This is a genomic window from Aquicoccus sp. SU-CL01552 (assembly GCF_040365005.1).
GTDB lineage: Bacteria > Pseudomonadota > Alphaproteobacteria > Rhodobacterales > Rhodobacteraceae > Antarcticimicrobium.
The window spans coordinates 112,710-164,751 of record NZ_BAABWV010000013.1 but is presented as its reverse complement, the minus strand read 5'-3'; the positions used below and the strand labels follow the sequence as shown (position 1 = coordinate 164,751).

The following is a 52,042-nucleotide window of genomic DNA, read 5'->3' as shown; positions in this document are numbered from 1 at the left end:
GAGACTCTACATCACGGTGAGGGATTTCGCGGGAGGCAGGTCAATGCGGTTGGAGGATTCGGGCGATGGGCGTGGGACGTCGCATTCAAACCGGGTGATGTCCAGGACATCCTCACGAAGCACGCCGGGACGAAAGAGGCGTTGATTTAGCCTGGATATCAATCATTTCTGGGGCGCGCCCCAGATATCGGTAGATCTGAAAACGACGAAGGGCCCCTCGGGGCCCTTGTTTATATGGTCGGAGTGAGAGGATTCGAACCTCCGGCCCCTGCCTCCCGAAGACAGTGCTCTACCAGGCTGAGCTACACTCCGACCGTGCGGGCGGAATTATACGCCTCCTGAAGGTTTTGCAAGGACAATATCGCGACTCGCGCCGCTTGCCTGTCGGGCAGGCGCGGGGCATCCTGTCGATCCGGGGAAGGGCGCATGACAACCGATATTTTTCTCTTGATTGGCGGGGTCGGCATGTTCCTCATGGGGATGGATGCCATGACCCGTGCGCTGAAGGATATCGCCGGGTCGAACCTGCGCGGGATCCTCGCGCGGTTCACCACCACGCCGTTGCGCGGGGTGCTGACCGGGGCGGTGGCGACCGCGCTGATCCAGTCGTCCAGCGCCACCACGGTGATGACCGTGGGGTTTGTCGGGGCCGGATTGATGACCCTGCCCCAGGCGATGGGGATCCTGTTCGGGGCCAATATCGGCACCACGGCGAATGGCTGGCTGGTGTCCCTGCTCGGGCTCAAGCTGCAGCTGGGGTCGCTGGCGATGGTCGGGCTGCTGCCGGCCAGCCTGGCGGTGCTGTTGGGGCGCGGGGCGGTGGCACGGGTGGGACAGGTGCTGGCCGGGCTTTGCCTGCTGTTGACCGGGCTGGAGTTGATGCAGACCGCGATGGAGACCGCCACCGGCCTGCTGAACCCCGAGGCGCTGCCGCAGGGCGGGCTCTGGGGCATGCTGGCGCTGGCGCTTGCCGGGCTGGTGATGACGGTGATCATCCAGTCGTCGGGGGCGATGGTGGCGCTGGCGCTGGTGATGCTCCAGGGCGGGGCCATCGGGTTGATGCAGGCGGCGGCGCTGGTGGTGGGGTTGAACATCGGCACCACGTTCACCGCGCTGCTGGCCTCGGTCGGCGGCGCCCGGGTGATGCGGCAGGCGGCGGTGGCGAACCTCGGTTTCAACATCGTCACGTCGTCGATCGCCTTTCCGCTGCTGCTGGCGCTGGGGCCGGGTCTGGAGCACCTGGCCGAGCTGGTCGATCCGCTGACCGCGCTGCTGATCTTCCACACCGGGTTCAACCTGGCGGGAACCGCGCTGTTCCTGCCGGTGACCCGCCAGTACACCGGGCTGATCGCCCGCCTGGTGCCCGCGCGCGCCGATGAGGGGGTGGCGCTGGGGCTCGACCGGATATTGCTCACCGATGCGCGGGCGGCGCTGATGGCGGCGCGGGGGGGCGCCACGCTGATCGCCGGGCGGGTGTTCGCCGCGCTCTCGGCCGCGCTGCGGGAGACGCCCGACTACCGGCCGCTTGCCGCGCTCAAGCCGGAGATGGGCAAGGCCCTCGATGAGCTGGAGCAGTTCCTCGCCGATATCCGCCTGCCCGCCGATCTGCCGATCGAGGAAGAGGTCTATTCCGCCCTGCTGCACGAGGCCGACCACCTGCGCCGGTTGCTGCACCGGGTCGATCAGACCGACCGGATTGCCACCCTGTCGGAGGATCCCGACCTGCGCCGTCCTGCGCAGCTGTTGGGGGCGATCCTCGCGCGGGCCACTGCCGCCGACGCCCGCGATCTGGAAACGGAGCGGCTGGCGCGGCTACAGGCCCTGGCGGCGCATCGCACCACGCGTCACCGGCGCGGGCTGCTTCTGGGGGAACATGCGGGGCTCTACACCCTGTCGCAGGTGTTCGCCCGAACCGATGCGATGCGCTGGTTCCAGCGCGCGGTGCATCACGCCGAACGCATCGGCCATTATGACCGATGCGCGCGGCAGGGCCTCCAGCAAGAGGCCCCGCCCGAGGGATGAACCGTCAGAGGCTGGCGTCCAGCGCCGCGACGATGGCATCGCCCATCTGGCTGGTCGAGACCGGCTGCACGCCCTCTTCGCCCAGCAGGTCGGCGGTGCGCAGGCCATCGGCCAGCACCTTTTCCACCGCCGCTTCCAGCCGGTCGGCCTCGGCGCCCTGGTCGAAGGAATAGCGCAGCGCCATCGCAAAGCTCAGGATGGTGGCGATCGGGTTTGCCTTGCCCTGACCGGCGATGTCGGGGGCCGAGCCGTGCACCGGCTCGTACATCGCCTTGGGGCGACCATTGGCCATCGGCGCGCCAAGGCTGGCCGACGGCAGCATGCCCAGGGAACCGGTCAGCATCGCCGCGCAATCCGACAGGATATCGCCGAACAGGTTGTCGGTGACGATGACGTCGAACTGCTTGGGCGCGCGCACCAACTGCATGGCGCAGTTGTCGGCATACATGTGGTTCAGCTCGACATCGGGGTAATCCTCGTCACGGATCTTTTGCACCACCTCGCGCCAGAGAATGCCCGATTCCATCACATTGGCCTTTTCGACCGAGGTGACCTTGTTGTCGCGTTTGCGCGCCAGTTCGAAGGCCGAGCGCGCGACGCGGTCGATCTGGCTCTCGGTATAGCGCTGGGTGTTGATGCCGACGCGCTCGTTGCCTTCCTCGAAGATGCCGCGCGGTTCGCCGAAATAGATGCCGCTGGTCAGCTCGCGCACGATCATGATGTCGAGGCCGGCGACCACGTCCGTTTTCAGCGAACTGAAATTGGCCAGCGCGTCAAAGCATTGCGCCGGGCGCAGGTTGGCGAACAGGTCCATTTCCTTGCGCAGGCGCAGCAGCCCGCGCTCGGGCTTCACCGAGAAATCGAGGTCGTCGTACTTCGGCCCGCCGACGGCGCCGAGCAGGACCGCGTCCACCTCCTGCGCCTTTTCCATGGTGGCGTCGGCCAGCGGCACGCCATGCTTGTCATAGGCGCAACCGCCCACGAGATCCTCGGTCACGTCAAAGGCAAGGCCTCCCTTGGCGCCGTACCAGTCGATGATCTTGGTCACTTCGGCCATGACTTCGGGGCCAATCCCGTCGCCGGGCAGGATGAGAAGCGAAGGGTTCGACATGGGGGGACTCCTTTATCTGGTTCCCGCAGGGCCTAGCGCGGGGTGCTGGTACCGTCAATATTGGCGCGGTGCGCGGGGCGGAAAATCCCGCCTTGCCTGTGGCTTGGCGGCATGATCCGCGAGAGGTGACTTGGGGCTGGGCCCGGCCGGTTTGCGGGCGATTTTCACCTTGCTTGACCGGTGCGCCGTTCCGGCCAATACTGGATTTAAGGATTTTTTAACTGTGTTTCGGAGGTTTTACGATGAACTCTGTTGCCCAAACGTCGAAGGCACTTTTGCCCGGGGATCCCGCGCCGAACTTTATTCAACGCAATATTTCAAACCCGCGATATGTTCTTGATGCGGCGGCGGGCCGCTACATCGTCCTGTGTTTCTTCGGCAGTGCCGCCGACCCCCATGCCCGTGCGGCGCTGGACACCGCCCATGGCCAAGCCGGCTTTTTCGACGACGAGACCGCCTGCTTTTTCGGGGTCAGTACCGACCCCGAGGACGAGAGCAGCGGCCGCGTCGCCAACCGTATGCCCGGCTATCGCCATTTCTGGGATTTCGATCTGCTGGCCTCGCGGCTCTACGGTGTCGCGGCGCCGGACGCCGAGCCGGGCGTGGGTGTCGCCGAGCTGTCGCGCAAATGGGTCGTCATTGACCCGACGATGCGCGTGATTGCCGTCATCCCGTTCCGCGAGGACCAGGGAGACCTCGCCGAGGTGGTGTCCGTGCTTGGCGATCTGCCGCCGCCGGCGCGCTTCGCCGGGGTCGAACTGATGGCGCCGATCCTGTTCCTGCCCCGGGTGTTCGAACCCGCGCTCTGCCGTCACCTGATCGGTCTTTACGAGGCCCAGGGCGGCCGGGAGAGCGGCTTCATGCGCGAGGTGGACGGGCGCACCATCGGCATCAAGGACGCGGACTTCAAGCAGCGCAAGGATTACGTCATCGAAGACCGGGAGTTGATCGGGACGCTGCAGGGCCGGTTCCAGCGTCGGATCATCCCCGAGATCGCCAAGGTGCACCAGTTCCACGCCACCCGGATGGAGCGGTACATCGTGTCGTGCTACGCGGCAGAGGATGGCGGGCATTTCTCGGCCCATCGCGACAATACCACCAAGGGCACAGCCCACCGCCGGTTCGCCGTCTCGGTGAACCTCAACGACGATTTCGACGGGGGCGAGGTGTGCTTTCCTGAGTATGGGCCGCGCAGCTTCAAGGCCCCGGCGGGCGGCGCCGTGGTGTTCTCCTGCGCGCTGCTGCACAAGGTCAGCAAGGTGACACGCGGGCGACGGTTCGCCTTTCTGCCGTTTCTCTACGACGATGCCGCTGCCCGGATCCGCGAGGAAAACGCTGGTTTCGTGGGCGAAACGGGCATCCGTTACCGCGCGGCACCCACGGCGAATTAGGCGCCTCGCAGCGCCTCGGCCAGCCGGTTCCAGACCAGCCGGATGCGCGGGTTGTGGCGCAGGGCGGTGGGGGCGGTCAGCCAGACCGGCAGGGTCGGCAGATCCAGCCCGGGCAAGACCCGCTCCACCCCCGGTTCGGCCTCACCTATGATCGCCTGCATGCCGCCGATCCCGCATCCCGCCCGGATCAGGTGCCAATAGGCGGCCTGATCGTCGCATCGCACGCCAAAGAACCCGCGCCCGACCTCCAGCCCGGCGCCGCGCATGAAGCGGATGATCGTGTCGTCGGCGTCGAAACCGACGAAATCGAGGCGCATGGCCTCCTCGACCGTCCGCGGTCGCCCGACCCGGTCGAGGAACCCGGTCGCCGCATAAAGACCCATCTCCAGGTCGGTCACATGGGCGGCCACGAGGTCAAGCTGCGTCGGTCGGTACATCCGCAGGGCGATATCCGCCTCGCGGAACAACAGGTTCTCGGAACTGTCCGAAGGCACCAGCTCGACCTGGATCTCCGAATGCGCGCGGCGCAACGCGGCGATGATCGGCGGCAGGACAAAATGCGACACCACGCTTGACGCGGTCACCCGCACCACCCCGGCAAGGCCGGCCTCCTGTCCCTCGGCGACCAGTTGCAGCCGGGCGGCGGCCGCGCGCATCTGGTCCGCCGGCCCGATCATGTCCCGCGCCGCCTCGGTCGGGATCAGCCCCCTTGGTCCGCGGGTAAACAACTCCATCCCCAGAGCCGCCTCCAGCGCGCGGATATGGCGGCCCAGCGTCGGCTGGCTCTGGCCCAGCTTTCGCGCCGCCGCCGACAGCGATCCGGTCTCCGCCACGGCGGAGAAGCTCTGCAACAGGGTCCAGTCCAGCGCATCCGTCATTCATTAATGAATATCACATCGTCACATTTTGGCAATTTCAAAACGCAGGTGTTCCGCTCATTCTCCTGTCAGACGCACAAGCAACGGAGCGATCCCATGACCAAGACTGTTCTTCTTCTCGGTGCCACCGGCAAGATCGGGCGCCATTCCGCCGCCGCCTTCTGGAATGCTGGCTGGCGGGTCCGCGAGTTCGACCGCGCCCGCGACGACATGATCGAGGCGGCAAAGGGCTGTGACGTGATCGTCAACGGGATGAACCCGCCCAACTACCACGACTGGGCCGGGATCATTCCGCAGATCACCACACAGGTGATCGCCGCCGCCCGGGCCTCGGGCGCGATGGTGGTGATCCCCGGCAATGTGTACAATTTCGGGCATGTTTCGGACGAAATCGACCAAGACACGCCGCAGACCCCCTGTTCGCGCAAGGGCAGCATCCGGGTCGAGATGGAGCGCGCCTATCGCGACAGCGGCGTGCAGACGCTGATCCTGCGGGCCGGCAACTTCATCGACCCCGAGCGCAACGGCGACGTGATGAGCATGCTGATCCTCTCGGCGATCAAGCGCGGTCGCATCACCACCATGGGCGACCCCGATGCGATGCAGCCCTATGCCTATCTGCCCGACTGGGCCCGTGCCGTGGTGTCGCTGGTCGAAATGCGCGACCAGCTGGGCCGGTTCGAGGACGTGCCGTTCCCCGGCCACTGCTTTACCATCAACGAACTCCGCGCCCGGCTCGCGGCCGAGTTGGACCGCCCGCTGCGCCTGTCGCGGTTTCCATGGTGGGCGATGCGCCTCGCGTCGCCGGTCTGGGAACTGGCGCGGGAACTGCGCGAGATGCGCTATCTCTGGGACATGCCGCATCGCCTGTCGGGCGAAAAGTTCGACCGCCTGCTGCCGGGGTTCAAGGCCAGCGATTTGCGCGAGGTGATGCTGGCCGGGCTACCGCCCAAGATCCACCCAGACCAGCCGGTGCCGGCTGGCGCGCAGCGCGGCCTCGCGTCCGGGTTCTCCGGGACCGGGCCAGACCACGCCGGCGCCCTCGACCGTCCAGTCTGAGCTGGGCAGCACGTAATCCACCCGCAGCCGTCCCGGCCCGTCCCAATCCACGGTATCAAGCCGGTCGGGTCCGGCGTGGGTTTGATCCCCGGCCCGCGCCCCGCCTTCACTGGCCGGGCGCGGGTCCGTCAGGCGGGGATCGGTGAGCAGCGCGCGGATCGCCGCGTGCCGCCCGGCCCCGTCGTCGGGATCGAGGTTGGCACCGCCCGCGATCACGAACCGCGCCTGTGGCGGGGGGCCAAACACCCCGTCGAGAAAGTGGCGCCAAAAGGCGATTTCATCGTGATTGCGCCTCCCGTTGCGGTCCTCGGCCCCGTCGAACACCGGTGGCCCGGCCTGGAAGGTCAGCAGCGTCACCACCCCGCCGGGCGCGTCGATCGGTACGATCCAATGCCCGGTGGAGGACAGTCGCTGCGCCGCCAGCGCCTCGGGCGAGGGGAACGGCGATCCGTCCGGGTATTGCGGCAACAGCGCCCCCGGTAGGTCGCGCCAGGGCAGGTCGCTGAAATCCCGCACCCCGTCCCGCAGGATCGGAAAGCGCGACAGCACGGCGATCCCGCCTTGCCCGGTGAAGGCGCCATAGCCCTGCGCATCGCCCGATCCGCCCTGCGCTCCGTCACCGTCCAGGTCCAGCCCCGAGGCCAGCCCGCTGTTGGGCCGCAGGGCCAGCCGATAGGGGTATGTTGCGCCGGCCGCATCCAGTCGGTCGGCCAGGGCCGTCAGTGCACGCCCCTCGTGATCCCAGTCGATGCCTTGCAGCGCCAGGATGTCGGCCCCGGTGCGCGCGATCACCGCGATTACGGCAGCCACCTGCGCATCCTCGCCCCGCTCGATATCGCGCAACAGCAGGCCCGGCCCCTGCCGCTGCAATTCGGTATTGAAGCTCGCAACCCGCAGCGGCTCGGCGCGCAATGGCGCGGCCAGGCAGGACAGGACTGAAAGGATGAGACCGAGAAGGGCGCAGGCCCGGATCATGCGGTCTGAACGGCCTCGGCGTCGGCCTCGGCGTCGGCATAGGACCGGCGCCGCTTTTCCTCGATCAGCGCGGCGATCCGCAGCATCGCCACCCCGCGCATCACCATGCTGGCCGGCAGAAAGGCCCAAGCGGTCATCGCCCAGATCAGGGTCTGCGGGTCGCTCAACACGCCGGGCCGGACCAGGTCCGCCCCCAGCTTGACCAGCGCCGGGATCGCAAAGGGCAAAAGCACCCCGATCACCACGTTGATCTGCCCGTCACGTTGCAGCCGGTGCACCACGTCTCCGCCGGCCGTCGGGTCGAACAGCGGCAGGTTGATCCAGACGTTGAACGATCCGTTTCCGACCGGCCAGCCCAGCACGCGCACGGCAAAGACAAAGGTGACCACGGCGGCCAGCGCGATCACATAGGTCACGCCGGCGGCGATCCGCACGGCGTCCAGCAACTCGGGCGCCGCCGAGGCGGGCAGCATCAGAACCGCCAGCCGCACCGGCGAATAGGGGAAATCGGTCATCTCGCCGATCATCCGGCCCAGCCCCGCGAACAGGGCGGTCAGGTTGGTCGGGTCAACAGCGTGCTTGGCGATCAGCGTCAGCGACAGAACCATCGCCGTCAGGGCGGCAAAGCGCATTCGGTTCAGCGGGGGGGCGTCCCGGAACTCGACGATGCTGGGATAGTTGGAGTTGTATTCGGCAAAGGTCAGCAACCCGGCCACGAGGGCCAGAAGAGTCACGATCTCGGGTCCGCCCGCCACCGATGCAGTCAGCAAAAGTGACGGAATTGCCAAAACCACAGCCACCAGGACTGCCCGGAATGCCGCGCCAGCGAAGCGTGCAAACACTGTTCGATCCCTTCAACCTGGACAGGGCGATACGATGCCGCGCCTTTGTTCCAACTTGATCCCGCCCTTAAGGACGGTTTGCCTCATTTAGGTCACATTTGTGCCGACTTTCAGCCACGGGCTCAAGCTGCCCTCTCACAAAATACTGAATTTGCGGCAAAATCATGGACAAACTGGTGCGCGTTTGCATCAACACGCCCGGAAAATCCGCCCCAAAGGCGGGGCGGACACCATATCTTGTGTCTGTAGCGCGCGGCCCCACAGGGGCCATGGGGGAGGGGTCCGGGCCTGGAGTCCGGGGCGTTCCACCGCCGCCTTCGCCTCGAAGCTCTCGATCGCCGGCGCCTTTTCCTGCGTCAGCGCGCCCCTCCAGCAGGCAGTGTTTCCCGAACGCACCGACGTCGAAATGGAACGCCTCGCCGTCCGAGGTGGCCACCGTCTGCGCCGCGAGGTCCGGGCCTTGACCCGATCGGGGGCGCGGGGCCGGGCGCGTCACGAAAGACGCTTCACGAAGACCCCGATCATCAGCAGGCCGATACCGTTGAAAACAAGCTCGATGCCCAGAAGCACGCCCAGCAACGTCATCGTCGCCATGTCGAAATTCATCCAGATGAAGATCGCGAACAGCAGCGGGACGAGGCCCGACAGCAACATCGGCCCGAAGAGGCCGGTGCCTCGCATCTGGAGAGAAAAGACAATCCGTGTGATGCCGCCGAGGGCGAGCAGGACCGCGATCAGCATGGTCAGAGAGATCATGCCTTCGAGCGGATTGGCCAGAAAGGACCAGCCGAGAAACGCCAGAACCAGACCCAGCAGCAGGGCAAAGACCCTTGACCCCGCGCCGCTGACGGTAAGCCCGGCGGCAAGCTGGAAAATACCTGCGAGCAAAAGCATGGCACCGGTCATCGTCGCGATCGCCATCGAAGCCAGCGCGACATTGCCCAAGGCAAGCCCGCCCAGAACAATCGACAGGATCCCAAGCAAAACCCATTTCAGCCAGTCGCTCATTGATCTGATCCTTTCTGTGCGAAGTCGTTGCTCTTTGCCTACACCACCTCGCACAGATCCGTTAGCCGGCTTGTGATTGATCCCCGTCGGGCTCAGACCCAGGGGCGTTCCACCGCCGCCTTGGCCTCGAAGCTCTCGATCGCCGGCGCCTTTTCCAGTGTCAGCGCGATGTCGTCCAGCCCTTCCAGCAGGCAGTGTTTCTTGAACGCGTCGACCTCGAAATGGAACACTTCGCCGTCCGAGGTGGTCACCGTCTGCGCCTCGAGGTCCACGGTCATGCGGGCGTTCTCGCCCTTTTCCGCGTCCTTCATCAACACGTCGACCTGCTCTTGCGGCAGGGCAATCGGCAGGATGCCGTTCTTGAAGCAGTTGTTGAAGAAGATGTCGGCAAAGCTGGGCGCGATGACGCAGCGGATGCCGAAATCCTTGATCGCCCAGGGCGCGTGTTCGCGCGACGAGCCACAGCCGAAATTGTCGCCCGCGACCAGGACCTCGGCCTTGCGATAGGCCGGCTTGTTCAGCACGAAATCGGGGTTCTCGCTGCCGTCGTCCTGATAGCGCATCTCGTCAAACAGGTTCACCCCCAGCCCCGACCGCTTGATGGTCTTCAGGAACTGCTTGGGGATGATCATGTCGGTATCGACGTTGATCAGGGGCAGGGGGGCGGCAACGCCGGTGATCTTGGTGAATTTGTCCATGGGATGTCCTCGAAACTCAGCCGCGCGGAATGGCGCGGCAATCCTTGTGATGATGGGTTGATTTGTGCCCGGCCATTTCCAAAGGTGCGGCCGGATACAATGAAAGGGATCCTGGATGCCCAACGACACGCCCGCCGACGGGCTTGACCTGCTGACCTGCTCGATGGCGCGCGACATCGAGATCTTCGACGTTCTGGCGCGATCGGTCGACCGCCACGTCGACCCGGACATTCGCCATACCGTCATCGTGCCGGCGGGCGATTGCGCCGCGTTCGAAAAATACGCCTCCGACCGGCGCCGGATCGTCGCGCAGGAGAGCGTGCTGCCGATGCGGCTTTTCGCGCTGCCGCGCCGTCTGTCCGCGCTGTCGGTCCTGAGCGGTGCCTTGCGGCGCCCGCTCTACCTGACGCCCCGATTGTCCCTCGTGCGCGGCTGGATGATCCAGCAGATCCTGAAGATCGAGTTCGCCCGGCGCAGTCCCGCGCGCGCGGTCATGCACGTGGACAGCGACGTGTTCTTTGTGCGCCGCCTGTCGGCCCGCGATGCCGTCGACTCCCAGGGTCGGGTCCGCTTTTTTCACGTGCCGGGCCAGCAGCCGATACCCGCGCACCGCGCCTGGATCGAGGCGGCGGCCGATTGTCTCGGCATTACCGTTCCGGCGGATTTCGCCACCCACTACATCGAGAACTGCGTTCTCTGGAGCGGTGAAACCACGCGTGCAATGGTCGCGCGGATCGAGGCGGCGCACGGCCGCCCCTACCACGAGGTGCTTTTGCGGCACGGGACGATCTCGGAGTATTTCATCTACGGGATCTATGCCGACCTGGTCGCAGGGAACCGGGGGCTGGCCGCCGAGACGGACTCCTACTGCAACTCCTTCTGGCCCGAAACCGAGGGCGCGCCCTTTGATTTCAAGGCCCAGGTCGCCCGCATGACGCCCAAAAACTGCGCCATGGCGGTTCAATCCACCCATGGCTTCCCGGTCGCCGAGCGCGCGCGCAGTTTCGAGGCCGCCACGCGGATGTTCTCCGACGCGGCGACCTGATCCGGGCGCCTTGCGCGCATGATCGGGCGCAGCGGTCCGCATCGCGTCAGGCCGTTTCCGTGTCGGCCATCAGCTCGCGCACATCGGTCAGCCGGCCGGTCAGCGCGGCGGCGGCGGCCATCGCCGGGCTCAGCAGGTGGGTGCGCCCGCCGCGGCCCTGACGACCCTCGAAGTTGCGGTTCGAGGTCGCCGCGCAGCGTTCGCCGGGGGACAGCTGGTCGGGGTTCATCGCCAGGCACATGGAGCAGCCCGCAAGGCGCCATTCGAAACCGGCGTCCTTGAAGATCTCGGCCAGCCCCTCTTCCTCGGCCTGCGCCCGCACGAGACCCGAGCCGGGCACGATCATGGCGCGGATGCCCTCCTTGATCTTCTTGCCCTTCACGATTTCGGCGACGGCACGCAGATCCTCGATCCGGCCGTTGGTGCAGGACCCGATGAAGACGGTGTCGATCTCGATATCGGTCAGCTTCTGGCCCGGGGTCAGCCCCATGTAGTCCAGCGCGCGCTTGACCGCCTCGACCTTGCCGCCCTCGAAATCCTCGGGGTTCGGCACGGTGCCGGTGATCGGCAGCACGTCCTCGGGGCTGGTGCCCCAGGTGACGACCGGGGCAATCTCGTCCGCGTCCAGCGTCACGACCTTGTCCCAATGGGCGTCGTCATCGGAATAGAGCGTCTTCCACCAGGTCAGCGCGGTTTCCCACTGGGCGCCCTTGGGCGCATGGGGGCGGCCCTTGATGTACTCGAAGGTGGTCTCGTCCGGCGCGATCAGACCGGCGCGCGCGCCGCCCTCGATCGCCATGTTGCAGACGGTCATCCGCCCTTCCATGCTCAGCTTGCGGATTGCCTCGCCGCAATACTCGATCACGTGGCCGGTGCCGCCGGCGGTGCCGGTCTTGCCGATCACGCTCAGGGTGATGTCCTTGGCGGTGACGCCCGGGTGCAACTCGCCGGTGATCTCGACCTTCATGTTCTTCGACTTGGTCTGGATCAGGGTCTGGGTGGCCAGCACGTGCTCCACCTCGGAGGTGCCGATGCCATGCGCCAGCGCGCCGAAGGCGCCGTGGGTGGCGGTGTGGCTGTCACCGCAGACCACCGTCATGCCGGGCAGGGTCCAGCCCTGTTCCGGGCCGACGATGTGCACGATGCCCTGGCGGATGTCGTCCACCGGGTAGTAGTTGACGCCGAACTCGCGCGCGTTCTTGTCCAGCGCCTCGACCTGGATGCGGCTTTCTTCGTTCTCGATGCCCTTCTCGCGGTCGGGCGTGGTCGGAACGTTGTGGTCGGGCACCGCGATGGTCTTGTCCGGCGCGTGCACTTCGCGCCCGGTCATGCGCAGCCCCTCGAAGGCCTGCGGGCTGGTCACCTCGTGCACGAGGTGGCGGTCGATATAAAGAAGGCTGGTGCCGTCCTCGGTCGTGTCGACCAGGTGGGCATCCCAGATTTTGTCATAGAGGGTCTTGGGGGACATCTGTCCTCTCCCGTTCTTGCATGGAAATGGCGAGCGTGGGCTGGCGGGGCCGGATTATAGCCGGGCCAGAACGGTGCGGTCAGCCCCGAAGAACCGTTCGCGCAGCCGCGCGTGGTCCTGAAGGTCGAAACAGGGGGCAGATTCCGGTGTCATGCCGTTCCAGATACAGCCGCAACCGGTTTCGATCAAGGTGGGAAACCGGCGGGCGCCGCGCAGCCATCGCTTGTCAGGCTGGCGGATCCGTTCCAACCTGAGGTCAGGGAGGGCACCGCATGGAAGAAAACCCGCCGCCCCCGGGGCTTGCCGAGCACCTCGTGGCTCTGCTGAACGAGGGGCGCGATCTGGTGCAGATGTTCCTGACGCCGGGATGGCGGCAGAACCAGGTCCTGATCGTCCTGGGGCTGATCGCGCTGGCCTGGCTCTTGCGCCTGCTGACCTCGGCCTGGGTGCAGGACTGGACCCGCGACCGTGACGGCTGGCCGAAATGGCGGCTGCGGATGATGGTGCAGATCCGTCACCGGCTGGGGCTGTTCTATTTCGCCGCCGGGGCCTGGGTGGTCTACCTGGTGATGAAGCAGGTGACCTGGCCCTCGCGCAGCTACCTGATCGGAATCGCGGCCACCCTGGCCACCGCCTGGCTGGTCATCGCGATGCTGTCGCGCTTCGTGCAGAACCGCACGCTGCGCCGGCTGCTGACCTGGGGCGCCTGGATCTATGCCACGCTCTATGCGCTGGAGGTGCTGGACAACACGCTGGCCTTTCTCGATTCCCTCGTGCTGGGCGTCGGCAGCCTCAGCCTGTCGCTGCTGACCGTGCTCAAGGCGCTGCTGATGATCGTGGCGCTGCTGATCCTGGCGCGGCTGCTGACCCAGTCCGCCACCCGTGGCCTGCAGGGCAACGAGGACATGTCCCCCTCGATGCGGGTGCTGGCGGTCAAGGCGGTGCAGGTCGCGGTCTACAGCTTTGTCGTGATCACCGGCATTCGCGCGCTGGGTTTCGACCTGACCGGGCTGGCGCTGCTCTCGGGGGCGGTCGGCGTCGGCATCGGTTTCGGGCTGCAAAAGGTGGTGTCGAACCTGGTCTCTGGCATCATCATCCTGCTCGACCGCTCGATCAAGCCGGGCGACGTGATCAGCCTTGGCGATACCTTCGGCTGGATCGATTCGCTGGGCGCGCGCTATGTCTCGGTGGTCACCCGTGACGGCAAGGAGTACCTGATCCCGAACGAGGATCTGATCACCAGTCAGGTGGTCAACTGGTCCTATACCAACAAGTTCGTCCGCCTCGATATCCATTTCGGCGCCTCTTACGGCGACAACCCGCACAAGGTCCGCGCGGTGGCGGTGACGGCGGCGAAAAAGGTCAGCCGCGTCCTCAGCAGCCCGAACCCGCCGGTCTGTCACGTCACCGGGTTCGGCGACAGCAGCATTGACTACATCCTGCGGTTCTGGATCACCGATCCCTCCGACGGGCTGACCAACATCAAGGGCAACGTGTTCCTCGCGCTTTGGGACGCCTTCGAGGAAAACGGCATTTCCATCCCCTTCCCGCAGCGCGAAGTGCGCCACCTCAATGACCCCGCACGCGCCGGTACCGACAGCGCCGAGGGGGGCTGACATGGCGATTTGCCGCGCCCGTTGCCACACCCCCGCGCCCGCGGTTCGCGTTTCATTGAAATTTCATCTCCGGCTTGCTAAATTGATCCTGCCCCGCGCCGGGGGTGATGCCGGCGCTCATGAAGGAGGACTATGTCCTGTCAACCCACGCAGAAGCGGCCATGCCCGCTGATGACCGGGCCGGTATGATGGCGGCCCAGGCTCTGCCGAGCAGCGAAGAGCTGCTGGCGCGCATTCTTACCTCTCTGGACTCCGACAAGGCCGAAGAGGTCGTGCAGGTTGATCTGCGCGGCCGTACCGCCATTGGCGATTACATGGTGATCGCCTCGGGCCGCTCCTCGCGGCAGGTCTCGGCGATGGCCGAGAAACTGGTCGACCGCCTCAAGCAGGAGTTCGGGCTCGTCGCAAAGGTCGAGGGCAAGGATACCGGCGACTGGGTGCTGATCGACACCGGTGACGTGGTCGTGCACCTGTTCCGACCCGAAGTGCGCGAGTTCTACCAGCTCGAGAAGATGTGGCTGCCGCAAGGCGCCGCCAACGCCTGATTCGGCATCGGCCCGCCCGTGCGGGCCGGGAACTGGACCTTGAATGCGCATCCGGATCTGCGCGGTCGGTCGCTTGCGCGCCGGCCCCGAGAAAACCTTGATCGACGATTACCTGAAACGGTTCGGCCGCACCGGTCGCGCGCTGGGCCTCGGCCCGGCCGAGGTGATCGAGGTGGACGACCGCAAGAACGCGGGCATGGCCGCCGAGGGCGCGTTGCTGCGCCGGGCCGTTCCCGACGGTGCGGTGATCTGCACGCTGGACGAACGCGGCAAGCTTTTCTCCTCTCCCGATTTCGCAGGCCGGCTGGCCGATTGGCGCGACCAGGGGCGGGGGGACCTGGCCTTCGTGATCGGCGGCGCCGACGGCATCGACCCGGAGCTGCGCGCGGCGGCGGATGCCAGCCTGTCCTTCGGCAAGATGGTCTGGCCGCACATGCTGGCCCGCGTGATGCTGAGCGAACAGCTCTACCGCGCCGCCACCATCCTGGCCGGCTCGCCCTATCACCGGGCCTGATTTGCCGGGCCTGAGGGCCTCGGATCAGGGCAGCGAGATCACCGTGGTCCCCGCGTTCCATCCGTCCACGAGGCAGCGCGCCTGCACCTGCACCTGCGTGGTCCCCTCCGGAATCGCCACGCCCGAGAGCGACCGGGTAAAGGGCTGTTCGGTCACATGCGGATGCGCCAGCACCCGCAGACCCAATTCATTGCCTGCCATGTCGAGCACCCGCCACCCGTCGGCGTAATGGTCCCAGCCGGTGTCGGGGTGCGACAGGGTGACATCGAATCGCCAGGTCGCGCCGTCGCGCTGGGCGTGGACGGCCTCGATCACCGGCGGCTCGGCGTACAGGGGCAGGGCGGTCAGGGCGCAGAGCGCCAGCGCGGAAAAAATCATCGGTCTCATGAGGTCAGCCTATCCGCCAAACCGGCCGGGCAAAACTCACGTCCGCGTGTCCGGCGGCGCCTTCAGCAGGACCTCGCGCGAGGAGGAGCCGAACTCGCGCCGGTAGATCATCGTCAGCGTCAGCAGCACCGCCGCCATCAGCGCCCCGGCGCCCAGCAGCCAGGCCGCCGAGGCCAGCCCGAAATAGGTCGTCCTGAGCCCGCGGTTGAAACTGCGCGCAGCGGTGATGTTCAGCTCGGCCGCCTGCGCCGCGCGCACCAGCGCCTGTGGGTCCTCGATCTCGTTGGGCACCGCCCCCATCACCACCGAGCAATAGCCGAACAGCCGGTTGGCCCAGACGAATTTCAGAAAGGCGCTGGTCAGGAACAGCAGCACCACCAGCAGTTTGATCTCCCAGACCACATGGGGCTGCGCGCCCAGTGCCAGGTCGCTGGCGAGATTCGCCACCGGGTCTGGATTGCGGATCAGCGCAAGGCCGCCGCCGAGCGCGATCATCGTCGCCGAGGCGAAAAACGCCGTGCTCTGCCGCAGGTTGCCGATCAGGCTGGAATCGAAAATGCGCGGCTGACGTGTCACCATGTGCCGCATCCAGTCGCGGCGATAGTCGTTCATGATCCGCGCGACCGAGGGGCGTCGCTGCGGCGGGTTCTCGACACACCAGCCAATACTGACCCAGCCCATAAGCAGCAGCACCAGCCCGGTGTAATCCAGCGGCGAGAACAGGTACAATCGGTCAATCCAGCTCATGCGCTCACCCTAGGCTCGATCTATTCGCCTTGTCAGTAGGTCAAATTGGTAATATTAAATTACCAAAAGGAGGATCCCCGATGCAGATGCCACAGCCTGACGCCACCGTGCTGGCGCGCAAGTCGCGGCTGGTCACGCGCCTGTCGCAGGTGCTGCCGCCCGAGGCGCTGATCCACGATCCGGCCGAAACCCGCGCCTATGAATGCGACGCGCTGACCGCCTACAAATGCGCGCCGATGCTGGCGGTGCTGCCGAGCTCGACGCAAGAGGTCTCCGAGGTACTGCGGATCTGCCATGAAGAGGGGGTCCCGGTGGTGCCGCGCGGCTCGGGTACCTCGCTCGCCGGGGGGGCGCTGCCCACCGCCGACAGCGTGATCCTGGGCGTGGCGCGGATGAATGACGTGCTCGAGACCGATTACGACAACCGCATCATCCGGGTGCAGACCGGGCGCACCAACCTCTCGGTCACCGGCGCGGTCGAGGAAGAGGGGTTCTTCTATGCCCCCGATCCCTCCAGCCAGCTTGCCTGTGCCATCGCCGGCAACATCGCGATGAATTCCGGCGGCGCCCATTGCCTGAAATACGGGGTGACCACCAACAACCTGATGGGCGTGACGCTGGTGCAGATGGACGGCACCGTGGTCGAGATCGGCGGCGCGCATCTCGAGTCCGGCGGGCTGGACCTGCTCGGGCTGATCTGCGGCTCCGAGGGGCAGTTGGGCGTGGTGACCGAGGCGACGCTGCGCATCCTGCGCAAGCCCGAGGGCGCGCGGCCGGTGCTGATGGGGTTCGACGATTCCGAGGTGGCCGGCGCCTGTGTGTCCGACATCATCAAGGCCGGCGTGCTGCCGGTGGCGATCGAATTCATGGACCGCCCCTGCATCCGCGCGACCGAGGCCTTTGCCCACGCCGGTTATCCCGATTGCGAGGCGCTGCTGATCGTCGAGGTCGAGGGCTCGGATGACGAGATCGACCACCAACTCGGGTTGATCAAGCAGATCGCCGCGCGCCACGACCCGGTGGAACTGCGCGAGGCCGCCGACGAGGACGAGGCCGGCCGCATCTGGCTGGGCCGCAAGTCCGCCTTTGGCGCCATGGGCCAGATCAACGACTACATGTGCCTCGATGGCACCATCCCGGTGTCCTCGTTGCCCCATGTGCTGCGCCGCATCGACGAACTGTCCAAGGACTTCGGGCTGGACGTGGCCAACGTGTTCCACGCCGGCGATGGCAACATGCACCCGCTGATCCTGTTCGATGCCAACAAGCCCGGCGACCTGGAAACCTGCGAGGCGCTGGGGGCCGAGATCCTCAAGCTCTGCGTCGAGGCCGGCGGTTGCCTGACCGGCGAGCACGGGGTGGGGGTCGAGAAACGCGACCTGATGCTGCACCAGTACGACGCCGGCGACCTCGAGGCGCAGCTGGCGGTCAAGGACGTGTTCGATCCCGACTGGCTGCTGAACCCGGCCAAGGTGTTCCCGCTGGCGCTGACCGAGACCCGGCGCGCCCGGCCGATGGCGGCGGCGTGACGGGGGCCTTGCCCCCGGACCCCCAGAGTATTTTTGCAGAGAAGAAGATGATGACACCAACAAGCGAGGCCGAGCTGGGCGAGGCCGTTCGGCAGGCCGACGGGCCGCTGGCGATCCGTGGCGGCGGCACGAGGCTGACCGGGCAGGCGGGCACCCCGCTGAGCCTGGCCGGGCTGCGCGGCATTTCCCTTTACGAGCCCGGCGCGCTGACCATGGTGGCGCAGGCCGGCACGCCGCTGGCCGAGGTCGAGGCGGCGCTGGCCGCCGAGAACCAGCGCCTCGCCTTCGAGCCGATGGATGCGCGCGGGCTGTTGGCCACCGGGGGAGAGCCGACCATCGGCGGGGTCTTTGCCGCCAATACCGCCGGCCCGCGCCGGGTGCAGTCCGGGGCGGCGCGCGACTTCCTGCTCGGCGTGCGTTACATCGACGGCTTGGGCCGGGCGATCAAGAACGGTGGCCGGGTGATGAAGAACGTCACCGGATACGACCTGGTGAAACTGATGGCCGGAAGCTGGGGCACCCTGGGGGTGCTGTCGGAGGTGTCCTTCAAGGTGCTGCCGCGCCCCGAGACCGAGGCGACCCTGCGCATCGCGGTTGCGGATGCCGGGGCGGCGGTGCGCCTTTTGTCCAAAGCGCTGGGCTCACCCTACGAGGTCACCGGCGCGGCCTATGATCCGGTGCAGGGCGCGGCCTTGCTGCGGATCGAGGGGTTCGCCACCTCGGTCGCCTATCGCGCGGGGGAGCTGACCAAACTGCTCGGCGCGGGGGAAGTGGTCGAGGTGGAGGCCTCTGCCGCGCTCTGGGCGGCGATTCGCGATGTCGCCCCGTTCCACGGTGCGCCCGGGGATGTCTGGCGGCTGTCGTGCAAGCCGTCGCAGGCGCCCGCGCTTGCGGCGCGGCTGGAGGCCGAGGCGCTGCTGTTCGACTGGGGCGGCGGGCTGATCTGGGCGCGGGTGCCCGAGGGCACCGATCTGCGTGCGCGAGCGGGCGATTACGATGGCCACGCCACCCTGATGCGCGCCGCGCCGGACACCCGGTCGCGGCTGGGCATGTTTCAGCCGCAGCTGGCGCCGCTGGCGGCGATCGAGGCCGGGCTGCGCGCGAAATTCGATCCAAGGGGCATCTTCAATCCGGGGCTGATGGGCTGATGAAGACGGAATTCACCGAAGCGCAACTGAAAGATCCCGGCACCGCGCGCGCCAACGAGATCCTGCGCGCCTGCGTGCATTGCGGGTTCTGCACCGCGACCTGCCCCACCTACCAGGTGCTGGGCGACGAGCTGGACAGCCCGCGCGGCCGCATCTACCTGATCAAGGACATGCTGGAAAACGCGCGGGTGCCCGACGACAAGACCGTCAAGCACGTGGATCGCTGCCTGTCCTGCCTGGCCTGCATGACGACCTGCCCCTCGGGTGTGCATTACATGCACCTTGTCGATCATGCCCGCGCCTATATCGAGGTACACTATACCCGGCCCTGGCACGACCGCGCCCTGCGTTGGCTGCTGGCGCGCATCCTGCCCCATCCGGGGCGGTTCCGGCTGGCGCTGCTGGGCGCGAAACTGGCAAAGCCCTTTCGCGGGCTGATCCCCGATGCCCGGCTGCGCGCCATGCTCGACATGGCGCCGAAAACCATCCCGCCGGTCAGCCGCAACGACACGCCGCAAAGCTTTGCGCCCAGGGCCGAGAAGAAGATGCGCGTGGCACTGATGACCGGCTGCGCACAAAAGGCGCTGAACACCGACATCAACGACGCCACCATCCGCCTGTTGCGGCGGCTGGGCTGCGAGGTGGTGGTGGCCAAGGGCGCCGGCTGTTGCGGTGCGCTGACCCACCACATGGGCAAATCCGACGACAGCCATGCGAGCGCCGCCCGCAACATCCGTGCCTGGACCGCCGAAATCGAGGGCGAGGGGCTGGATGCCATCGTCATCAACACCTCGGGCTGTGGCACCACGGTCAAGGATTACGGGCATATGTTCGCCAATGATCCGCTGGCCGGAGATGCCGCGCGGGTGGCCGGGCTGGCGATGGATGTCAGCGAGCTGTTGATGAAGCTCGACCTGCCCGAGGGCGGCGACCGGGATCTGACCGTGGCCTATCACGCCGCCTGTTCGCTGCAGCATGGTCAACAGATCAAGACCCACCCCAAGACCCTGCTGAAACGGGCCGGGTTCACCGTGGTGGAACCGGTCGACAGCCACCTGTGCTGCGGCTCGGCGGGCACCTACAACCTGATGCAGCCCGAGATCTCGGCCCAGCTCAAGACCCGCAAGATCCGCACGCTCGAGGCAAAAAGCCCCGACATCATCGCCGCCGGCAACATCGGCTGCATGATGCAGATCGGCTCGGGCACCGGCGTGCCGGTGGTGCATACGGTGGAACTGCTCGACTGGGCCACCGGCGGGCCGCAGCCGCCGGCGCTCTCGGGGCGCGACGCGAATTTGCCCGATCTGCGCGGGTAATTGCCCGCCCTGCGCCCCAATTTCGCCCCAAGCCCCGGCTAGGTTTCAGGGATCGACCGGGATCGACCGGGGATGGGGTATCCGAAGGAGGGGCGCGTGCGACACTGGTTTGCGGCATTGGTGATGGCGGTTCTGCCGGCGCTGGCCCAGGCCGGTGACACGCGCCTCCAACGCCTCGACAGCCTGGACGCGGGCCGCGCCTGGCAGGCGGTCGGGCGGCTCGACATCGGCGGGATCGGGTTCTGCACCGGCACGCTGATCGCCCCCGACCTGGTCCTGACCGCCGCCCATTGCCTTTATGACAAGACCACCAAGATGCGGATCGACCCCACGCGGGTCGAGTTTCTGGCCGGTTGGCGCAACGGCCGGGCCTCGGCCTATCGCCAGGTGCGCCGCGCCGTGGTGCATCCTGACTATGTCTTTGACAGCGATGTCTCGCCCGACCGGGTCCGCCGCGATCTGGCGCTGTTGCAGCTTCAGCACCCGATCCGCAACACCACCGTCATCCCCTTCGACACCGCCACGCGGCCTGCCACCGGCGACGAGGTCGGCGTCGTCTCCTATGCCCGCGACCGCTCAGAGGCGCCGTCGCTGCAAGAGGTCTGTGGCGTCATGGCCCGTCAGCAGGGTATCCTGGTGATGTCCTGCGATGTCGATTTCGGCTCATCCGGGGCGCCGATCTTTTCCTTCGAGGGCGCCGCACCGCGTATCGTCTCGGTGGTCTCGGCCAAGGCCGAGGTGCGCGGTGACCGGGTCGCGCTGGGCACCGAGCTTGGCGAGCCCCTGGCGCTCTTGCGCGCGATCATGAAGGCCGGGCGCGGCTACGGGCTGCCGCCGGCCCCGGGAACCCGCCGCGTCGTCGTCGGCGGCGCCCGGCGCGACACCGGCGCCAAGTTCATCCGCCCCGGCGGCTGAACCGTGCGGCGCGGGGCTTGAAACCCGCCCTCCCGTTTCCCACATTTTCCTTATCCGGATCGCCGTCATGGGGTCCGGGGCCGAATTGCCCGTCCAGACCGGAGGGCATCACGTGAATCGCTCGAAACAAGAGGATGAACACATATGCGTACGTTTGATTTTGCACCGCTGCACCGCGCCACCGTCGGGTTTGACCAGATCGCCGACCTGATGGACCGGGTTCTGGCCAATGACGTGGGCCAGTCCAGCTATCCCCCCTACAACATCGAAAAGACTGCCGAGGATGCCTATCGCATCTCCATCGCGGTGGCCGGCTTCTCCGATTCCGACCTGTCGGTCGAGGTGAAGGACCATCAACTCGTGGTGTCGGCGCGCCGGATCGAGGGCGAGGGCGACCGCACCTATCTGCACCGCGGCATAGCCACCCGCGCGTTCGAGCGCCGCTTTACGCTGGCTGATCATGTGCGCGTCACCGGGGCCAGCCATGAAAACGGCATGCTGCATATCGACCTCAAGCGCGAGGTGCCCGAGGCGCTGAAACCGCGCCGGATCGCGATCGCCTCGACCAAGCCCACCACCGCCGAGGTGCTGGAGGGCGAGGCCGAAACCACGCCGGTGAACTGACCCGCTGACCGGAACCGCGCCGGGCTCCGGCCCGGCGCACCCGTGTTCCCGCCGCCCCCGCCAAGCGGGGGCTTTCTCGTATCCGACCTCGCGCGGCGGAAATCCCTGCGGCCTTTACGATTTGTTATCGTGTTTCTGTCTTGCTGTCTCCGGGGGCGGCAGAGGCGGAGGCACCATGCCGGGAAACGATCTGCGCGGGACCTTGCCGTTGGTCTATCAGAACAAGGCGCGGATCGCCGACAGGTTCTACTTGGCGATGTTCCGGCTGGCACCGGAAACCCGCGCCCATTTCATGGGCGGGTTCGGCAAGCAAAAGGCCGTCTTTGCCACCATGATCGTCCGGATCGCCCAATCCGCCGATGACCCCGACACGCTGGAGCAGATCGCCCGCGACATGGCCACGGTGCACCGCCGCCACGCGGTCAGCGCGGATGAGTTCCGGATCGCCGGCCTCGCCTTGGCCGAGGCACTGGAGATCTGCCTCTCGGACAGTCTCGCGCCCGGGCAGATTGCGCGCTGGACAACGGTGGCGGGCACCCTCGTCCAGCGCATGATCGAGCTGTCGGATTAGACCGCCATGCAGACGTATTTCATCTCGAGGAATTCCTCGATGCCGTGGTGGCTGCCCTCGCGGCCCAGCCCCGATTGCTTGACCCCGCCGAACGGTGCCACCTCGGTCGAGATGATGCCGGTGTTGACGCCGACGATACCGTATTCCAGCGCCTCGGCCACCTTGTAGACACGGCTCAGGTCCTTGGCGTAGAAATAGGCGGCAAGGCCGAAGATGGTGTCATTGGCCATCTCGATCACCTCGTCCACGTCCTCGAACTTGAACAGCGGCGCGAGCGGGCCGAAGGTCTCTTCCTTGGCGACCTTCATCGCCTGGGTCACCCCGGTCACCACAGTCGGCTCGAAGAAATTCGCGCCCAGGTTCGACCGGTGTCCGCCGGTCAGCACCGTGCCGCCCTTCTCGGTGACGTCGCCCAGATGCTCCAGCACCTTGTCGATGGCCTCCGGGTTGATCAGCGGTCCGGTGGTCACGCCCTCGTCCAGACCATCTCCGACCGTCAGCTTTTCCACCGCCGCCTTCAGTTTCTCGGCAAAGGCGTCATAGACCCCGGCCTGCACATAGATCCGGTTGGCACAGACGCAGGTCTGCCCGTTGTTGCGGAACTTGCACATCATCGCGCCCTCGACGGCGGCATCCAGGTCGGCGTCGTCGAACACGATGAAGGGCGCGTTGCCGCCCAGCTCCATCGAGCATTTCATCACTTGGTCGGCGGCCTGCCGCAGCAGGATGCGCCCGACCTCGGTCGAGCCGGTAAAGGTCAGCTTGCGCACCTTCTCGTTCTCGCAGAACTCCTTGCCGATCTCGCTGGCGCGCGACGAGGACAGCACGTTGAACACCCCCGCCGGCAGCCCGGCGCGCTCGGCCAGCACCCCCAGCACCAGCGCCGAGAGCGGCGTCTCCGCCGCCGGTCGCGCGACAAAGGCACAGCCCGCCGCCAGCGCCGGCGCCGCCTTGCGGGTGATCATCGCGTTGGGAAAGTTCCACGGCGTGATCGAGGCGGCCACCCCGATCGGCTGCTTCATCACCGTGATCCGCTTGTCGCGCTGGTGGCCGGGGATGGTCTCGCCATAGATCCGCTTGGCTTCCTCGCCAAAGAACTCGACGAAGGAGGCGCCATAGACGATCTCGCCCTTGGCCTCGGCATGGGGCTTGCCCTGTTCGGCGGTCAGGATGGTGGCCAGATCATCAGCGTTCTCGATCATCAGGTCGAACCACTTGCGCAGCACTGCCGCGCGCTCCTTGCCGGTCCAGCTGGCCCACTCCTTCTGCGCCGCATAGGCGCTGTCGATGGCCTTGGCCACCTGCGCCCGGCTCAGGTCGGCCACCTCGGCGATCACGTCGCCGCGCGCCGGGTTGGTCACCGCGAAGGTGCCGTTCTCGCCCGCCACCCATTGGCCGTCAACATAGGCTTGGGTCGCCAGCAGGCTGGGATCCTTGAGCAGGGATTTCAGGTTCGTGGGGGCGTCAAGCATGGCGGGTCTCCTGCGAATTGGTTTGCTATGTTTGCTAGGCCCGGCGCGCCGGGTTGTCCATCTTTTCCACGTGGTAGAGCACAGCGCGCCGCGCTGCAAAGCCTGCTTCGCGTCCCAACATGTCGCAATTGGGCTTGAGCGCCGCCGCGAACCGCGGCTATCTGCCCTTGGGTCCGGCGATGGCGTCGCCGGCTTCCCCCGTCACGAACGGGGAAGCGCCCGTATCCCCGTCCTGTACGCCGGGACCTTTCTGAAAAGGAGGGTCTGTGATGACCGCACGCCCAGAGCATTTCCGTTTCCACACCGACAAACAGGCGGGCGACAAGGCCCCGCTGCCCTTTGCCGAGACCGAGTACCAGGCCCGCCTGAACGGTCTGCGCGCCGCGATGGACGAGGCCGGGGCGACCGCCGTGGTGCTGACTTCGATGCAGAACGTCGCCTATTACTCGGGCTTCCTCTACTGCGCGTTCGGCCGCCCCTATGCCATGGTGGTGACCGCCGACAGCGCCGTCACCATCTCTGCCGGGATCGACGCCGGTCAGCCCTGGCGGCGCAGCTTCTGCGACAACATCACCTATACCGACTGGGCCCGTGACAATTTCTGGCGCGCGGTGCTCTCGGTCACCGGCCCGAACCGGGTGGTGGGGTACGAGGGCGATCACCTCACCCTGATGCAACGCGACAAGCTCGAGGATTTCCTGTCGCCGGTCACCATGGTCGACCTGGCCCCGGCCACCATGCGCCAGCGGATGCACAAGTCCCCCGCCGAGATCGCGCTGATCCGCGCCGGGGCCCAGGTCGCCGACGTGGGCGGCTATGCCATCCGTGACGCGGTGCGCGAGGGTGTGCGCGAGATCGACGTGGCAATGGCCGGACGCGACGCGATGGAGATCGAGATCGCGCATCGCTTTCCCGATGCCGAGTACCGTGACACATGGGTCTGGTTCCAATCCGGCCTCAACACCGACGGCGCCCACAACCCGGTGACCGCGCGCCGGCTGCAACGCGGCGACATCCTGTCGCTCAATACTTTTCCGATGATCTCGGGCTATTACACCGCGCTGGAGCGCACCATGTTCGTCGGCGAGGTCGATGCGGAGAGCCTGAAGATCTGGGAGGCCAACGTCGCCGCCCATGAATACGGCATGTCGCTGCTGCAACCGGGGATCAGCTGCGCCGAGGTCACCCAGGCGATCAACGCCTTCTTCGCCGAGCGTGACCTGCTGCAATACCGCAGTTTCGGCTACGGCCATTCCTTCGGCGTGCTGTCGCATTACTACGGGCGCGAGGCCGGGCTGGAACTGCGCGAGGATATCGACACCGTTCTGGAACCGGGCATGGTGATCAGCATGGAGCCGATGCTCACCATCCCGCAGGGTCAGCCCGGCGCCGGCGGCTACCGCGAACACGACATCCTTGTGATCACCGAGGACGGCAACGAGAACATCACCGGCTATCCCTACGGCCCGGCGTTCAACGTGGTGGCGTGACACCGGCGAAAGCCCCTCCCTGTCACCCCCGCGAAAGCGGGGGCCTCCCGATCAAGCCACCGGTCCCCCAGGTCCCCGCCTGCGCGGGGATGACAGGGGAGGGGGCACCGCCCATAGGGGCGGTCGGGCGCCGCCCATAGGGGCGGTCGGGCGCCGCCCGGCGGCGCTCCGCGCCTTGTTCCGGGCAAATCGCGTCGCCCTCTGCGTTGTCGGGAAATTTGCGGTGAAGGACGGCTTCGAGCCCAGAGTGCAAAATTTCTGCCGTGCGGCTAAGCTCCGCTATTAAGCATTCTCAGGACAACGCTCGAACTCGAACTGGCGATAAAATCACTCGCCCCAATCTTGTCATTGAGAGCCGTCAAGGCCGCTACGTCTGGGACGGTGCATCTGACCAAAGCATCTAGCTCGCCAGACAAGGAAATCACTTCCTGCACACCTTCAAGAGAAGCCATCCAATTCAGTGCTGGATCGCAAGGCCGGACTGAAATTTTCACGAAAAGAATGGCTCGGATCAGGTCATCCTTTGCCTGCGCCACCTGCACACGATATCCGCGGATCACCCCGCTTGCCTCCAGCTTCGAAAGCCGGTCTTGAACCGCCGTTCGGGACAACCCGATCTGACGCCCTATCTCAGCTGCGCTTGTCCGAGCGTTGCCTTCGAGAACTGCCAGTATTCGTCTATCTGTGTGATCCAAGTCGAATTTCCCCGAAACGCAGGCCAATGACGTCGGTACGCAAGTGTCCGACGCTTCGCGCGTCCTCTAACATCTTAGCCGATACGCAACAGATCAATGAACCGAAGGAGAGTGAGATATGCAGAAGATCACTGCAAAAGAGTTCACGGGACAAAAGGCTTGGGACGCATTGGACATCGAGCGCATCGACGACGCAACAGTACGGCTCCATTGGACCGATGCGCCTTACAAGTGGCACGTGAACGATGGCCCGGAGGTGTTTGTCGTTCTTGACGGCGAAGTCGACATGCATGTTCGCCGGGATGGCACAGAGGACGTCCTGCGATTGCTGCCGGGTGACATCTTCCATGCAGAGAACGGCGACGAGCATGTTGCCCATCCGGATGGGCCAGTCCGCGCGCTCGTCATCGAAAAAGCTGGAAGCGTCTGAAGCGGCCACTCATGAGTGGCGGGGCGAAGGCCGGTTTGTCCGCAGACCCGACCTCCACCCTGAGCCCCCCTCAGGTCAGCTTGCCCAGCAACCGCAGGAACACCGCCCGTTCCCCCGGCTCCAAGGGCGCCAGCGTCTGCGCCGTCACCGCATGGGCCGCCGCCAGCACCGAAGAATACAGCGCGCGCCCCGCTTCGGTCGGGGTCAGGAACACCCGCCGCAGATCACCCGGATCGGGGGCCGAGGCCACCAGGTCTCGCCGCCGCAGCCGGTCGATCACCCCCTTGATCGTCGCCGCGTCCATCGCCGTCGCCCGCCCCAGCGCGTTCTGGCTGGCCTGTCCCAGCTCGCACAGCTTGGCCAGCGCCGCGAACTGGGTCGGTGTCAGCTCGGGGATGGCCTGCGCGAACAGCGCCAGGTGCCGCTGGTTCGCCCGCCGCATCAGGAATCCCACTTGGTCGTCCAGCCGGTAATCGCCGCCGCCGGTTTCCTCGCGCATGGTCCCCTCCCTTTGATCGGACATGTTGACAGGGCCGGGGGCGCTGCCTCACACTCTTGCTTGTATACTAACAATAAACCACCCAACAGCGCGAGGGTCCGGCCATGAGCCTGTATCTCCGCCCCGGCAATCTGCAAGAGGCGCTCGATGGCCTGGCGCGCGCACCCGCCGTGGTCGCCGCCGGCTGCACCGATCTGTTCCCGGCCACCGAGCGTCCCGCGCTCGACGGTCCGGTGCTCGACATCACCGGCATCAAAGACCTGCGCGGCATCACCGAAACCGGCGATGGCTGGCGCATCGGTGCCACCACCACCTGGACCGACATCACCCGCGCCGCCCTGCCGCCGGGGTTCGACATGCTCAAGCAGGCCGCGCGCGAGGTCGGCTCGGCCCAGATCCAGAACGCCGGGACAATCGCCGGCAACCTGTGCAACGCCTCGCCCGCCGCCGACGGGGTGCCGCCGCTGCTGGCGCTCGACGCCACGGTCGAACTGGCCAGCGCCACCGGCACCCGCACATTGCCGCTTTCCGCCTTCATCACCGGTCCCCGCACCACCGCGCGCCGGCCCGACGAGATTCTCACCGCGCTGCACATCCCGCGCGACGCCGGGCAGGGGGCCAGCCGGTTCCTCAAGCTCGGCGCGCGCCGCTACCTGGTGATATCCATCGCCATGGTCGCCGCCCGCATCACCGCTGCGCAAGGCCGGGCGGCCCATGTGGCCCTTGCCATCGGCGCCTGCGGCCCGGTCGCCACGCGGTTGCCCGAGGTGGAACGCGCGCTCACCGGTCTGCCGCTCTCGGATCTGCCCGGTGCCATCGACGCCGGCCAGGTCGGCGCCGCGCTCTCTCCCATCGACGATCTGCGCGGCGATGCCGCCTATCGCCGCCATGCCGCCACCGCGCTCTTGCGCCGCGCGGTCGCCGAAACCGTGGAGGCCCCGGAATGAAGGACATGCCCCCGATCACCCTCACCGTGAACGGCGCAGCAGCGCAGCTTGACGTCGCCCCCGGCTGCCGCCTCTCTGCGGCGCTGCGCGAGGAACTCCACCTCACCGGCACCAAGGTCGGCTGCGACGCCGGCGATTGCGGTGCCTGCACTGTGCTTCTGGATGGCGAACCGGTCTGCGCCTGCCTCACCCCCGTGATCCACGCCGAGGGGGCCGAGATCACCACCGTCGAGGGGCTGGGCGCCCCGATGGAGCGGCTCAGGTCCGCCTTTCTGCGTCACGGCGCGGCGCAATGCGGCATCTGCACCCCCGGCATGCTGGTGGCCGCCTCGGCGCTGCTGGCCCGCCCCGGAACGCCCGACCGCAACACGGTCGAAGAGGCGCTGGGCGGTGTGCTCTGCCGTTGCACCGGCTATGCCAAGATCATCGACGCGGTGCTCGACGCCGCCGGTGCCACGCCGCGGGCCGAACCCGCCGTCGCCCCCGCCAATGGCGTGGCGGTCGGCGCAAGGCTGGAGCGGCTCGACGGTGCCGCCAAGGTCGCCGGAACCGAGGTCTACGGCGCCGATTACGCCCCCGAGGGCGCGCTCTGGGTCCGCGCCATCCGAAGCCCGCATTTCGCCGCCCGCTTCACCCTCGGCGATCTTGATGCCTTCGCGCGCGACACCGGGCTGCGGGTCTTTACCGCTGCCGACATCCCCGGCCAGAACACCTTTGGCACCATCCCGCCCTTTGCCGATCAGCCCGCGCTGGCCGAGGGCGCGGTGCGGATGCGCGGCGAGGCGGTGGCGCTGGTCGCCGGCGACAAGGCGACCGTCGAATCGCTCGATCCCGGCAGCTTCCCCGTCACATGGGAGGCCGCGCCCGAGCTGCTGGATCCCCCCGCCGCCCGCGCCCCCGATGCCCCGCTCGTGCACCAGACGCGCGAGGGCAACATCCTGATCGGCGGGCTGGTGCATTGCGGCGATCCGGAAGGGGGATTTGCCTCTGCCGCCCATGTGGCCGAGGGCGCGGCGCAGACCCCTTACGTCGAACACGCCTATATCGAGCCCGAGGCCGGCGCCGCCTGGCTCGACGGTGACACGCTGGTGATCCAGGCCTGCACCCAGGCCCCGATGATGGACCGCGACGACACTGCCCGCGTTCTCGGCCTGCCGCCCGAACGGGTGCGCATCATTCCCGCCGCCGCCGGTGGTGGCTTCGGCTCGAAACTCGATCTCTCGGTCCAGCCGCTGATCGGGCTGGTGGCGCTGAAGACCGGCCAGCCCGCGCGGATGACCTATTCCCGCCGCGAAAGCATGAGTTCGACCACCAAGAGGCACCCGGCGATCATGCGCGCCCGCATCGCCGCCGATGCCACGGGCCGGCTGACCGCGATGGAGTTCGACGGCGATTTCAACACCGGCGCCTATGCCAGCTGGGGCCCCACCGTGGCGGTGCGTGTCCCGGTCCATGCCTCCGGCCCCTATGCCATCCCGAATTACCACGCCGAGGCCCGCGCCGTGCATACCAATGGCCCGATCTCCGGCGCCTTTCGCGGTTTCGGCGTGCCGCAGGCGGCGATCCTGCAAGAGACCCTGTTCGACGAGCTTGCCCTCAAATCCGGGATCGACCGGCTCGCCTTTCGCCGCCTCAACGCCCTGCCCGAGGGCGGACGCAGCGTCTGCGGGCAAGAGCTGCACGGCGTCGGCATCGGCGAGTGCCTCGACGCGCTGCAAGCCCGTTGGGACGCCGCGGCGCAAGAGGCCGAGGCGTTCAACGCCACCCATCCGGGGCGCAAACGCGGCATCGGCATCGCCTCCTGCTGGTACGGCTGCGGCAACACTGCCCTGCCCAATCCCGCGACCATCCGCGTCGGGATCACGCCGCAGGGGCAACTGAAACTGCACCAGGGTGCCACCGACATCGGTCAGGGCGCCAACACGGTGATCACCCAGATCTGCGCCGACGCGCTGGGCCTGCCCATCGCGACGTTTGAGTTGGTTGGCCCCGACACCGCGCTCACCCCCGATTGCGGCAAGACCTCTGCCTCGCGCCAGACCGTGGTGACCGGTAACGCCGCGCTGATGGCGGGCCGGGCCCTGCGCGCGCGCATCCTTGCCATGACCAACATGGGCGAAGCGGCACGGATCGCGCTGCACCCCGGTGCCGTTTCCGTGAGCGAGGGCGACCAGACCCGGCGCATCGAGCTTGCCGCGCTCAAGGCGGACGCCAACGGCTATGCGCTGGCCGCCGAGGAAACCTATGATCCCCCGACCCATGCGCTGGACGAGAACGGGCAGGGCATCCCCTATGCCGTCTATGGCTATGGCGCGCACCTGGCCGAGGTCGAGGTCGACCTTGCCCTCGGCACCGTCCGGGTTCATCGCCTGACCGCTGCCCATGATCTGGGTCGCGTCATCAACCCGCTTCTGGCCGAGGGCCAGATCGAGGGCGGCATCGCCCAGGGCCTCGGCCTCGCGCTGATGGAGGAATATATCCCCGGTCGCACCGAGAACCTGCACGATTACCTGATCCCCACCACCGGCGACATGCCCCGGATCGACACGATCCTGATCGAGGACCCCGACCCGGAGGGGCCGTTCGGCGCCAAGGGCCTTGGCGAACACGCGCTGATCCCCACCGCGCCCGCGATCCTCAACGCCATCCGCGATGCCTGCGGCGCCAAGGTGACGACGCTGCCGGCCCTGCCGCACCGGGTGCTGGCCGCGATCCGCGACGCGGAGCAAACCCCATGACCGACCGCCCCCCGCGCCCCGAGAAGACCCGGCCCGAAAAGATCCGCTGCGACGCTTGCCCGGTGATGTGCTACATCGCCGAGGGCCGCATCGGCGCCTGCGACCGCTATGCCAACCAGGGCGGTCGCATCATCCGCTGCGACCCGCTCACCGTGCTCGACCGCCGCATCGCCAAGGGAGACGAGGTCAAACCCTTTCTCAAGGCTGACTGGGACGGCACCCTGTCCGGTGACGATCTCTTTGTCACCGCCGTCGGCGCCGGCACCACCTATCCCGATTACAAACCGGCGCCCTTCATCGTCTCGCGCGAGTTGGACGGCGCCGATTTCGTCACCGTGGTAACCGAGGCGATCTTTTCCTACTGCGGCGTCAAGATAAAGATCGACACCGACCGCCACCTCGGCCCCGAGGGCGCGGTGGTGCGCGCCAAGGGCGAGGCGGTGGGGTTGGTGATCACCTCCGAATACGGCTCGCAGATGCTCAGCCTCGGCGGCGTCGACCACCTCACCGGCGGGTCGAAGCCCGAGGGCCGCGTCACCTGCGACACCCTGCTGCGCCTGTGCAACCGCGAGGCGGTGGAGCTTTCCGTCGACGGCGGCGCCAGCGTCATCGTGCAGGCGGGACAGCCCCCCATCGTCGACGGCCAGCGCGAAGAACGGATGCGCGTCGGTTGCGGCTCGGCCACCATCGGCATGTTCGCCAGCCAGTGGCAGGGGCTGGTCGACGAGGTGGTCGTCGTCGACGATCACATCACCGGCGTGGTCAGCGAACACCAGGCGGGCAAGGTGCTGGGCTGGCCCGACACCGGCATTCGCATCAAGGGCCGCCGCTCCACCCCCGGTCGCTATTTCCAGGTGGCCGAGCCGGGTCTCGGCTGGGGCGGCACCGACATCACCGATCCGCTCACCATCCTTGGGGAGTGGAACCCGAAAAAGGGCGCGCGGCCCGGGTTGACCCTGCTGATGGTCTCCACCACCGGCGAACAATTCGCCTATTACACCCTCGACGACGACCTCGTGCCGCAACCGCGCGACCTGCCCGAGGCGCTGCGCGCTTCCGTCGAGCTGATCGCGGAGAACTGCGAACCGGCGCTCTGTACCGTGATGTTCATGGGCGGCGCCGGCGGCTCACTTCGCTCTGGCGTCACCAAGAACCCGGTGCGCCTGACCCGCTCGGTCCAGGACGAGAAAACCCGCGTCACTGTCGGCGGCGCGCCCGCCTATGTCTGGCCCGGCGGCGGTATCACCCTGATGGCCGACGTGACACGGATGCCCGACAACGCCTTTGGCTCGGTGCCCACCCCGGCCATCGTCGCGCCGCTGGAATTCACCCTGCCGCGCGCCGAATACCGCGCGCTGGGCGGGCATGACGACAAGGCCCGCTCGGTGGATGACATCCTTGAACACGGCGGCGACTACGGTGCCGATGTGCGCGCCGTCGGCCCCGTGACCGGCAAGGACGGCGCATGACCGGCCCGCAGATCGCCTTTCTGCCCGACCGCCGCCGCCTGCACCTGCAGCACGGCCCGATCGACCTGATCATTGATGCCGAGGGGCTGGGCCGTGACGCCGCCCTGCGCGCCGCCGCCGCCCGCTTCGACAGCGTGCTCGAGGAACTGGTCGCTGAACTGCCGCTTCTGCGCGCGCCCACCGGTCCCCGCCCCGAGGGCGAAATCGCGCGACACATGCATGCCGCCACGCTGCCCTTTCGTCCGGCCTTCATCACCCCGATGGCCGCCGTCGCCGGCGCCGTGGCCGACAGTGTGCTGTCCGCCATGACCGGGGCCGGGGCGCTCACCCGCGCCTATGTCAACAACGGCGGCGATATCGCCCTGCACCTCGCCCCGGGCGAAAGCTTCACCGCCGCCATCGCCGGCGGCACACCGGGCCGCGCGACCATCGGGGCCGACAGCCCCACGCGCGGCATCGCCACCTCGGGCCGACATGGCCGCAGCCACTCTCTCGGCATCGCCGACAGCGTCACCGTGCTGGCCGCGACTGCCGCGCAGGCGGACGCCGCCGCCACGATGATCGCCAATGCCGTCGACCTGCCGGGCAACCCCAAGATCACCCGAACCCCTGCGCGCGATCTCTCCCCCGACAGCGATCTCGGCGACCGCCTTGTCACCGTCGATCTCGCCCCGCTGATTGGGGCAGAGATCGACACCGCCCTCGCCGGTGGCCTCGCCCTTGCCGAGACCTGCCGCGCACGCGGGTTGATCCACGCCGCGCTGCTGACACTCTCGGGGCAGACCCGAACGCTCGGCGCGCCCGACCTCATAGCTTCCAAGGAGCCGACCCATGCCTGACTTTCCCCTGCGCAAGACCATGATCTTCATCGAGGACATCCACCACGAGGGCGGTCCGCCCCCGGCGCAGCCCCGCCGCCGCGCCGCCATCGTCGCGCTCGTGAAAAACCCTTTCGCCGGCAGCTATACCGAGGACCTGCAACCGGCGATGGAGGATCTCAAGCCGCTCGGGCTGATGATGACCGACCGGCTGATAGAGGCGATGGGCGGCATCGAGGGCATCGACGGCTACGGCAAGGCCGGGCTGGCGGGCGAGGGCGGCGAGTTGGAGCATACCGCGCTCTGGCACGTGCCCGGCGGCTATGCCATGCGCGCGCGGTTGGGCGAGGCCAAGGCGATCGTCCCCTCGGCGATGAAGGTTGGCGGCCCCGGCACCCGCATCGACATCCCGTTGGGCCACATCAACGCCGCTTACGTGCGCAGCCATTTCGACGCGATGGAGGTCGGCCTCCCCGATGGCCCCCGCGCCGATGAACTGCTGTTCGCACTGGCAATGAGCCGCGGCGGCCGCATCCACCACCGCATGGGCGGCCTGCAGGTCGAGGATGTCACCGGCGAGGACGGGTTGCGCTGACGCGCCGTCATCGCGCGCCACTACGCTGTCATCCCCGTGCCTCCACACTGTCATCCCCGCGCAGGCGGGGATCCCCCCCGGCCCCCGGATTGCCGCCTTCGCGGCAATGACAGGGGAACCCGGCCCGCTCACGCCCCCACGTGTCATTATGCGCCGCTACGCTGTCATCCCCGCGAAAGCGGGGACCTCTCAATCCATGTCCCGCTGTGACGATGGTTCGCCGGTCCGCGCGACCGACCCTCCGATCTCCTACCCGCTTGACCCGAACAACCGGTGAAACAGCCCGATCGGCAGGTGCCGGCCAATCGTGAACAGCCAGGAAAACGGTGCCGGGAAACTGGTCGAGAACCGCCCCGAGCGGATCGCGCCGATCACCCGCGCCGCTGCTACCTCCGGCTCCATGATCTGCGGCATGGGAAAATCGTTCTTCTCGGTCAGCCGGGTGCGGATGAAACCGGGATTGGCCAGTTGAACCCGCAGGCCGGTCCCGCGCAGGTCCACCCGAAGGTTCTCGCCCAGATGCATCAGCGCCGCCTTGCTTGCGCCATAGCCGATCGCGCCCGGCAGCCCGCGATGCCCGGCCAGTGACCCGATCAGCACGATCCGCCCCGCGTCCCGTGCCACCATCCCGGGCAGGACCCGGCCCAGCACCCGCAATGCGCCGGTGAAATTGGCCTCGACCATCGCCTCGGGCGCACCGGGTTGCCAGCGGGTCGCCGGCATCGGGTCGTACAGCCCGACGCAATAGATCACCCCGTCGACCGTCCCGACCGCGTCCGCCGCGCGCTGCACCGAGCCCGCATCGCTCACGTCCATCACCACCGCGCGGGCGTCGCGCAGCGGCGCTGCCACCGCCTGCAACCGTTCCGCCCCCCGCGCCGAGAGCACCAACCGCGCACCGTTGGCATCCAGCGCCCCGGCCAGCGCCCGGCCCAGCCCTTCGCTGGCGCCGACGATCCACCATGTCTTGCCGTTGAACGGGTCCATCACGCCACCGCCTCCGCCCGGCAAGGGGCGAAACTTGCCGTCGGATTTGTGACTGTCATCATGGCATGCGGCATCGGGCGGGGCTCCTGTTCCTGCCTTGATTACGCAGCCCGATGGCGTTTGGTTCAGAAATCGCGCCTCAGCCGCGCCAGTCGAAGAACCCCGGTCCGGCCCGCTCCAGCAGCTTCAGCGCCATCTCGCGCCCCAGCGCCGCGCCGTCCTCGACCGGGCAGCTGGCATCCTCGGCAATCGCCTCGGACCCGTCCGGGCGCAGCACCTCGCCGCGCAGCCGCAGCGTGTTGCCGTCCAGTTCCGCCAGCCCGGCAATCGGCGTTTCGCACGACCCGTCCAGCGTGGCGAGAAAGGCGCGCTCGGCCGCCAGCCGCTTGGCGGTCTCGGCGTCGTGGATCGCCGCCAGCATCCCGGCCACGGCGGAATCGCTTTCCCGCCGCTCGATACCGATCGCACCCTGCGCCACGGCGGGCAGCATCGCCTCGGGCGCCACCGGCGTTGCGGGCACGTCGCTGCGCCCCAGCCGGTTCAGCCCCGCCATGGCAAGAAAGGTGCAGTCGGCCACACCGTCCGCCAGCTTTTTCAGCCGGGTCTGCACGTTGCCGCGAAATTCGACCACCTTCAGGTCGGGCCGCCGGTTCAATAGCTGCGCCCGCCGCCGCAGGCTCGAGGTGCCGGCAACCGCCCCCTCGGGCAGTTCGGCCCAGCCCGACAGCGCCGGCGAAACGAAACCGTCGCGCACATCCTCGCGCGGCAGGTAGCAATCCAGGATCAGCCCCCCGGGCTGCTCCACCGGCATGTCCTTCATCGAATGCACCGCGATGTCGATCCCGCCCGAGGAAAGCTGTTCCTCGATCTCCTTGGTGAACAGGCCCTTGCCGCCGATCTCCTTCAGCGGCCGGTCCTTTGCCACCAGCGCCGCATCGTCGCCCGTGGTGTGGATCACCACCACCTCGAAGGCCTCTTGCGGCAGGTCAAAGGCGGCGGCCAGCCGGTCGCGCGTCTCATGCGCCTGCGCCAGCGCCAGGGGCGAGCCACGGGTGCCGATCTTCAGCGGCGAAGCGGGGGAGGGAAGCGATGCTGTCATGGCCTTCCCCTTTAGTGATCGGGTCGGGCGCTGACAACCGCGCGATGGTCGCGGGGCGGTGACAACCGGTCGGTCGGATGGGTGGGGATCGCGAAAAAATTCGCTTTGGGCCTGCGGAAATTTCAGGTGCGTTAACCTGTCTGTCCGCCCGTCGTGCCCACGCCGGGGCGGTTTGTACGAAACGGCGCCGAAACTGCCCGAAACCGGCGCTTGGCGCCGGAGCGGGGCCGGCAGGATCGTACAAAACCGCCGGAAACCCCCCCGATTCCGGGGGGGCGACTCGGGGTCTGCCGGGGCTTTCGATGCCGGTTCACGGCGCGCGCGCCGCCGTCATCATCCGGCCATTCGAATCGAAAAAGCCCGGGCGTTTCCGCCCGGGCCAGTGTTTCAGACTGAGGGGAAGGCGCCTCAGCCCTTCGAGAACTCGGGATAGGCTTCCATGCCCAGCTCGGCCATGTCGAGCCCGTTGATCTCTTCCTCTTCCGAGACCCGGATACCGGTCACGGCCTTGAGGATGAACCAGACCACTGCCGAGGCCACCGAGACGAACACACCGACCACGACGATCGAGTAGAGCTGCGTGCCGAGGCTGGCGGCGTCGTTGGTGAAGACCACCGCAATGGTGCCCCAGATGCCGGCGAACAGGTGCACCGGGATGGCGCCGACCACGTCGTCGATCTTGAGCTTGTCCAGCAGCGGGACCGCGAAGACCACGATTGCGCCACCGACACCACCGATCAGCGTCGAGCCGATCAGCGAAGGCGTCAGGGGTTCGGCGGTGATCGAGACCAGACCGGCCAGCGCGCCGTTCAGGATCATCGTCAGGTCCGGCTTGCCATACAGCGCCTGGGTCAGGAGCATCGCGACAACGGCGCCCGCAGCAGCAGCGGTGTTGGTGTTGGAGAAGATCCGGCTGATGTCAGCAACGTTGCCGGCGGTATCCATGTACAGCTGCGAACCACCGTTGAACCCGAACCAGCCCAGCCACAGGATGAACGTGCCCAGCGTGGCGAGGGTCAGGTTCGAACCCGGGAACGGGTGGACCTTGCCGTCCTTGTACTTGCCAATGCGCGGCCCGAGGATGATGGCGCCCATCAGTGCGGCCCAGCCGCCAACCGAGTGCACGACGGTCGACCCGGCGAAGTCCTGGAACCCGGCCGCATCGAGGAAACCGCCGCCCCACTTCCAGCTTGCCTGCACCGGATAGATCACGGCGGTCAGCACGATCACGAAGACCAGGAAGGGCCACAGCTTGATCCGTTCGGCCAACGCGCCTGACACGATCGAGGCGGTCGCCGCACAGAACATCAGCTGGAAGAAGAAGTCGGAACCGACCGAGGCATAGGTCAGGTCCGGCTCGGCCCCTTCGAGGCCAACCGGCTCAAGCCCGGTGACCGCAAGCGCGCCAAGCACGCCGTCGACCATCCAGCCGTCGCCCGGGTACATCAGGTTGTAGCCGAGGATGTAGTAGAAGATCGAGGCAAGCGCGAACAAGGCCACGTTCTTGGTCAGCTGCATGGTCACGTTCTTGCTGCGCACCAGGCCCGCTTCGAGCATCGCGAAGCCGGCGGCCATGAAGAACACCAGAAAGCCGGCGACCAGGAACATGAAGGTGGTGAAGATGAAGCCGATCTCGCCGTTGGGCGGGGTCATGTCGGCGGTGGCCTCCTGCGCCAGGCCCAGCGAGGGCAGCGCGATCAGCGCCGCCGCGGCGGCAATTGAATTGAGTCTTTTCATAGCTCCGTTTCCCTTGGTTGCGCGGCTTAAAGCGCGTCTTCGTTGGTTTCGCCCGTGCGCACGCGGATCGCCTGGTCCACGTCCAGAACGAAGATCTTGCCGTCGCCGATCTTGCCGGTCTTGGCGGTGTTGGTGATGGTCTCGACCACCTGGTCGGCCATGCCGGCACTCACCACGATCTCCAGTTTGACTTTCGGTACGAAGTTCACGGCGTATTCCGCGCCGCGATAGATTTCGGTGTGGCCGGACTGAGATCCGAACCCCTTGATTTCGGTCACCATCATTCCGCGCACGCCGGCCTCGGTCAGCGCCTCGCGGACCTCCTCCAGCTTGAACGGCTTGATTGTCGCAATGATCAGTTTCACGTTCGTCCCCTTCATTCAGCAGGTCTCCCTGCACTCGCAGTGCAAGCAACGCGGTTCGACCGGTCGAAGGGAACGACAAGGTTCAGAAAACAGGCAGTTTGGCAGGATAGTTTGCACAATTTTTGCACACAGATCCTGAAATGATCAAAAAATAGGCGCAAATGAGTCGGGGAATTCGGGGGAAACGGCCCCTCAACAAATCATTCGCGTCCCTGTATCCTGCGCGCAGAACAAGGATCGGGCAGGATCGGGCATGGCCAAGAGAACAGGTCGCAAGCCACCATTGGTGGCTGACAAGCGCTATCCTACGGGATCGCGATCAAAGGCTTCGGCCAAATCGACGGGGCGCAGCAGCCGCAAGACGGCCGCCAAGGCAAAGCCCAAGAAATCGGGGCGCAAACCCGCACCGCGTCGCAGCGGACGCGGCGGGATCTTCGGCGCGTTGCGGGCGCTGGTGCGCGGCATTTTCCGGCTGGTCTGGGGCTTTTCCTGGCGCATCGGCATGGTGTTCGCGCTGCTGGTCGGCCTCGGTGTCGGCTATCACTACAGCCAGTTGCCCGAGTTGTCCGCGCTGCTTGACGGGCGCGCGCGCGGGTCGGTCACGCTGTTGGACCGCGACGGCAAGGTGTTCGCCTGGCGCGGCGACCAGTTCGGCGGGGTGGTTACCACCGAAACGGTTTCGCCAAACCTCAAGAACGCGATCATCGCCACCGAGGACAAGCGGTTCTATCGCCATTTCGGGATCAGCCCGCGCGGCATCGCCAGTGCCGTGCGAATCAACCTGAGCGAGGGGCGTGGACCGCTGTCCGGGCATGGCGGCTCGACCATCACGCAGCAGACCGCGAAACTGTTGTGTCTGGGCGAACCCTTTGATCCCAAGTCCGGCCAGACCGAGACGGAGTACGAGGCGAACTGTCGCCAGGGCACCTTGTGGCGCAAAGTGAAGGAAGCGATCTACGCCATGGCGATGGAGGCGAAGTACTCCAAGGACGAGATCCTGACCATTTACATGAACCGGGCCTTCCTCGGGGCCGGGGCGCGGGGGTTCGAGGCCGCCAGCCAGCGCTATTTCGGCAAGTCGGCGGCCGAGGTGACCCCCGCGGAGGCGGCGATGCTGGCGGGGCTGCTGGTGGCGCCGACCCGCTTTGCGCCGACCAACAGCCTGAGCCGTGCCCAGAACCGGGCCGAGGTGATCGTCGGGCTGATGGAGGACCAGGGCTATCTTTCGGCGGCCGAGGCGAACCAGGCACGCGCCCACCCGGCCGAGCTTTCCGAGGCGGCGGCGGCCCGTGCCGGCGGCTATTTCGCCGATTGGGTGATGGACGAAACGCCGGAGTTCTTCGGTGACAAGACCACCGAGGACGTGATCATCAAGACGACGCTGGACCAGGACATCCAGGCCGCCGCCGAAGAGGCGATGCAGGTGGTGTACCAGGAAAAGGTGAGCCCGGGTTCCAAGGCGCAGGCGGCGATCGTGGTGATGAGCGCCGATGGCGCGGTGCGCGGCATGGTGGGCGGGCGCAAGACCCGGGTTTCGGGGGTGTTCAACCGCGCCACCCAGGCCAAGCGGCAGACCGGGTCGGCCTTCAAGCCCTTTGTCTATGCCACTGCGCTCGACCTCGGGGCCTCGCCGCTGGACACGGTGGTGGACGAACCCTTCTGCATGACCATTCCCGGCTCAGGACGGTGGTGTCCCGAGAACTATACCCACAAGAACTACGGCGAGGTCACCCTGACCGAGGCGCTGAAAAAGTCGCTGAACATTCCTGCAGTCAAGACCTCGGAGAAATACGGGCGGGACAAGGTGCGCATCGTCGCCAGCGAGTTCGGCATCGACAGCGATCTCGCCGCCGGGCCGGCGCTGGCGCTGGGGGCCTCGGAAAGCACGCTGATCGAGATGACCGGGGCCTATGCGGGCATCCTGAACGGCGGCTCGTCGGTGACGCCCTTCGGCCTGACCGAGCTGACCCTGATGGGCGAGGATACACCCGTCTTTGGCGCTGCCGGCGGGATCGGCGAGCGGGTGATCCGCACCGAGGCGGCTGAGCAGCTGATCTGGATGCTGGAAAAGGTCGTGTCCGAGGGCACCGGTCGGCGGGCGCAACTGCCCGGCTGGCAGGTGGCGGGCAAGACCGGCACCTCGCAACAGGCCCGCGACGCCTGGTTCATCGGGTTCACCGCCGATTACGTGACTGGGGTCTGGATGGGGTATGACGACAATACCCCGCTCAAGGGGGTGTCGGGCAGCGGGCTGCCGGCCGAGATCTGGCACGAAACCATGATGCGGGTGCAGGAGGGGCGCACCCCGAAACCGCTGCCGATGCGCGAACCGATCCCGCCGCACCGGCCCGAACCGGTGCGGTCGGATGATGGCGGCAAAGGGGTCGGCGGCGCGGTCAACCAGATCCTGCGCGATATTTTCGGCAGCAATCGCTGAGGTCTGAATGAAAACGGGCCGCGATGATGCATCGCGGCCCGTTCCGTATCGGATGGTCGGCGGCGGTCAGCCGGCGCGCTTGAGGTCGGCGATCAGCTTGTCGAGATCGCCGCGCCGCGCATCGAGCATGGAACCGATCTCGGTCCGCTCGGTCAGCAGCATGTTCACGCCCTCGATATAGATGTTGAAGAACAACTCGCGCCCGGTGCGGTCGGACACGTGGAAGGACACGTCGAAGGGCGATTCCCCGCGCAGGTAGGCGGTGGTGCGGATCTCGAGGAAATTCTTGATCTTGCGCACCTCCTCGACCACCAGCTTGCCGCCGATGAATTCGCGGAACCGCTTGCCGTACTTGCGCGAGATATAGCCGGTGAAAGCCTGGGTAAAGGCGCGTTTCTGCGCATTGGAGGCACGACGACCATCCACGCCCAGGGCATAGGCGGCGATATAGGAGGTGTCGGAGTAGGCTTTGAAGATGCGTTCGAACTCCCGGTACATCGCCGATTCGGACTTGCCGCTGTCGATCACGCGGTTGATATCGGCCACCAGCTTGTCGACCATGCTGCGGGCCGAAGCCGGGTTCAGCGCCAAAGCCGAACGGGGAAGCGCCGCGATTCCCGCCGCGGCCGACATCGACCCGATCAGGTGTCGCCTGGATACATAAACAGTCATTCAGAAACCCTCGGTGCTGATCTCGTCCGGTGTAATGTAGAGGTCGGTGTTCTCGCCTTCCAGTTCGAAGCGTCGATTCTGGAGGTAAAGCGTGCGCAACTGCGCGTAACTGTCGGCGCTGTCGTAGAGCATCGCGTCGACGGTGTCGGAATAGCGGCCCCGATCCCCCATGCGGCGCACGATCTGGGCATAGGTGCCCAGGTTGTCGGCCGGGCGCGGATCGGTGTAATCGAGCGGGTTGGTGAAAAGGTTGACGACGACGCCGACCGCATCCCGCGCGGTGGAGGGGCCATAAAGCGGCAGTTCGACGTAAGGCCCCTCGTCAAAGCCCCAGACATGCAGCGTTTCGCCGAAATCGGTATCGACCTTCGGGATATTGAATTCAGAGGCCGGATCGGCCAGCCCTGCAAACCCGACGGTGGAGTTGACGAGGAACCGGAACAGGGCCGTTCCGGCCTGCTCGACCTTTCCCTGCAACAGCGAATCCACCATGATCCCCGGCATCGAGAGGTTCTCGGCGAAATAATTGAAGCTGTCGACCATCGGCTCGGGGACGATGGTGACATAGCCCTTGGAGGCCGGTCGGAACAGAGCCTTGTCAACCGCGAGGTTGAAGCCGTGGATGGTCCTGTTGGTGCTCTCGTAGGGATCGAAAATCTCTCCGGATGCCTTTTGTTCGGCTGTTCGTGTCGCGCAGGCGGACAGAAGTCCGGTCATGACAAGCACGGACACAAGGAGGGGAAGGCGCAGAGGGGGCTTCATGATGACATAGGTCCATAGATGCTTGCAGTCGGGCGGCAACTCCTGAAATGTAGGTACATGCGCGTCCGGTCAAAAGTGTCGTTTGTTGCCTTAACGGATGTGTGGCCGTATTGAAACAGAAACGGCGAAATTGTGCGCCGTCGCCTTCGGGTTGAATCTGACCTGGAGCGAAACTTGAGAGTTTGGAGGCCAATGGCACCCCCGTATCGCACCCTCGACCATGGCGAGGACGGTTTCGTGGAACTCGCTGCGGCCCGTCGTCAGAGCCGCGGACTGTTCTGGTTCGTCGGCGTGTTCAGCTTTTTCGCGAATCTCCTGATGCTGACCGGGCCGCTCTACATGCTCCAGGTCTACGACCGCGTGCTCGGCAGCCGGTCCGAGGAAACGCTGGTGGCCTTGTCGCTTTTGGTGGCCTTCCTCTATGGCATGATGGGCATCCTGGATTTCTCTCGCGGCCGAATCATGGCACGCGTCGGCGCCCGGTTTCAGGCGGCGCTGGACCGCCGGGTGTTCGAGGCGATGCTGAAACGGTCGGCGGTGGCCAATGACCCGGTGGCGCAGACCGGGCTGACCGATCTCGAGGCGGTTCAGCGGCTCTGGGCCTCTCCGCCGTTCATGGCGCTGTTCGACCTGCCCTGGACGCCGTTCTTTCTGGCCGGGATCGCGCTGTTCCATCCGTGGCTGGGGATCCTCGCGATTTCGGGGGGCGGGTTGCTGGTGTTGATCACGGTCCTCAACCAGATCTTTTCGCGCAAACCCGTCCAGCAGGCCAACATCACCTCGCACCGGGCCGGGTTGATGGCAGAAGAGATCCGCCATGAGGGCGAGACGATCCAATCGATGGGGATGCGCGGCGCGGCGTTCGACCGCTGGAACCGCACCCGGGAAGAATCGCTGGTGGAATCGGTGGTCGCCAATGATGTCAGCGGCAGCTTTTCGTCCCTGACCAAGACGCTGCGGATGTTCCTGCAATCGGCGATGCTGGGGCTGGGCGCCTATCTGGTGCTGAAGGGCGAGGTGACGGCCGGCGTGATGATCGCCTCATCGATCCTGCTGGGTCGGGCCTTGGCCCCGATCGAACAGCTTGTCGGGCATTGGCCCAACGTCCAGCGCGCACGCAAGGGGTGGCAGCAGGTGGGCGAACTGCTCAGCAAGGTGCCCCCGGATCAGCCGCGAACCGCCCTGCCCAAGCCCAAGGCGCGGCTCGAGGCGCATGCGCTGACCGTGGTGCCGCCGGGCGACAGCCGGGCCAAGCTCAAGACGGTGAGCTTTCGCGTCGATCCCGGTCAGGCGCTGGGCGTGATCGGCCCCTCGGGCTCGGGCAAGACCACCCTGGCGCGCACCTTGACCGGGTTCTGGAGACCGGCGGGCGGGACGGTCCGGCTGGACGGCGCGTCTCTGGATCAATACGCTCCCGACGTTCTGGGTCAGCACATCGGGTACCTTCCGCAGCGGGTGCAGCTGTTCAACGGAACGATCGCCGAGAATATCGCGCGCATGTCGCAAGACCCCGACAGTGAAAAGGTGGTCGCTGCCGCGAGGATGGCGGCGGCGCATGATCTGATCGTGTCGCTGCCGGACGGTTATGACACCCGCGTGACCGCGGGCGGTGGCCGGCTCTCGGGGGGGCAGATGCAGCGCGTGGCATTGGCCCGGGCGCTCTATGGCGATCCGGTGATCCTGATCCTGGACGAACCGAACTCGAACCTCGACAACGAGGGGTCTACCGCGCTCAACAACGCGATCAAGGCGATGAAGGCCGCGGGAAAATCGGTGCTGATCATGGCTCACCGCCCCTCGGCGATCCAGGAATGCGACCTGCTGATGGTGCTGGACGAAGGCCACCGTACGGCCTTTGGTCCAAAGGACCAGGTGCTGCGCGAAATGGTGTCGAACCATGAGCAGTTGCTGAAATCGTCTGGAATGGGCGGCATGAAATGACCGGAACAGAACTGAGTCCGCGGAAAAAGACCGAGATTGGCCGTGCCAAGGTTACCCAGCTTGAAAAACGTCACGCGGGGGCAGCGACGCAGGCAAAGCCCATCGCCAAGCGGGGCTGGTCGGCGCGAAAGCCGGTGGTCATCGGCTTGCTCGGTCTGTTCTTGCTGGTCGGCGGGTTCGGCGGTTGGGCGACCTTTTCGACCATCGCCGGCGCGGTGGTCGTCAGCGGCCGGATCGAAGTGGACCAGAACCGCCAGGTCGTGCAGCATCCCGACGGCGGCGTGGTGGCCGAGATCGACGTGGGCGAAGGCGATCTTGTCAAGCAGGGGCAGGTGCTGCTGCGGCTCGATTCCCGCGATCTGAAATCGCAGCTTCTGATCATCGAGGGGCAATTGTTCGAGCTGATGTCCCGGCGCGGTCGGCTCGAGGCGGAGCGCGACGGCACCGACACGTTGGAGTTCGACCCCGAGTTGCAGGAAGTGGCCGCCGACAGGCCTGATGTCGCCGAACTGGTCGAGGGGCAAAGGCGCCTTTTCTTCGCGCGCCGCGATTCGATCGAACGCGAAATCGATCAGCTGGAGAAACGCCGGGGCCAAATCAGCAGCCAGATCGAGGGGATCGAGGCGCAGCGTGCCTCGCTTCGGGTTCAGCTCGACCTGATCCAGCAGGAACTGGAGAACCAGCAATCGCTGCTGGACCGGGGGCTGGCGCAGGCAGCGACGGTGCTCAACCTGCGGCGCACCGCGGCCAACCTCGATGGGACATTGGGGGAGCTCAAGGCCTCCAAGGCGCAGGCCGAGGGCATGATCACCGAGATCGAAATCGAGATCCTCAAACTGGGCACCAGCCAGCGCGAACAGGCGATCACCCAACTGCGCGACCTGCGCTATCGCGAGTTGGAGATTGCCGAACAACGCCGCGCCCTGCTCGACCGGCTTGATCGGCTGGACATCACCGCGCCGGTCTCGGGCGTGGTCTATGGCATGAGCGTTCATGCGCTGCGCTCGGTGATCCGGCCCGCCGACCCGGTCATGTACCTTGTGCCACAGGATCGCCCGCTGGTGATCGCGACGCAGGTGGACCCGATTCACATCGACGAAATCCACGTGGGCCAGTCGGTCAACCTCCGGATTGCCTCTCTGGATCAACGCCAGACGCCCGAACTGACCGGCAAGGTGATCCAGGTTTCGGCGGACGCGTTCCAGGACGAGGGCACCGGGATGTCATTTTACCGGGCCGAGATCGTTCTCGACGACGGGCAGATGGACAGGCTGCCCGAGGGCACGGTGCTGATCCCGGGCATGCCGGTCCAGGCGTTCGTGCGGACGGCAGACCGGTCGCCGCTGGCCTATCTGGTCAAGCCGCTGGCGGATTATTTCACCAAGGCGTTCCGCGAAACCTGAGGTTTTCGCTTTTCGTGCAAGGCCAACCCGGCTAGCGTCCGCGCGAACTGGCAAAGGAGAGATATCCGATGAGCATTCAAGGCAAACTGGACCAGATGGGCGTGACCCTGCCCAGCGCCCCCGCCCCGGCGGCCAACTATGTTCCCTTCGTGCAGGTGGGAGACATCCTGTACGTTTCGGGCCAGATCTCGATCGACGAGACCGGAGAGCTGATCACCGGCAAGCTGGGTGACACCATGGATGTCGAGGCCGGTGCCGCGGCGGCGAAACGCTGTGCGCTGGGGCTTCTGGCCCAGGTTCGGGCGGCCTGCGGCGGCGATCTGGACCAACTGGTGCGGGTGGTCAAGCTGACCGGCTTCGTCAACTCGACCGGCGATTTCACCCAGCAGCCGCAGGTGGTCAACGGCGCCTCCGATTTCCTTGTCGAGGCCCTGGGCGAGGCCGGTCGGCATTCGCGCTCTGCGGTGTCGGCGGCGTCGCTGCCGCTGGGCGTCGCGGTGGAGATCGAAGGAATCTTTCAGATCCGATGACGACGCTGCCCGTCCTGCCCGATGACCTGCTGCGCCTGCCTGTGGCGCACCGGGCCTATCACGATGTGGAGCGGGGCCGCCCCGAGAACAGCCGCGCCGCGATCCGGGCGGCTGTCGCGGCCGGCTACGGCATCGAGATCGACCTGCAACTGACCGCCGACGGTGCGGCGATGGTGTTCCACGACTACGACCTGGGGCGGTTGACCGGGCAATCCGGGCCGCTGCGCCAGCGCAGCGCGGGCGAGGCGGCGGCGATTCCCCTGCTGCATGGCGATGGCGAGACGATCCCGCGGTTCGAGGAGGTCCTCGACCTGGTCGCGGGGCGGGTGCCGCTGTTGGTCGAGCTCAAGGATCAGGATGGCGCCATGGGGGCCGATGTGGGGGCGCTGGAGGCGGCGGCCGCGCGGGCGCTTTCGGGGTACGCGGGATCGGTGGCGGTGATGTCCTTCAACCCGCACAGCATGGCCGAGATGGCGCGGCTTTTGCCCGATCTGCCGCGCGGGTTGACCACCAGCAGTTATGATCCCGCGGATTGGCCACTGTCGACAGCGACCTGTGATCGCCTGCGCGAGATCCCCGATTTCGGCCGGGTCGGTGCCGGTTTCATCAGCCACGAGGCGGCTGATCTTTCCCGTCCATGGGTGCGCGCATTACACGCTGACGGGGTGCCGGTGCTGTGCTGGACCATCAAATCGCCCGAAGCGGAGGCAGTGGCGCGCAAGCTGGCCGACAATATCACCTTCGAGGGTTATGTCGCTGAATTCCCGGCTTGAACCGCGTCCCGCAGACCACAGATAGTGGGCAGGGCCGGAGGGGCTGATGGACCAGGGGCAGATCGAAATCCAGGTGTGGCCGTCGCTGTCGCGGATCGCGGCGCAAGAATGGGATTCCTGTGCCTGCCCCGAGGCGGCGGAGGGTGGCCGTCCCGATGACCCCTTTACCACGCACCGGTTTCTGCTGGCGCTGGAAGAGAGCGGCTCGGTCGGGCGTGGCACCGGCTGGCAGCCGCAATACCTGACCGCCTATCTCGATGGCATGTTGATCGCGGCGGCGCCGATGTACGCCAAGTCGCACAGCCAGGGTGAGTATATCTTCGACCATAGCTGGGTCCATGCCTATGAGCGCGCCGGCGGGCGATATTACCCCAAACTGCAGATCGCGGTGCCCTTTACCCCGGCGACCGGGCGGCGGTTTCTGGTCAGGCCGGGGTATGAGGGGATCGGCCAGTCGGCGCTGGTCCAGGGCGCGGTGCAACTGGCCGCCGACAACAATATATCGTCGCTGCATGTCACCTTTTGCACCGGGGAAGAGACGGAAGCCGGCGCCGCGATGGGGCTGATGGCGCGAACCAGCCAACAGTTTCACTGGCGCAACGAGGGCTACGCCGATTTCGACGGCTTCCTGGCAAGCCTGTCGTCGCGCAAGCGCAAGAACATCCGCAAGGAACGCGCGCAGGCCAATGCCTTTGGCGGCACCATCCACGCCTTTACCGGCGATGACCTGCGCCCCGAGCATTGGGACGCGTTCTGGGACTTCTACCAGGACACCGGCGCGCGCAAATGGGGCGCCCCCTACCTGACGCGCGGGTTCTTCGACCTGGTGCAGGAGAGGATGCGCGACGATGTCCTGCTGGTTCTGGCCGAACGGGGCGGGCGCTGGATCGCCGGGGCGCTGAACCTGATCGGGCGCGATACGCTTTATGGCCGTTACTGGGGCTGCACCGAGCATCATGCCTGCCTGCATTTCGAACTGTGCTACTATCGCGCCATCGACCATGCCATCGCCCATGGGTTGGGCCGGGTCGAGGCCGGCGCGCAGGGCGAACACAAGCTGGCGCGCGGTTACCTGCCGCGCCAGACGCACAGCCTGCATTGGATTGCCGATCCCGGGTTCTCCGAGGCGGTCGCGCAATTCCTCGAGGCCGAGCGCGCGGCGGTGAGCGAGGAGATCGAGATCCTGACCGAATACGGACCGTTTCGGAGGGTCAGCGTGGAGGAAAAGGAATGAGCGAGAAACTGTCCGACGAAGCCCGTGGCCCGCTGCTGGATCCGCTGCTGCAGAATGGCTGGCAGATGGTCGAGGGGCGCGATGCCATCACCAAGACCTTTGTCTTCGAGAATTTTGTCGATGCCTTCGGCTGGATGACCCGGGTGGCGATCTGGGCCGAGAAATGGAACCACCACCCGGAATGGAGCAATGTCTACAAGACGGTCGAAGTGGTGTTGAGCACCCATGACGTCGGAGGACTGAGCGCACTTGATGCCAAGCTGGCCCGCAAGATGGACGGGTTGCTCTGATCCTCCGGGGACACCGGGCGGCACGGAGCCGCCCGGCGATGTTTCACAGCGCGGCGAGCAGCGTTTCGCCGGTGGTCAGGTCACAGGCACCCGGGGCGACCTCTTCCTGCAGGTGGGTGACCTTGCCATCCTCGGCCACGAGCGCGAACCGCTTGGAGCGCGAGAAAAAGCCGACCGCGGGCACCGTCAGATCCATCCCCAGCCCCTTGGTCAACTCGCTGGCGTGATCGGCCAGCAGGGTGACCCCGGCGTCTCCGGCACCGGTGTCCTTGTCCCAGGCATCCATCACCCAGGCATCGTTCGCGGCGATGCAGATGATCTCGTCAACGCCCTTGTCCCGAAACGCCTGTGCGGTGCGCATGAAACTGGGCAGATGCGAGGTGCTGCAGGTGCCGGTAAAGGCGCCCGGAAGGCCAAAGATGACCACCTTGCGGCCCTTCGTGACCTCGGCAAGGGGGACTTGCTCGGGGCCGTCCGGTCCCAGTCGGCTCAGGGTTGCATCGGGCAGGTGATCGCCGGGTTTGATGGTCATGCGCGGTCCTTTCGCGAGAGATTGTGTTCTTCCCGATCGTGGATGTAGTGTCCTGCCGGAGAATGACCACAGCCAGCGCGAAAGGAATTCGGATGGGCGATATCGTCGTGATCGGGGCCGGGCAGGCGGGGGCCTCGCTGGTGGCCAAACTGCGCAAGGACGGGTTCACCGGCAAGATCACCCTGATCGGCGAGGAACCGGTGGTTCCCTACCAGCGCCCGCCCTTGTCCAAGGCCTATCTGCTTGGCGACATGGCGCTGGAACGGCTGTTTCTGCGGCCCGAGAGTTTCTATGAGGAAAACGATATCGACCTGCTGTTGAGCGCGCCCGTCGATGTCATCGACCGCACCGGAAAGGCGGTGATCGCGGGGGGGCGCAAGATCCCTTACGACCAGCTTGCCCTGACGACCGGATCTGTGCCGCGCCGCCTGCCGGCGGCCATTGGCGGCGACTTGCAGGGCGTCCACGTGGTCCGCACGCTGGCCGATGTCGACCGGATGGCTCCTGCGGTGGTCGAGGGCGCGCGCGCGCTGATCGTCGGCGGCGGCTACATCGGGCTGGAGGCGGCGGCGGTCTGTGCCAAGCGCGGGGTGAAGGTGACGCTGGTCGAGATGTCCGAGCGCATCCTGCAGCGAGTCGCGGCGCCGGAGACCAGCGACTATTTCCGCGCGTTGCATACAGGCCATGGCGTCGATATCCGCGAGGGCATCGGGCTGGAGCGGCTGTTGGGTGAGGAGGGTCGCGTCACCGGTGCGGTCTTGGCGGATGGCAGTACGCTGGACGTGGATTTCGTTGTTGTCGGCGTCGGCATCACGCCCGCGACAGCCCTGGCCGAGGCGGCCGGGCTCGAGATCGAGAACGGCATAAAGGTCGATGCGCGGGGCCGCACCTCGGACCCATCGATCTGGGCGGCGGGCGATTGCGCCAGCTTTCCCCATGCGGACGGGCGTCTTCGGCTCGAGAGCGTGCCGAACGCGATCGACATGGCCGAGTGCGTCGCGGGCAACATGTTGGGCGGTGAAACGGATTACGTGCCAAAGCCTTGGTTCTGGTCCGATCAGTACGACGTGAAACTCCAGATCGCGGGGTTGAACACCGGATATGACCGCATCGTCAGCCGGCCGGGCGAGGGGCAGTCGGCCTCTTTCTGGTACTTCAAGGGCGATCAACTCCTCGCCGTGGACGCGATGAATGATCCGCGCGCCTACATGGTGGGCAAGCGCCTGATAGATGCCGGCAAGACCGCCGATCCCGACCGGGTGGGCGATCCGGCGGTCGATCTCAAGGCGCTGATGCGCGCATGAGGATCGTCGCGGGACGGTTCCGGGGTCACAGGCTTGCCGCCGTGGGCAAGGGGGACGCGGGCGCGCATTTGCGTCCCACCACCGACCGGGTGCGCGAAAGCCTGTTCAACGTGCTGTCCAATACCGGCGCGATCGAGGGCGCGCGGGTGCTCGACCTGTTCGCAGGTACCGGCGCGCTGGGGCTCGAGGCGCTGTCGCGCGGCGCGGTTCAGGTGAGTTTCGTCGAGAGCGGCCGGGTGGCGCAACGCCTGATCGCGCAGAACGTGGAGATCACCCGGAGCCAGGGCGAAACCCGCCTGATCCGGCGCGATGCCACGAAACTGGGGGCCTGCGACGGTGAGCCCTGTGACCTCGTGTTCCTCGACCCCCCCTATGGCAAGGGCATGGGGCAAAAGGCCCTGGCGGCGGCGCTGGCCGGCGGTTGGCTCGCCCCCGGCGCGCTGGTGGTCTGGGAAGAAAACGCGCCGATGGAACCGCCCGAGGGGTTTTCCCTGCTGGACCGCCGCCGTTATGGCGAGACGCATGTGACCCTGCTCGAACTGGACGGCTAGCTGCGGTGTCCTGCCCGGCGCCGCAGGCCGTGTGGCTGTTTCCCGTGTTCACTCTCACCACTCCCGGCAAGGTAACGGTTTCGTGACGTGACGACAGGCAGATTTCCCCGCCGTCACCCCTCGCGCCCGGGACCAAAGATGCCTATTTCAGCGGTCCGGTCAGGAAGTGACCAAAGAACAAAAACAAGACGAGCGAGAATTCGATGACTGGTTTGCGTGTGTCCTTGATGGGGGCGATTGCCCTTTCGGTCCTCTTTGCGGGGACCGTTGCGCTTTATGCGTCGGACTCCGTACAAAAAGCGGAAACCCGGTTCTCTACCGCACCCTACCATGTGCAAAAGGCGATGATGCTGACGATTCAATAGGATGGCCGCGTCATTCATGGTCGGTCGGCTCCATGGTCAGTGGGCGCGCCACGACCATGGATAACCGAACCGGGCCCATGCCCCTCCGCGATTGTCAGAAAATGAAATCGCCTTTGTCGAGGCTGGCGAGGTCCGTGTCGAGCAGCGTCATCGTGTTTCCGTCTGCGTCCGTGATGACAACGTCGTCGCCTTTCGCCTCCATGTGGTTGGTCTTCAGGTCGTAAAAGCCCTTGATTCCCACCGCGTTGCCAAGATCGACCTGATCCTTTCCGCTGAACCCCTTGACCCGGTCCTGCCCGGCGGAAAAGACGAAGTCGTCGGCCCCGAGACCCCCGTTCATGAAATCGTTGCCAGCGCCACCGTCCAGCCGGTCGTTCCCTTTGCCGCCGTACAGCTTGTCGCTGCCACCACCGCCGAACAGCTTGTCGCGACCTTCCTCTCCAAACAGGCTGTCTTTGCCGCCACGTCCGGTCAGCGTATCGGCGCCACCGCGCCCCTCCAGCCGGTTGGCGACCGCGCTCCCGATCAGGGTATCGTTTCCGTCGAGCGAGCCGCGGACATCCTCGATTTTCAACAAGGTGTGGGTAAAGTCTGTGCCGTACCATGTCCCGGTCGCGGTGCCCTTGGTCAGGTTGACGTCGACCGGGCCGACATCAATGCGGTCATAGCGAACGAGGTCCTGCCCACCGAGCCCGTTCGCCACGTCGTCACCTAAAGCCAGGATGAACCGGTTGCTGAACTTGTCACCAACAAGCTTGTCGTCGGAGTTGGAGCCGATCAGTTCGATCTGGCCGCTTTTGTTTTTGTAGAGCACGGAAACGGTTTCCCGATACCCGAAACTATCGTTGGCGATGACGCCGGTCTTCAAATTGACTTTGGCGCCCTGATCTCCTCTAAAGTCCATTCGCAAGATGGAGTTCGCGGAAAGCGCCAGATCATAGCTGTCGCTGCCACCGCCACCGTTCACTTCGGTCCAACTCTTCGATGCGGTCACGATATCGAAATTGTCTCTGAAACCCGAACCGACCACGCCGAAGCCACCGGCGGCTGATGTTCCGCCCGCCTGCATCGGCACCGCGACATCCACGATCGTGTCCGTTCCGAGACCGCCCTTTGTCACTGTGCCGGTATTGGTCCTGCCGTTGACCTGGATGTCGACACCGCGATCCAAGTACCCATAGAATAGCTCCTGATACCCTTGCCCCGAATCCGAGAGGATTATGGTATCGTTGCCAGGCGATCCTGCGGTGGTGTCATAATAGAGGTTGCTACCGGGGTTGAGCACATCGTTCCCCGCGCCCCCATCCAGGAAATCGTTGCCAGAGCCGCCGAACAGGAAATCGTTTCCGCCGTTCCCGATCAGGGTATCGTTCCCACCAAGGCCAAAGATGTGATCCTTCCCCGATGTGCCATACAGGTAGTCGCCTGGCGTCCATTCAGGAGAGTAAGCTGGCTCCAGAAGCCAGCTTATTGTGCTTTCCGTATTGTCGCCCATAAT

50 protein-coding genes and 1 tRNA gene (1 of these 51 running past the window's edge) are annotated in these 52,042 nt (G+C 66.4%); 29 read left to right on the top strand and 22 right to left on the bottom strand.

The features are described from left to right. Window positions 1-235: 235 nt before the first annotated feature. Window positions 236-312 (bottom strand) — tRNA-Pro (locus tag ABWV23_RS15505). Window positions 313-426: 114 nt separating this feature from the next. Between ABWV23_RS15505 and ABWV23_RS15500 the strand changes: the two genes are divergently transcribed. Further along, entirely contained in the window at window positions 427-2,022 is a 1,596-nt protein-coding gene (locus ABWV23_RS15500; protein ID WP_353349356.1) for a Na/Pi cotransporter family protein, read from the top strand. A 4-nt stretch (window positions 2,023-2,026) separates the two neighbouring features. Here the strand turns inward: ABWV23_RS15500 and leuB are convergent, their stop codons facing one another. Then, complete coding sequence (gene leuB / locus ABWV23_RS15495) at window positions 2,027-3,133, bottom strand: 3-isopropylmalate dehydrogenase (protein WP_353349354.1); 1,107 nt, start codon at window positions 3,131-3,133, stop codon at window positions 2,027-2,029. Between the two features lie 242 nt (window positions 3,134-3,375). Here leuB and ABWV23_RS15490 point away from each other — a divergent pair, with 242 nt between their 5' ends. Then, window positions 3,376-4,524 (top strand): 2OG-Fe(II) oxygenase, encoded by a 1,149-nt coding sequence (locus ABWV23_RS15490; RefSeq protein WP_353349352.1) that lies wholly within the window; start codon window positions 3,376-3,378, stop codon window positions 4,522-4,524. Here ABWV23_RS15490 and ABWV23_RS15485 read toward each other — a convergent pair. After that, a complete protein-coding gene (locus ABWV23_RS15485) occupies window positions 4,521-5,402 on the bottom strand; it encodes a LysR family transcriptional regulator (RefSeq protein WP_353349350.1) in 882 nt (293 codons plus the stop codon). The genes ABWV23_RS15490 and ABWV23_RS15485 overlap by 4 nt on opposite strands. A gap of 96 nt (window positions 5,403-5,498) precedes the next feature. Here ABWV23_RS15485 and ABWV23_RS15480 point away from each other — a divergent pair, with 96 nt between their 5' ends. Next, window positions 5,499-6,461: an NAD-dependent epimerase/dehydratase family protein gene (locus ABWV23_RS15480; RefSeq protein ID WP_353349348.1), complete on the top strand. Its 963-nt coding sequence runs from the start codon at window positions 5,499-5,501 to the stop codon at window positions 6,459-6,461. Here ABWV23_RS15480 and ABWV23_RS15475 read toward each other — a convergent pair. The 4 genes from ABWV23_RS15475 to leuD all read right to left on the bottom strand — a co-directional run bounded on the left by ABWV23_RS15475 (window position 6,345) and on the right by leuD (window position 9,984). Beyond that, window positions 6,345-7,436: an endonuclease/exonuclease/phosphatase family protein gene (locus ABWV23_RS15475; RefSeq protein ID WP_353349346.1), complete on the bottom strand. Its 1,092-nt coding sequence runs from the start codon at window positions 7,434-7,436 to the stop codon at window positions 6,345-6,347. The two genes, ABWV23_RS15480 and ABWV23_RS15475, sit on opposite strands and share 117 nt — an antisense overlap. Beyond that, window positions 7,433-8,278, bottom strand: a complete 846-nt coding sequence (locus tag ABWV23_RS15470) for a hypothetical protein (protein WP_353349344.1) — start codon at window positions 8,276-8,278, stop codon at window positions 7,433-7,435. The genes ABWV23_RS15475 and ABWV23_RS15470 overlap by 4 nt, the downstream gene beginning before the upstream one ends. Before the next feature lie 492 nt (window positions 8,279-8,770). Next, a complete protein-coding gene (locus ABWV23_RS15465; RefSeq protein WP_353349342.1) occupies window positions 8,771-9,286 on the bottom strand; it encodes an HdeD family acid-resistance protein in 516 nt (171 codons plus the stop codon). Window positions 9,287-9,378: 92 nt separating this feature from the next. Next, window positions 9,379-9,984 carry a 3-isopropylmalate dehydratase small subunit gene (gene leuD, locus ABWV23_RS15460; RefSeq protein WP_353349340.1) on the bottom strand — a complete coding sequence of 202 codons (606 nt, stop codon included), beginning with the start codon at window positions 9,982-9,984 and terminating at the stop codon, window positions 9,379-9,381. 115 nt (window positions 9,985-10,099) lie between these two features. On the opposite strand from leuD, the gene ABWV23_RS15455 reads away from it, so the two are divergent. Then, window positions 10,100-11,029 carry a DUF6492 family protein gene (locus tag ABWV23_RS15455; RefSeq protein ID WP_353349338.1) on the top strand — a complete coding sequence of 310 codons (930 nt, stop codon included), beginning with the start codon at window positions 10,100-10,102 and terminating at the stop codon, window positions 11,027-11,029. A 46-nt stretch (window positions 11,030-11,075) separates the two neighbouring features. Here the strand turns inward: ABWV23_RS15455 and leuC are convergent, their stop codons facing one another. Continuing rightward, window positions 11,076-12,497, bottom strand: a complete 1,422-nt coding sequence (gene leuC, locus ABWV23_RS15450) for a 3-isopropylmalate dehydratase large subunit (RefSeq protein WP_353349336.1) — start codon at window positions 12,495-12,497, stop codon at window positions 11,076-11,078. 54 nt (window positions 12,498-12,551) lie between these two features. After that, window positions 12,552-12,650: an isopropylmalate isomerase gene (locus ABWV23_RS15445; protein WP_353349334.1), complete on the bottom strand. Its 99-nt coding sequence runs from the start codon at window positions 12,648-12,650 to the stop codon at window positions 12,552-12,554. A gap of 119 nt (window positions 12,651-12,769) precedes the next feature. Between ABWV23_RS15445 and ABWV23_RS15440 the strand changes: the two genes are divergently transcribed. From ABWV23_RS15440 to rlmH, 3 genes are all read left to right on the top strand, one after another. After that, complete coding sequence (locus ABWV23_RS15440) at window positions 12,770-14,113, top strand: mechanosensitive ion channel family protein (RefSeq protein ID WP_353349332.1); 1,344 nt, start codon at window positions 12,770-12,772, stop codon at window positions 14,111-14,113. Between the two features lie 188 nt (window positions 14,114-14,301). Then, window positions 14,302-14,658, top strand: coding sequence for a ribosome silencing factor (rsfS, locus tag ABWV23_RS15435; RefSeq protein WP_353349362.1), 357 nt, complete (start codon window positions 14,302-14,304; stop codon window positions 14,656-14,658). A 43-nt stretch (window positions 14,659-14,701) separates the two neighbouring features. Next, window positions 14,702-15,172: a 23S rRNA (pseudouridine(1915)-N(3))-methyltransferase RlmH gene (rlmH, locus tag ABWV23_RS15430; RefSeq protein ID WP_353349330.1), complete on the top strand. Its 471-nt coding sequence runs from the start codon at window positions 14,702-14,704 to the stop codon at window positions 15,170-15,172. A 24-nt stretch (window positions 15,173-15,196) separates the two neighbouring features. On the opposite strand, the gene ABWV23_RS15425 is transcribed toward rlmH, so the two are convergent. Beyond that, complete coding sequence (locus ABWV23_RS15425) at window positions 15,197-15,559, bottom strand: apurinic/apyrimidinic endonuclease family protein (RefSeq protein WP_353349328.1); 363 nt, start codon at window positions 15,557-15,559, stop codon at window positions 15,197-15,199. Window positions 15,560-15,595: 36 nt separating this feature from the next. Then, on the bottom strand, window positions 15,596-16,306 hold the full coding sequence (locus tag ABWV23_RS15420) for a DUF599 domain-containing protein (protein WP_353349326.1): 711 nt from the start codon (window positions 16,304-16,306) through the stop codon (window positions 15,596-15,598). A gap of 80 nt (window positions 16,307-16,386) precedes the next feature. Here ABWV23_RS15420 and ABWV23_RS15415 point away from each other — a divergent pair, with 80 nt between their 5' ends. The 6 genes from ABWV23_RS15415 (at window position 16,387) to ABWV23_RS15390 (ending at window position 22,409) form a co-directional block, all read left to right on the top strand. Continuing rightward, window positions 16,387-17,835: an FAD-linked oxidase C-terminal domain-containing protein gene (locus ABWV23_RS15415; protein WP_353349324.1), complete on the top strand. Its 1,449-nt coding sequence runs from the start codon at window positions 16,387-16,389 to the stop codon at window positions 17,833-17,835. A gap of 50 nt (window positions 17,836-17,885) precedes the next feature. Beyond that, on the top strand, window positions 17,886-18,983 hold the full coding sequence (locus ABWV23_RS15410; RefSeq protein WP_353349322.1) for an FAD-binding protein: 1,098 nt from the start codon (window positions 17,886-17,888) through the stop codon (window positions 18,981-18,983). Next, window positions 18,983-20,299: a glycolate oxidase subunit GlcF gene (gene glcF, locus ABWV23_RS15405; protein ID WP_353349320.1), complete on the top strand. Its 1,317-nt coding sequence runs from the start codon at window positions 18,983-18,985 to the stop codon at window positions 20,297-20,299. The genes ABWV23_RS15410 and glcF overlap by 1 nt, the downstream gene beginning before the upstream one ends. A gap of 96 nt (window positions 20,300-20,395) precedes the next feature. Further along, window positions 20,396-21,214 (top strand): trypsin-like serine peptidase, encoded by an 819-nt coding sequence (locus ABWV23_RS15400; RefSeq protein ID WP_502901660.1) that lies wholly within the window; start codon window positions 20,396-20,398, stop codon window positions 21,212-21,214. A gap of 144 nt (window positions 21,215-21,358) precedes the next feature. Then, window positions 21,359-21,838, top strand: coding sequence for an Hsp20 family protein (locus ABWV23_RS15395; protein ID WP_353349318.1), 480 nt, complete (start codon window positions 21,359-21,361; stop codon window positions 21,836-21,838). A 175-nt stretch (window positions 21,839-22,013) separates the two neighbouring features. Then, complete coding sequence (locus ABWV23_RS15390) at window positions 22,014-22,409, top strand: globin domain-containing protein (RefSeq protein ID WP_353349316.1); 396 nt, start codon at window positions 22,014-22,016, stop codon at window positions 22,407-22,409. Here ABWV23_RS15390 and ABWV23_RS15385 read toward each other — a convergent pair. Beyond that, entirely contained in the window at window positions 22,406-23,881 is a 1,476-nt protein-coding gene (locus ABWV23_RS15385) for an NAD-dependent succinate-semialdehyde dehydrogenase (RefSeq protein WP_353349314.1), read from the bottom strand. The two genes, ABWV23_RS15390 and ABWV23_RS15385, sit on opposite strands and share 4 nt — an antisense overlap. Window positions 23,882-24,150: 269 nt before the next feature. Between ABWV23_RS15385 and ABWV23_RS15380 the strand changes: the two genes are divergently transcribed. Then, window positions 24,151-25,371, top strand: a complete 1,221-nt coding sequence (locus ABWV23_RS15380; protein WP_353349312.1) for an aminopeptidase P family protein — start codon at window positions 24,151-24,153, stop codon at window positions 25,369-25,371. A gap of 269 nt (window positions 25,372-25,640) precedes the next feature. On the opposite strand, the gene ABWV23_RS15375 is transcribed toward ABWV23_RS15380, so the two are convergent. After that, window positions 25,641-26,066, bottom strand: coding sequence for an Lrp/AsnC family transcriptional regulator (locus tag ABWV23_RS15375; protein WP_353349310.1), 426 nt, complete (start codon window positions 26,064-26,066; stop codon window positions 25,641-25,643). 118 nt (window positions 26,067-26,184) lie between these two features. Here ABWV23_RS15375 and ABWV23_RS15370 point away from each other — a divergent pair, with 118 nt between their 5' ends. Further along, the gene (locus tag ABWV23_RS15370; protein ID WP_353349308.1) at window positions 26,185-26,496 is read left to right on the top strand and encodes a cupin domain-containing protein; all 312 of its coding nucleotides are present in this window, start codon (window positions 26,185-26,187) and stop codon (window positions 26,494-26,496) included. 70 nt (window positions 26,497-26,566) lie between these two features. On the opposite strand, the gene ABWV23_RS15365 is transcribed toward ABWV23_RS15370, so the two are convergent. Continuing rightward, entirely contained in the window at window positions 26,567-26,995 is a 429-nt protein-coding gene (locus ABWV23_RS15365) for a MarR family winged helix-turn-helix transcriptional regulator (protein WP_353349306.1), read from the bottom strand. A gap of 104 nt (window positions 26,996-27,099) precedes the next feature. On the opposite strand from ABWV23_RS15365, the gene ABWV23_RS15360 reads away from it, so the two are divergent. From ABWV23_RS15360 to ABWV23_RS15340, 5 genes are read left to right on the top strand one after another with little or no spacing between them, the layout of a single operon-like run. Beyond that, on the top strand, window positions 27,100-27,942 hold the full coding sequence (locus ABWV23_RS15360) for an FAD binding domain-containing protein (protein ID WP_353349304.1): 843 nt from the start codon (window positions 27,100-27,102) through the stop codon (window positions 27,940-27,942). Then, window positions 27,939-30,680, top strand: a complete 2,742-nt coding sequence (locus ABWV23_RS15355) for a molybdopterin-dependent oxidoreductase (protein ID WP_353349302.1) — start codon at window positions 27,939-27,941, stop codon at window positions 30,678-30,680. The genes ABWV23_RS15360 and ABWV23_RS15355 overlap by 4 nt, the downstream gene beginning before the upstream one ends. Further along, window positions 30,677-32,149 (top strand): 6-hydroxynicotinate reductase, encoded by a 1,473-nt coding sequence (locus ABWV23_RS15350; protein ID WP_353349300.1) that lies wholly within the window; start codon window positions 30,677-30,679, stop codon window positions 32,147-32,149. Before ABWV23_RS15355 ends, ABWV23_RS15350 begins: the two co-directional genes overlap by 4 nt. Further along, entirely contained in the window at window positions 32,146-32,988 is an 843-nt protein-coding gene (locus tag ABWV23_RS15345; protein WP_353349298.1) for a UPF0280 family protein, read from the top strand. Before ABWV23_RS15350 ends, ABWV23_RS15345 begins: the two co-directional genes overlap by 4 nt. Next, a complete protein-coding gene (locus ABWV23_RS15340; protein ID WP_353349296.1) occupies window positions 32,981-33,562 on the top strand; it encodes an amino acid synthesis family protein in 582 nt (193 codons plus the stop codon). Before ABWV23_RS15345 ends, ABWV23_RS15340 begins: the two co-directional genes overlap by 8 nt. Before the next feature lie 249 nt (window positions 33,563-33,811). Here ABWV23_RS15340 and ABWV23_RS15335 read toward each other — a convergent pair whose 3' ends face one another. The 4 genes from ABWV23_RS15335 to ABWV23_RS15320 all read right to left on the bottom strand — a co-directional run bounded on the left by ABWV23_RS15335 (window position 33,812) and on the right by ABWV23_RS15320 (window position 37,750). Then, the gene (locus ABWV23_RS15335; protein ID WP_353349294.1) at window positions 33,812-34,549 is read right to left on the bottom strand and encodes an SDR family NAD(P)-dependent oxidoreductase; all 738 of its coding nucleotides are present in this window, start codon (window positions 34,547-34,549) and stop codon (window positions 33,812-33,814) included. Between the two features lie 139 nt (window positions 34,550-34,688). Next, complete coding sequence (hemC, locus tag ABWV23_RS15330; protein WP_353349292.1) at window positions 34,689-35,648, bottom strand: hydroxymethylbilane synthase; 960 nt, start codon at window positions 35,646-35,648, stop codon at window positions 34,689-34,691. A gap of 408 nt (window positions 35,649-36,056) precedes the next feature. Beyond that, window positions 36,057-37,385: an ammonium transporter AmtB gene (locus ABWV23_RS15325; RefSeq protein ID WP_353349290.1), complete on the bottom strand. Its 1,329-nt coding sequence runs from the start codon at window positions 37,383-37,385 to the stop codon at window positions 36,057-36,059. 26 nt (window positions 37,386-37,411) lie between these two features. Next, window positions 37,412-37,750 carry a P-II family nitrogen regulator gene (locus ABWV23_RS15320; protein WP_353349288.1) on the bottom strand — a complete coding sequence of 113 codons (339 nt, stop codon included), beginning with the start codon at window positions 37,748-37,750 and terminating at the stop codon, window positions 37,412-37,414. A 253-nt stretch (window positions 37,751-38,003) separates the two neighbouring features. Here ABWV23_RS15320 and ABWV23_RS15315 point away from each other — a divergent pair, with 253 nt between their 5' ends. Continuing rightward, entirely contained in the window at window positions 38,004-40,187 is a 2,184-nt protein-coding gene (locus ABWV23_RS15315; RefSeq protein WP_353349286.1) for a transglycosylase domain-containing protein, read from the top strand. Window positions 40,188-40,253: 66 nt separating this feature from the next. Here the strand turns inward: ABWV23_RS15315 and ABWV23_RS15310 are convergent, their stop codons facing one another. Both ABWV23_RS15310 and ABWV23_RS15305 read right to left on the bottom strand, forming a co-directional pair. Then, on the bottom strand, window positions 40,254-40,859 hold the full coding sequence (locus tag ABWV23_RS15310; protein WP_353349284.1) for an MlaC/ttg2D family ABC transporter substrate-binding protein: 606 nt from the start codon (window positions 40,857-40,859) through the stop codon (window positions 40,254-40,256). Further along, a complete protein-coding gene (locus ABWV23_RS15305; RefSeq protein ID WP_353349282.1) occupies window positions 40,860-41,576 on the bottom strand; it encodes an MlaA family lipoprotein in 717 nt (238 codons plus the stop codon). Window positions 41,577-41,813: 237 nt separating this feature from the next. On the opposite strand from ABWV23_RS15305, the gene ABWV23_RS15300 reads away from it, so the two are divergent. The 6 genes from ABWV23_RS15300 to ABWV23_RS15275 all read left to right on the top strand — a co-directional run bounded on the left by ABWV23_RS15300 (window position 41,814) and on the right by ABWV23_RS15275 (window position 47,792). After that, window positions 41,814-43,562 (top strand): type I secretion system permease/ATPase, encoded by a 1,749-nt coding sequence (locus ABWV23_RS15300; RefSeq protein WP_353349280.1) that lies wholly within the window; start codon window positions 41,814-41,816, stop codon window positions 43,560-43,562. Continuing rightward, the gene (locus ABWV23_RS15295) at window positions 43,559-44,965 is read left to right on the top strand and encodes an HlyD family type I secretion periplasmic adaptor subunit (protein ID WP_353349278.1); all 1,407 of its coding nucleotides are present in this window, start codon (window positions 43,559-43,561) and stop codon (window positions 44,963-44,965) included. The genes ABWV23_RS15300 and ABWV23_RS15295 overlap by 4 nt, the downstream gene beginning before the upstream one ends. A gap of 68 nt (window positions 44,966-45,033) precedes the next feature. Next, complete coding sequence (locus ABWV23_RS15290) at window positions 45,034-45,495, top strand: RidA family protein (RefSeq protein ID WP_353349276.1); 462 nt, start codon at window positions 45,034-45,036, stop codon at window positions 45,493-45,495. Next, window positions 45,492-46,268 carry a glycerophosphodiester phosphodiesterase family protein gene (locus ABWV23_RS15285; RefSeq protein WP_353349274.1) on the top strand — a complete coding sequence of 259 codons (777 nt, stop codon included), beginning with the start codon at window positions 45,492-45,494 and terminating at the stop codon, window positions 46,266-46,268. Before ABWV23_RS15290 ends, ABWV23_RS15285 begins: the two co-directional genes overlap by 4 nt. Before the next feature lie 46 nt (window positions 46,269-46,314). Continuing rightward, window positions 46,315-47,502: a GNAT family N-acetyltransferase gene (locus tag ABWV23_RS15280; RefSeq protein ID WP_353349272.1), complete on the top strand. Its 1,188-nt coding sequence runs from the start codon at window positions 46,315-46,317 to the stop codon at window positions 47,500-47,502. After that, window positions 47,499-47,792 carry a 4a-hydroxytetrahydrobiopterin dehydratase gene (locus ABWV23_RS15275; RefSeq protein ID WP_353349270.1) on the top strand — a complete coding sequence of 98 codons (294 nt, stop codon included), beginning with the start codon at window positions 47,499-47,501 and terminating at the stop codon, window positions 47,790-47,792. The genes ABWV23_RS15280 and ABWV23_RS15275 overlap by 4 nt, the downstream gene beginning before the upstream one ends. A 43-nt stretch (window positions 47,793-47,835) precedes the next feature. Here the strand turns inward: ABWV23_RS15275 and ABWV23_RS15270 are convergent, their stop codons facing one another. Continuing rightward, window positions 47,836-48,324, bottom strand: coding sequence for a peroxiredoxin (locus tag ABWV23_RS15270; RefSeq protein WP_353349268.1), 489 nt, complete (start codon window positions 48,322-48,324; stop codon window positions 47,836-47,838). Window positions 48,325-48,416: 92 nt separating this feature from the next. On the opposite strand from ABWV23_RS15270, the gene ABWV23_RS15265 reads away from it, so the two are divergent. Together ABWV23_RS15265 and rsmD are read left to right on the top strand one after the other, a co-directional pair. Further along, window positions 48,417-49,628, top strand: coding sequence for an NAD(P)/FAD-dependent oxidoreductase (locus ABWV23_RS15265; protein ID WP_353349266.1), 1,212 nt, complete (start codon window positions 48,417-48,419; stop codon window positions 49,626-49,628). After that, the gene (rsmD, locus tag ABWV23_RS15260) at window positions 49,625-50,179 is read left to right on the top strand and encodes a 16S rRNA (guanine(966)-N(2))-methyltransferase RsmD (protein WP_353349264.1); all 555 of its coding nucleotides are present in this window, start codon (window positions 49,625-49,627) and stop codon (window positions 50,177-50,179) included. The genes ABWV23_RS15265 and rsmD overlap by 4 nt, the downstream gene beginning before the upstream one ends. Window positions 50,180-50,638: 459 nt before the next feature. On the opposite strand, the gene ABWV23_RS15255 is transcribed toward rsmD, so the two are convergent. Then, a protein-coding gene (locus ABWV23_RS15255; RefSeq protein WP_353349262.1) for a calcium-binding protein crosses the window boundary here: on the bottom strand, window positions 50,639-52,042 show its 3' portion. The gene runs 903 nt beyond the window's last position; only the last 1,404 of its 2,307 coding nucleotides appear in the window; its start codon lies beyond the right edge, outside the window; its stop codon occupies window positions 50,639-50,641.

Bases quoted from the DNA above. Each gene is read 5' to 3' on its own strand.
- ABWV23_RS15500 (WP_353349356.1), top strand. From the start codon at position 427: ATGACAACCGATATTTTTCTCTTGATTGGCGGGGTCGGCATGTTCCTC.
- leuB (WP_353349354.1), bottom strand. From the start codon at position 3,133: ATGTCGAACCCTTCGCTTCTCATCCTGCCCGGCGACGGGATTGGCCCC.
- ABWV23_RS15490 (WP_353349352.1), top strand. From the start codon at position 3,376: ATGAACTCTGTTGCCCAAACGTCGAAGGCACTTTTGCCCGGGGATCCC.
- ABWV23_RS15485 (WP_353349350.1), bottom strand. From the start codon at position 5,402: ATGACGGATGCGCTGGACTGGACCCTGTTGCAGAGCTTCTCCGCCGTG.
- ABWV23_RS15480 (WP_353349348.1), top strand. From the start codon at position 5,499: ATGACCAAGACTGTTCTTCTTCTCGGTGCCACCGGCAAGATCGGGCGC.
- ABWV23_RS15475 (WP_353349346.1), bottom strand. From the start codon at position 7,436: ATGATCCGGGCCTGCGCCCTTCTCGGTCTCATCCTTTCAGTCCTGTCC.
- ABWV23_RS15465 (WP_353349342.1), bottom strand. From the start codon at position 9,286: ATGAGCGACTGGCTGAAATGGGTTTTGCTTGGGATCCTGTCGATTGTT.
- leuD (WP_353349340.1), bottom strand. From the start codon at position 9,984: ATGGACAAATTCACCAAGATCACCGGCGTTGCCGCCCCCCTGCCCCTG.
- ABWV23_RS15455 (WP_353349338.1), top strand. From the start codon at position 10,100: ATGCCCAACGACACGCCCGCCGACGGGCTTGACCTGCTGACCTGCTCG.
- leuC (WP_353349336.1), bottom strand. From the start codon at position 12,497: ATGTCCCCCAAGACCCTCTATGACAAAATCTGGGATGCCCACCTGGTC.
- ABWV23_RS15445 (WP_353349334.1), bottom strand. From the start codon at position 12,650: ATGACACCGGAATCTGCCCCCTGTTTCGACCTTCAGGACCACGCGCGG.
- ABWV23_RS15440 (WP_353349332.1), top strand. From the start codon at position 12,770: ATGGAAGAAAACCCGCCGCCCCCGGGGCTTGCCGAGCACCTCGTGGCT.
- rsfS (WP_353349362.1), top strand. From the start codon at position 14,302: ATGGCGGCCCAGGCTCTGCCGAGCAGCGAAGAGCTGCTGGCGCGCATT.
- rlmH (WP_353349330.1), top strand. From the start codon at position 14,702: ATGCGCATCCGGATCTGCGCGGTCGGTCGCTTGCGCGCCGGCCCCGAG.
- ABWV23_RS15425 (WP_353349328.1), bottom strand. From the start codon at position 15,559: ATGAGACCGATGATTTTTTCCGCGCTGGCGCTCTGCGCCCTGACCGCC.
- ABWV23_RS15420 (WP_353349326.1), bottom strand. From the start codon at position 16,306: ATGAGCTGGATTGACCGATTGTACCTGTTCTCGCCGCTGGATTACACC.
- ABWV23_RS15415 (WP_353349324.1), top strand. From the start codon at position 16,387: ATGCAGATGCCACAGCCTGACGCCACCGTGCTGGCGCGCAAGTCGCGG.
- ABWV23_RS15410 (WP_353349322.1), top strand. From the start codon at position 17,886: ATGACACCAACAAGCGAGGCCGAGCTGGGCGAGGCCGTTCGGCAGGCC.
- glcF (WP_353349320.1), top strand. From the start codon at position 18,983: ATGAAGACGGAATTCACCGAAGCGCAACTGAAAGATCCCGGCACCGCG.
- ABWV23_RS15395 (WP_353349318.1), top strand. From the start codon at position 21,359: ATGCGTACGTTTGATTTTGCACCGCTGCACCGCGCCACCGTCGGGTTT.
- ABWV23_RS15390 (WP_353349316.1), top strand. From the start codon at position 22,014: ATGCCGGGAAACGATCTGCGCGGGACCTTGCCGTTGGTCTATCAGAAC.
- ABWV23_RS15385 (WP_353349314.1), bottom strand. From the start codon at position 23,881: ATGCTTGACGCCCCCACGAACCTGAAATCCCTGCTCAAGGATCCCAGC.
- ABWV23_RS15380 (WP_353349312.1), top strand. From the start codon at position 24,151: ATGACCGCACGCCCAGAGCATTTCCGTTTCCACACCGACAAACAGGCG.
- ABWV23_RS15370 (WP_353349308.1), top strand. From the start codon at position 26,185: ATGCAGAAGATCACTGCAAAAGAGTTCACGGGACAAAAGGCTTGGGAC.
- ABWV23_RS15365 (WP_353349306.1), bottom strand. From the start codon at position 26,995: ATGCGCGAGGAAACCGGCGGCGGCGATTACCGGCTGGACGACCAAGTG.
- ABWV23_RS15360 (WP_353349304.1), top strand. From the start codon at position 27,100: ATGAGCCTGTATCTCCGCCCCGGCAATCTGCAAGAGGCGCTCGATGGC.
- ABWV23_RS15355 (WP_353349302.1), top strand. From the start codon at position 27,939: ATGAAGGACATGCCCCCGATCACCCTCACCGTGAACGGCGCAGCAGCG.
- ABWV23_RS15350 (WP_353349300.1), top strand. From the start codon at position 30,677: ATGACCGACCGCCCCCCGCGCCCCGAGAAGACCCGGCCCGAAAAGATC.
- ABWV23_RS15345 (WP_353349298.1), top strand. From the start codon at position 32,146: ATGACCGGCCCGCAGATCGCCTTTCTGCCCGACCGCCGCCGCCTGCAC.
- ABWV23_RS15340 (WP_353349296.1), top strand. From the start codon at position 32,981: ATGCCTGACTTTCCCCTGCGCAAGACCATGATCTTCATCGAGGACATC.
- ABWV23_RS15335 (WP_353349294.1), bottom strand. From the start codon at position 34,549: ATGGACCCGTTCAACGGCAAGACATGGTGGATCGTCGGCGCCAGCGAA.
- hemC (WP_353349292.1), bottom strand. From the start codon at position 35,648: ATGACAGCATCGCTTCCCTCCCCCGCTTCGCCGCTGAAGATCGGCACC.
- ABWV23_RS15325 (WP_353349290.1), bottom strand. From the start codon at position 37,385: ATGAAAAGACTCAATTCAATTGCCGCCGCGGCGGCGCTGATCGCGCTG.
- ABWV23_RS15315 (WP_353349286.1), top strand. From the start codon at position 38,004: ATGGCCAAGAGAACAGGTCGCAAGCCACCATTGGTGGCTGACAAGCGC.
- ABWV23_RS15310 (WP_353349284.1), bottom strand. From the start codon at position 40,859: ATGACTGTTTATGTATCCAGGCGACACCTGATCGGGTCGATGTCGGCC.
- ABWV23_RS15305 (WP_353349282.1), bottom strand. From the start codon at position 41,576: ATGACCGGACTTCTGTCCGCCTGCGCGACACGAACAGCCGAACAAAAG.
- ABWV23_RS15300 (WP_353349280.1), top strand. From the start codon at position 41,814: ATGGCACCCCCGTATCGCACCCTCGACCATGGCGAGGACGGTTTCGTG.
- ABWV23_RS15295 (WP_353349278.1), top strand. From the start codon at position 43,559: ATGACCGGAACAGAACTGAGTCCGCGGAAAAAGACCGAGATTGGCCGT.
- ABWV23_RS15290 (WP_353349276.1), top strand. From the start codon at position 45,034: ATGAGCATTCAAGGCAAACTGGACCAGATGGGCGTGACCCTGCCCAGC.
- ABWV23_RS15285 (WP_353349274.1), top strand. From the start codon at position 45,492: ATGACGACGCTGCCCGTCCTGCCCGATGACCTGCTGCGCCTGCCTGTG.
- ABWV23_RS15280 (WP_353349272.1), top strand. From the start codon at position 46,315: ATGGACCAGGGGCAGATCGAAATCCAGGTGTGGCCGTCGCTGTCGCGG.
- ABWV23_RS15275 (WP_353349270.1), top strand. From the start codon at position 47,499: ATGAGCGAGAAACTGTCCGACGAAGCCCGTGGCCCGCTGCTGGATCCG.
- ABWV23_RS15270 (WP_353349268.1), bottom strand. From the start codon at position 48,324: ATGACCATCAAACCCGGCGATCACCTGCCCGATGCAACCCTGAGCCGA.
- ABWV23_RS15265 (WP_353349266.1), top strand. From the start codon at position 48,417: ATGGGCGATATCGTCGTGATCGGGGCCGGGCAGGCGGGGGCCTCGCTG.
- rsmD (WP_353349264.1), top strand. From the start codon at position 49,625: ATGAGGATCGTCGCGGGACGGTTCCGGGGTCACAGGCTTGCCGCCGTG.